The organism is Idiomarina xiamenensis 10-D-4 (assembly GCF_000299895.1).
GTDB classification, from domain to species: Bacteria; Pseudomonadota; Gammaproteobacteria; order Enterobacterales; family Alteromonadaceae; genus Idiomarina; species Idiomarina xiamenensis.
In genome coordinates this window covers 230,687-284,251 of sequence record NZ_AMRG01000001.1, presented here as the reverse complement: position 1 = coordinate 284,251, position 53,565 = coordinate 230,687, and the positions used below count along the sequence as shown (strand labels likewise).

51 protein-coding genes, 1 other RNA gene and 1 pseudogene (1 of these 53 running past the window's edge) are annotated in these 53,565 nt (G+C 50.3%); 22 read left to right on the top strand and 31 right to left on the bottom strand.

Translation table 11 applies throughout. The features are described 5' to 3' along the window. Nucleotides 1–43 precede the first annotated feature (43 nt). Nucleotides 44–307 carry a hypothetical protein gene (locus A10D4_RS01255; protein WP_008487213.1) on the bottom strand — a complete coding sequence of 88 codons (264 nt, stop codon included), beginning with the start codon at nucleotides 305–307 and terminating at the stop codon, nucleotides 44–46. Nucleotides 308–497: 190 nt separating this feature from the next. Here A10D4_RS01255 and A10D4_RS01250 point away from each other — a divergent pair, with 190 nt between their 5' ends. Together A10D4_RS01250 and A10D4_RS01245 are read left to right on the top strand one after the other, a co-directional pair. Beyond that, nucleotides 498–860, top strand: a complete 363-nt coding sequence (locus A10D4_RS01250) for a VOC family protein (RefSeq protein ID WP_008487212.1) — start codon at nucleotides 498–500, stop codon at nucleotides 858–860. Nucleotides 861–1,010: 150 nt separating this feature from the next. Next, the gene (locus tag A10D4_RS01245; RefSeq protein ID WP_008487211.1) at nucleotides 1,011–1,400 is read left to right on the top strand and encodes a DUF7668 domain-containing protein; all 390 of its coding nucleotides are present in this window, start codon (nucleotides 1,011–1,013) and stop codon (nucleotides 1,398–1,400) included. A 52-nt stretch (nucleotides 1,401–1,452) separates the two neighbouring features. Here the strand turns inward: A10D4_RS01245 and A10D4_RS01240 are convergent, their stop codons facing one another. Then, nucleotides 1,453–1,887 carry a MarR family winged helix-turn-helix transcriptional regulator gene (locus A10D4_RS01240; RefSeq protein ID WP_008487210.1) on the bottom strand — a complete coding sequence of 145 codons (435 nt, stop codon included), beginning with the start codon at nucleotides 1,885–1,887 and terminating at the stop codon, nucleotides 1,453–1,455. 134 nt (nucleotides 1,888–2,021) lie between these two features. On the opposite strand from A10D4_RS01240, the gene A10D4_RS01235 reads away from it, so the two are divergent. Then, the gene (locus A10D4_RS01235; RefSeq protein WP_008487209.1) at nucleotides 2,022–2,450 is read left to right on the top strand and encodes an organic hydroperoxide resistance protein; all 429 of its coding nucleotides are present in this window, start codon (nucleotides 2,022–2,024) and stop codon (nucleotides 2,448–2,450) included. Between the two features lie 60 nt (nucleotides 2,451–2,510). Here the strand turns inward: A10D4_RS01235 and A10D4_RS01230 are convergent, their stop codons facing one another. Continuing rightward, nucleotides 2,511–3,170 (bottom strand): LiaF domain-containing protein, encoded by a 660-nt coding sequence (locus tag A10D4_RS01230; RefSeq protein ID WP_008487208.1) that lies wholly within the window; start codon nucleotides 3,168–3,170, stop codon nucleotides 2,511–2,513. A 343-nt stretch (nucleotides 3,171–3,513) separates the two neighbouring features. Here A10D4_RS01230 and aceB point away from each other — a divergent pair, with 343 nt between their 5' ends. After that, a complete protein-coding gene (gene aceB / locus A10D4_RS01225) occupies nucleotides 3,514–5,106 on the top strand; it encodes a malate synthase A (protein ID WP_008487206.1) in 1,593 nt (530 codons plus the stop codon). Nucleotides 5,107–5,136: 30 nt separating this feature from the next. Beyond that, nucleotides 5,137–6,465: an isocitrate lyase gene (gene aceA, locus A10D4_RS01220; RefSeq protein WP_008487205.1), complete on the top strand. Its 1,329-nt coding sequence runs from the start codon at nucleotides 5,137–5,139 to the stop codon at nucleotides 6,463–6,465. Here the strand turns inward: aceA and aceK are convergent. Next, nucleotides 6,449–8,191, bottom strand: a complete 1,743-nt coding sequence (gene aceK, locus A10D4_RS01215; RefSeq protein ID WP_008487204.1) for a bifunctional isocitrate dehydrogenase kinase/phosphatase — start codon at nucleotides 8,189–8,191, stop codon at nucleotides 6,449–6,451. The genes aceA and aceK overlap by 17 nt on opposite strands. Before the next feature lie 101 nt (nucleotides 8,192–8,292). On the opposite strand from aceK, the gene A10D4_RS14505 reads away from it, so the two are divergent. The 6 genes from A10D4_RS14505 to A10D4_RS01190 all read left to right on the top strand — a co-directional run bounded on the left by A10D4_RS14505 (nucleotide 8,293) and on the right by A10D4_RS01190 (nucleotide 13,874). Then, nucleotides 8,293–8,568 (top strand): hypothetical protein, encoded by a 276-nt coding sequence (locus A10D4_RS14505; protein WP_337467661.1) that lies wholly within the window; start codon nucleotides 8,293–8,295, stop codon nucleotides 8,566–8,568. After that, nucleotides 8,565–9,560, top strand: coding sequence for an efflux RND transporter periplasmic adaptor subunit (locus A10D4_RS01210; protein WP_337467659.1), 996 nt, complete (start codon nucleotides 8,565–8,567; stop codon nucleotides 9,558–9,560). The genes A10D4_RS14505 and A10D4_RS01210 overlap by 4 nt, the downstream gene beginning before the upstream one ends. Before the next feature lie 12 nt (nucleotides 9,561–9,572). Next, nucleotides 9,573–10,277: an ABC transporter ATP-binding protein gene (locus tag A10D4_RS01205; RefSeq protein ID WP_008487203.1), complete on the top strand. Its 705-nt coding sequence runs from the start codon at nucleotides 9,573–9,575 to the stop codon at nucleotides 10,275–10,277. Nucleotides 10,278–10,287: 10 nt separating this feature from the next. Beyond that, nucleotides 10,288–11,601 carry an ABC transporter permease gene (locus tag A10D4_RS01200; protein WP_008487202.1) on the top strand — a complete coding sequence of 438 codons (1,314 nt, stop codon included), beginning with the start codon at nucleotides 10,288–10,290 and terminating at the stop codon, nucleotides 11,599–11,601. 11 nt (nucleotides 11,602–11,612) lie between these two features. Then, nucleotides 11,613–12,827, top strand: a complete 1,215-nt coding sequence (locus A10D4_RS01195) for an ABC transporter permease (RefSeq protein WP_008487201.1) — start codon at nucleotides 11,613–11,615, stop codon at nucleotides 12,825–12,827. A 111-nt stretch (nucleotides 12,828–12,938) separates the two neighbouring features. Beyond that, nucleotides 12,939–13,874, top strand: a complete 936-nt coding sequence (locus A10D4_RS01190; RefSeq protein ID WP_008487199.1) for a LysR family transcriptional regulator — start codon at nucleotides 12,939–12,941, stop codon at nucleotides 13,872–13,874. A 63-nt stretch (nucleotides 13,875–13,937) separates the two neighbouring features. Here the strand turns inward: A10D4_RS01190 and A10D4_RS01185 are convergent, their stop codons facing one another. Then, the gene (locus A10D4_RS01185) at nucleotides 13,938–17,129 is read right to left on the bottom strand and encodes an amidohydrolase family protein (protein ID WP_008487198.1); all 3,192 of its coding nucleotides are present in this window, start codon (nucleotides 17,127–17,129) and stop codon (nucleotides 13,938–13,940) included. Between the two features lie 203 nt (nucleotides 17,130–17,332). Here A10D4_RS01185 and A10D4_RS01180 point away from each other — a divergent pair, with 203 nt between their 5' ends. Beyond that, nucleotides 17,333–17,734, top strand: a complete 402-nt coding sequence (locus A10D4_RS01180; RefSeq protein WP_008487197.1) for a tellurite resistance TerB family protein — start codon at nucleotides 17,333–17,335, stop codon at nucleotides 17,732–17,734. A gap of 22 nt (nucleotides 17,735–17,756) precedes the next feature. Here the strand turns inward: A10D4_RS01180 and A10D4_RS01175 are convergent, their stop codons facing one another. Genes A10D4_RS01175 through A10D4_RS01160 form a run of 4 tightly spaced genes read right to left on the bottom strand, consistent with a single transcriptional unit; the run spans nucleotide 17,757 to nucleotide 21,194 of the window. After that, nucleotides 17,757–18,485, bottom strand: coding sequence for a HugZ family pyridoxamine 5'-phosphate oxidase (locus A10D4_RS01175; RefSeq protein WP_008487196.1), 729 nt, complete (start codon nucleotides 18,483–18,485; stop codon nucleotides 17,757–17,759). A gap of 11 nt (nucleotides 18,486–18,496) precedes the next feature. Next, nucleotides 18,497–19,294, bottom strand: a complete 798-nt coding sequence (locus tag A10D4_RS01170; RefSeq protein WP_008487195.1) for a heme ABC transporter ATP-binding protein — start codon at nucleotides 19,292–19,294, stop codon at nucleotides 18,497–18,499. Beyond that, entirely contained in the window at nucleotides 19,281–20,342 is a 1,062-nt protein-coding gene (locus tag A10D4_RS01165; protein ID WP_008487194.1) for a FecCD family ABC transporter permease, read from the bottom strand. The genes A10D4_RS01170 and A10D4_RS01165 overlap by 14 nt, the downstream gene beginning before the upstream one ends. 3 nt (nucleotides 20,343–20,345) lie before the next feature. Next, nucleotides 20,346–21,194: a heme/hemin ABC transporter substrate-binding protein gene (locus A10D4_RS01160; RefSeq protein WP_008487193.1), complete on the bottom strand. Its 849-nt coding sequence runs from the start codon at nucleotides 21,192–21,194 to the stop codon at nucleotides 20,346–20,348. Nucleotides 21,195–21,299: 105 nt separating this feature from the next. On the opposite strand from A10D4_RS01160, the gene A10D4_RS01155 reads away from it, so the two are divergent. Further along, entirely contained in the window at nucleotides 21,300–23,402 is a 2,103-nt protein-coding gene (locus A10D4_RS01155; RefSeq protein WP_008487192.1) for a TonB-dependent receptor domain-containing protein, read from the top strand. Nucleotides 23,403–23,602: 200 nt separating this feature from the next. Here A10D4_RS01155 and azu read toward each other — a convergent pair whose 3' ends face one another. Together azu and A10D4_RS01140 are read right to left on the bottom strand one after the other, a co-directional pair. Continuing rightward, a complete protein-coding gene (gene azu, locus A10D4_RS01150; RefSeq protein ID WP_008487190.1) occupies nucleotides 23,603–24,055 on the bottom strand; it encodes an azurin in 453 nt (150 codons plus the stop codon). 138 nt (nucleotides 24,056–24,193) lie between these two features. Then, the gene (locus tag A10D4_RS01140) at nucleotides 24,194–24,694 is read right to left on the bottom strand and encodes a protein tyrosine phosphatase family protein (protein ID WP_008487189.1); all 501 of its coding nucleotides are present in this window, start codon (nucleotides 24,692–24,694) and stop codon (nucleotides 24,194–24,196) included. Nucleotides 24,695–25,137: 443 nt separating this feature from the next. Between A10D4_RS01140 and A10D4_RS01135 the strand changes: the two genes are divergently transcribed. Further along, nucleotides 25,138–27,003: a S8 family peptidase gene (locus A10D4_RS01135; protein WP_008487188.1), complete on the top strand. Its 1,866-nt coding sequence runs from the start codon at nucleotides 25,138–25,140 to the stop codon at nucleotides 27,001–27,003. A gap of 124 nt (nucleotides 27,004–27,127) precedes the next feature. On the opposite strand, the gene A10D4_RS01130 is transcribed toward A10D4_RS01135, so the two are convergent. Continuing rightward, a complete protein-coding gene (locus tag A10D4_RS01130; protein ID WP_008487187.1) occupies nucleotides 27,128–27,460 on the bottom strand; it encodes a DMT family transporter in 333 nt (110 codons plus the stop codon). Nucleotides 27,461–27,645: 185 nt separating this feature from the next. On the opposite strand from A10D4_RS01130, the gene A10D4_RS01125 reads away from it, so the two are divergent. Further along, nucleotides 27,646–27,966 (top strand): hypothetical protein, encoded by a 321-nt coding sequence (locus A10D4_RS01125; protein ID WP_008487186.1) that lies wholly within the window; start codon nucleotides 27,646–27,648, stop codon nucleotides 27,964–27,966. Between the two features lie 100 nt (nucleotides 27,967–28,066). Here A10D4_RS01125 and A10D4_RS01120 read toward each other — a convergent pair whose 3' ends face one another. Beyond that, nucleotides 28,067–28,492, bottom strand: coding sequence for an MAPEG family protein (locus A10D4_RS01120; protein WP_008487183.1), 426 nt, complete (start codon nucleotides 28,490–28,492; stop codon nucleotides 28,067–28,069). A gap of 160 nt (nucleotides 28,493–28,652) precedes the next feature. Here A10D4_RS01120 and A10D4_RS01115 point away from each other — a divergent pair, with 160 nt between their 5' ends. Next, the gene (locus A10D4_RS01115; RefSeq protein ID WP_008487182.1) at nucleotides 28,653–28,961 is read left to right on the top strand and encodes a hypothetical protein; all 309 of its coding nucleotides are present in this window, start codon (nucleotides 28,653–28,655) and stop codon (nucleotides 28,959–28,961) included. On the opposite strand, the gene A10D4_RS01110 is transcribed toward A10D4_RS01115, so the two are convergent. The 8 genes from A10D4_RS01110 to A10D4_RS01080 form a co-directional block, all read right to left on the bottom strand. Next, the gene (locus A10D4_RS01110) at nucleotides 28,958–30,679 is read right to left on the bottom strand and encodes an ABC transporter ATP-binding protein (protein WP_040502213.1); all 1,722 of its coding nucleotides are present in this window, start codon (nucleotides 30,677–30,679) and stop codon (nucleotides 28,958–28,960) included. The two genes, A10D4_RS01115 and A10D4_RS01110, sit on opposite strands and share 4 nt — an antisense overlap. A gap of 25 nt (nucleotides 30,680–30,704) precedes the next feature. After that, entirely contained in the window at nucleotides 30,705–31,301 is a 597-nt protein-coding gene (locus A10D4_RS01105; RefSeq protein ID WP_008487180.1) for a hypothetical protein, read from the bottom strand. Beyond that, the gene (locus tag A10D4_RS01100) at nucleotides 31,298–31,858 is read right to left on the bottom strand and encodes a MauE/DoxX family redox-associated membrane protein (protein WP_008487179.1); all 561 of its coding nucleotides are present in this window, start codon (nucleotides 31,856–31,858) and stop codon (nucleotides 31,298–31,300) included. Before A10D4_RS01100 ends, A10D4_RS01105 begins: the two co-directional genes overlap by 4 nt. Next, complete coding sequence (locus A10D4_RS01095) at nucleotides 31,855–32,790, bottom strand: SDH family Clp fold serine proteinase (RefSeq protein WP_008487178.1); 936 nt, start codon at nucleotides 32,788–32,790, stop codon at nucleotides 31,855–31,857. The genes A10D4_RS01100 and A10D4_RS01095 overlap by 4 nt, the downstream gene beginning before the upstream one ends. After that, on the bottom strand, nucleotides 32,784–33,824 hold the full coding sequence (locus A10D4_RS01090) for an MvdC/MvdD family ATP grasp protein (protein WP_008487177.1): 1,041 nt from the start codon (nucleotides 33,822–33,824) through the stop codon (nucleotides 32,784–32,786). The genes A10D4_RS01095 and A10D4_RS01090 overlap by 7 nt, the downstream gene beginning before the upstream one ends. Before the next feature lie 129 nt (nucleotides 33,825–33,953). Beyond that, the gene (locus A10D4_RS14160; protein ID WP_008487175.1) at nucleotides 33,954–34,124 is read right to left on the bottom strand and encodes a hypothetical protein; all 171 of its coding nucleotides are present in this window, start codon (nucleotides 34,122–34,124) and stop codon (nucleotides 33,954–33,956) included. Nucleotides 34,125–34,330: 206 nt separating this feature from the next. After that, the gene (locus A10D4_RS01085) at nucleotides 34,331–34,594 is read right to left on the bottom strand and encodes a DksA/TraR family C4-type zinc finger protein (RefSeq protein WP_008487174.1); all 264 of its coding nucleotides are present in this window, start codon (nucleotides 34,592–34,594) and stop codon (nucleotides 34,331–34,333) included. A gap of 104 nt (nucleotides 34,595–34,698) precedes the next feature. Then, nucleotides 34,699–36,849: a TonB-dependent siderophore receptor gene (locus A10D4_RS01080; protein ID WP_008487173.1), complete on the bottom strand. Its 2,151-nt coding sequence runs from the start codon at nucleotides 36,847–36,849 to the stop codon at nucleotides 34,699–34,701. Between the two features lie 175 nt (nucleotides 36,850–37,024). On the opposite strand from A10D4_RS01080, the gene A10D4_RS01075 reads away from it, so the two are divergent. The 3 genes and pseudogenes from A10D4_RS01075 to A10D4_RS14305 form a co-directional block, all read left to right on the top strand. Next, nucleotides 37,025–37,753: a hypothetical protein gene (locus A10D4_RS01075; protein ID WP_008487172.1), complete on the top strand. Its 729-nt coding sequence runs from the start codon at nucleotides 37,025–37,027 to the stop codon at nucleotides 37,751–37,753. A 119-nt stretch (nucleotides 37,754–37,872) separates the two neighbouring features. Then, nucleotides 37,873–39,255 (top strand): gluzincin family metallopeptidase, encoded by a 1,383-nt coding sequence (locus A10D4_RS01070; protein WP_008487171.1) that lies wholly within the window; start codon nucleotides 37,873–37,875, stop codon nucleotides 39,253–39,255. Nucleotides 39,256–39,346: 91 nt separating this feature from the next. Then, nucleotides 39,347–39,635: pseudogene (locus A10D4_RS14305) on the top strand (IS256 family transposase); the annotation flags it as partial. Nucleotides 39,636–39,803: 168 nt separating this feature from the next. Here A10D4_RS14305 and A10D4_RS01060 read toward each other — a convergent pair. From A10D4_RS01060 to gcvT, 5 genes are all read right to left on the bottom strand, one after another. Beyond that, nucleotides 39,804–41,231 carry a P-loop ATPase, Sll1717 family gene (locus tag A10D4_RS01060; protein ID WP_008487169.1) on the bottom strand — a complete coding sequence of 476 codons (1,428 nt, stop codon included), beginning with the start codon at nucleotides 41,229–41,231 and terminating at the stop codon, nucleotides 39,804–39,806. A 251-nt stretch (nucleotides 41,232–41,482) separates the two neighbouring features. Next, nucleotides 41,483–42,238 carry a hypothetical protein gene (locus A10D4_RS01055; protein ID WP_008487167.1) on the bottom strand — a complete coding sequence of 252 codons (756 nt, stop codon included), beginning with the start codon at nucleotides 42,236–42,238 and terminating at the stop codon, nucleotides 41,483–41,485. 664 nt (nucleotides 42,239–42,902) lie between these two features. Then, nucleotides 42,903–45,788: an aminomethyl-transferring glycine dehydrogenase gene (gene gcvP, locus A10D4_RS01050; RefSeq protein WP_008487165.1), complete on the bottom strand. Its 2,886-nt coding sequence runs from the start codon at nucleotides 45,786–45,788 to the stop codon at nucleotides 42,903–42,905. 106 nt (nucleotides 45,789–45,894) lie between these two features. Continuing rightward, nucleotides 45,895–46,284 carry a glycine cleavage system protein GcvH gene (gene gcvH / locus A10D4_RS01045; protein WP_008487161.1) on the bottom strand — a complete coding sequence of 130 codons (390 nt, stop codon included), beginning with the start codon at nucleotides 46,282–46,284 and terminating at the stop codon, nucleotides 45,895–45,897. Between the two features lie 53 nt (nucleotides 46,285–46,337). Continuing rightward, a complete protein-coding gene (gcvT, locus tag A10D4_RS01040; protein ID WP_008487160.1) occupies nucleotides 46,338–47,417 on the bottom strand; it encodes a glycine cleavage system aminomethyltransferase GcvT in 1,080 nt (359 codons plus the stop codon). A 173-nt stretch (nucleotides 47,418–47,590) separates the two neighbouring features. On the opposite strand from gcvT, the gene A10D4_RS01035 reads away from it, so the two are divergent. Next, nucleotides 47,591–48,481, top strand: coding sequence for a LysR family transcriptional regulator (locus A10D4_RS01035; protein WP_237738508.1), 891 nt, complete (start codon nucleotides 47,591–47,593; stop codon nucleotides 48,479–48,481). 3 nt (nucleotides 48,482–48,484) lie between these two features. Here A10D4_RS01035 and A10D4_RS01030 read toward each other — a convergent pair whose 3' ends face one another. The 4 genes from A10D4_RS01030 to A10D4_RS01015 form a co-directional block, all read right to left on the bottom strand. After that, complete coding sequence (locus tag A10D4_RS01030) at nucleotides 48,485–49,696, bottom strand: FAD-dependent oxidoreductase (protein ID WP_008487157.1); 1,212 nt, start codon at nucleotides 49,694–49,696, stop codon at nucleotides 48,485–48,487. A gap of 15 nt (nucleotides 49,697–49,711) precedes the next feature. Beyond that, nucleotides 49,712–50,902, bottom strand: a complete 1,191-nt coding sequence (ubiH, locus tag A10D4_RS01025) for a 2-octaprenyl-6-methoxyphenyl hydroxylase (protein WP_008487155.1) — start codon at nucleotides 50,900–50,902, stop codon at nucleotides 49,712–49,714. Then, the gene (gene pepP / locus A10D4_RS01020; protein WP_008487154.1) at nucleotides 50,881–52,212 is read right to left on the bottom strand and encodes a Xaa-Pro aminopeptidase; all 1,332 of its coding nucleotides are present in this window, start codon (nucleotides 52,210–52,212) and stop codon (nucleotides 50,881–50,883) included. Before pepP ends, ubiH begins: the two co-directional genes overlap by 22 nt. Before the next feature lie 64 nt (nucleotides 52,213–52,276). Continuing rightward, a complete protein-coding gene (locus A10D4_RS01015; protein WP_008487153.1) occupies nucleotides 52,277–52,849 on the bottom strand; it encodes a UPF0149 family protein in 573 nt (190 codons plus the stop codon). A gap of 151 nt (nucleotides 52,850–53,000) precedes the next feature. On the opposite strand from A10D4_RS01015, the gene zapA reads away from it, so the two are divergent. Together zapA and ssrS are read left to right on the top strand one after the other, a co-directional pair. Continuing rightward, nucleotides 53,001–53,309 (top strand): cell division protein ZapA, encoded by a 309-nt coding sequence (gene zapA, locus A10D4_RS01010; RefSeq protein ID WP_008487152.1) that lies wholly within the window; start codon nucleotides 53,001–53,003, stop codon nucleotides 53,307–53,309. A gap of 24 nt (nucleotides 53,310–53,333) precedes the next feature. Further along, nucleotides 53,334–53,518: non-coding RNA, 6S RNA (ssrS, locus tag A10D4_RS13815), on the top strand. Nucleotides 53,519–53,540: 22 nt separating this feature from the next. On the opposite strand, the gene A10D4_RS01005 is transcribed toward ssrS, so the two are convergent. Continuing rightward, nucleotides 53,541–53,565: the 3' portion of an amidohydrolase family protein gene (locus tag A10D4_RS01005; RefSeq protein WP_008487151.1), read on the bottom strand. The gene runs 1,520 nt beyond the window's last position; 25 of the gene's 1,545 nt are visible here — the last part of the coding sequence; its start codon lies beyond the right edge, outside the window; its stop codon occupies nucleotides 53,541–53,543.

Below are 53,565 nucleotides of genomic sequence, written 5' to 3'. Positions count from 1 at the left end.
AGCCAGTCTTCGGACTGGCTTTTTTGTATCTGCGGCTTAAGCGTCAACTACCGTGTTTATTGTCACCCTCGATATCGCTGCCGTTATCACCCTGCAGCTGGCTTTTTGCCTTAAGAATATCTTCCAGAACATCCTCGTCTTGGCCCGGCATGTTCTCTTCGGTGGCAACCTGTAGTTCACGTGCGTCGTATTCCCAGCGTTCTAGCACATCAATTTTCTCTTCATCGGTTAGTTGCTGGTCTTTTAAGACATCGCTAGGTTTGGCATAGGCCGATGCTGGATCAGCGAGTATGGCTTCCTTTTTCATCTGTCCTCCTCAACGCCTTTTCGCGTCACATCAAAATAGCGACTACATACATCTTTAAAGTCTAGTCGATCATGCCCTAAACGTTTAGTTACTTGCATCTTTTTTACACAGTGAATCCGCTCAAACGAGTGGTAAAAAGCCCACTGCGTGCTAATCTTTGTAATTCCGTCAAGCAATCGGAGTACGGCATATGAAGGAACATGAAAAGCTCAATTATGTCGAGTTAGCAGCCCACGATCTGGATACCACCAAAGCGTTCTTTAGCGCGGTTTTTGAATGGCAATTTACCGATTACGGCGATGACTACACCGCGTTTTCTGGTGAGGGGTTAGATGGTGGCTTTTATCGTGCAGAACAAGCCAGCCTGAGCGAAAACGGTGGCGCATTGCTGATTTTTTATAGCGCCGATATCGAAGCCACCTTAAATAAAGTAAAAATGCACGGCGGGCGCATCATCAAACCCATTTTTGAGTTTCCCGGTGGCTGCCGTTTTCATTTTCTCGAACCAAGCGGTAATGAGTTTGCGGTTTGGTCTGAAAAACACTTAGCCTAATTTTTACAGAGGCTTTGCAATTCGTTAACAGATGACTCAAATCAGGCTGTGCCATACTGCTGATATAGTCAACCTGATTATATCTTTCGCAGTTGGCTGCAGCTTTGTAACCAACCCAAGGGGTTAATTGAGGAATAACGGAGTATTCATATGTTAACCATCGCAACCGCCGCAAAAACCACCGCTATTAAACAATACTGCCAACACTGGTTAGGCTGCGTCGCCATTGGTGATTTTAGCAATGCCCAAGCATTGATCGATAAACCCAATGAGGCGGGTCGGCAGTGGAGTCGTCCCGATATTCAGCAGTGTTTAACTAGCTACTTTGGCGATGGTCGGCAAACGCCAACTTATTGCATTGATAACCGCGATATCGACCACTGCCAGCCCTGCTTTATGGAGCGCGACGACGGCGGTTTACTGTGTGACTTCAATTTACCGGTCAACGACCAGTTAACGGATTTAACGGTACAATTTGAGTTTAAGCCAACTCAAGCCAATCAATTTGAAGTCACCATCCATGACATTCATGTGCTGTAACAGCAGTGCATGAATGAGTCGGTTAGCCCGGTATTGACGACAATCACCGGGTTCAATCGTGATTCAGCGTGGTTGCCAGCTTATCGAGTAAACCTCTTAACTGTTGCAGTTCTGTAGCTGATAGCGCCGACAAGTGACAAAGCATCGCCTCAGGCACACTTTCAGCTTTATTTTTTAAGGCTCGTCCGGCAGCGGTCAACACAACAACCCGACTCCGTTGATCGTTGTCCGCGCGATGAATCTCAAGCAATCCTTTAGCCGATAACTTCTTCAGCATTAAACTCATCGCGCCGCCATCGATGCGGGTTTTCCGCAACAAGTTGTGAATAGAGACTTGGTCACGCTCCCACAAGGCTAACAAGGTTAAATACTGCGGGTAAGTCAAATCTAGCGCCTGTAACAACGGCCGATAGGCACGCGTTAAGGCATTAGAAATGGTGTAAAAGCGGTGACATAGCTGATTATCTAGCTTCAGTAAATCGGTCATAACAACATCCATCGCGCTATCGTCAAACTATTTTGCACACAAAGTAGTTGCCAAGCAAGTTCGATTTGGCTATATTTATTTTGCATGCAAACTAGATATTCAAATATTTACTCACGACCTAAGAGGATAGCATCATGCAAACTCCCGATAACGTACTTTACACCGCTATCGCAACCGCTACCGGTGGCCGTACCGGCAGCGCCCGTTCAGACGACGGCAAATTAGACATTGAGCTTTCGACGCCTAAGCAGTTGGGCGGTGCCGGCGGTGACGGCAGCAACCCAGAACAGCTCTTTGCAGCCGGTTATTCCGCTTGTTTTATTGGCGCCCTGCAACACGTTGCCGCTAGCCAAAAAATCAAACTCGGTAACAACGTACAGGTCACCGGAGAAGTCGGCATAGGCCCGGCTGGAGCAGGCTTTGCCTTAACGGTTAAGTTGTTAGTTAAGTTACCCGATTTAGATAAGGCCAGTGCCCAACAATTAGCCGACCAAGCACACCAAGTCTGCCCCTATTCAAACGCCACTCGCGGCAATATCGACGTGACGATTGAAGTCGCTTAATCAGCGCGCTAGTGCAGCGCATGATAGTGTTAACCAGCTAAGCCTCTATAGATCTGAGGCTTAGCTCTTTAAGCTTTGCCGTACCTGGTTGGCAAACGCCACAAACTTTTCTTTCATGGTGCATTTAACTTCAACCGATAAACTGGCGAGCGCGGCGTGACCGGTGACCACCAGAGTCGGGCCTTGACGCCCGCCCATTGATGGCGCCGTATTGTCGGTTGACGCTAAAATGTCGGTCATCTGTAGCACCACATTGACGTGCTCAGGCACATATAAGGTGACATCGCTAACCCAGTTAGCGATGTTTATGGTGACTTGCTGAGTGGTAAAAGTCGCGTCAGAAAAGTCCAAAGTAACACTGCCCAAAACGGCTAATACCGATAATTCCTCGGGTACTAGCCACTGGCCGTTGCGATGACTCGACGACAGTATGGAGGTAATGCGCTCATGGCGTGCTGTACCAGCGCTTTGATAACGTGGCATAAAACTCTGTTGGCGCTGTTGCTGATAAGCGTTATCCGGCTCCAAACTGAGATCGGCAACCAACTCCACTAAGCGTTGATGGCTGTCGGTATTTGTTGCCTCGTCTAAGCGACGCTCGAACGCCTCTGCCGAAATAACGCCATGACCATAACTCATGATCAACTGGTCGATGGCTTGCTCGCGCACTTGTTCAATCGGTCTGTCGGTGATCGTTACACCGTCGTTATGAATAGCCATGAGTCACTCCTTAAACGCTTCTATTATCAAATTATGGCTCACCAGCCATCTTCATATAAATATTAAGCAAAGTTCAAGCCAGAAAATAAATACATATAAAACAAAAACTTAAATAAATTCATCTTATTGACTTACGCGATAGTCGGTTATTTTTCTTAAATAATAGCGAAAAAAACGAGATATTGGCGATAACAAGTCCGCTTCATACCGGGAAGCCAGTAAAACACTGCTTAACATTCACAAATAAAATGATTGAGATTTATTTAATAAATTTCATAAATAAATAAAATTCAGACTACGCTGAAACACATCGTTAACAAATGCACAAAAAGCGAGCACACCGATGGTTCAGCAACAGCATTCAACGCCATTAAACTTCGTCGTTACGTCGACCTCAGCCAGTGAACAATTGTTTACTCAGGCGGCGGTCGATTTTTTAAGCGCTTTAGTCAGTAAGTTTCAACCACGTTTGACCGAGCTACTGGCGCAACGGCAGCAACAACAACAGTACTACGATCAAGGCCAGCTACCGGACTTTGACGCCGCGACGCGGCACCTGAGAGAGGGCGACTGGCGTATCGCTGAGTTACCCCAAGAGTTAACCAAAAGACGCTTAGAAATCACCGGCCCGGTGGATAGAAAAATGGTTATAAACGCGCTTAACGCCGATGTCGACGTGTTTATGGCTGACTTTGAAGACGCGCAATCACCGACTTGGCAGGGGCTACTTGAAGGGCAAATAAACCTGCGTGATGCCAATCTGGGCAATATTAGTTTTACCGATGCCAACGGTAAGCAGTACGCGTTGAAAGCTCAACCCGCACTACTGATTGCCCGGGTACGCGGTTTACACCTGCCCGAGAAACATATCCTTTATCGACAACAAGCCATTGCCGGCGCACTCATGGATTTTGCTCTTTACCTGTTTCATAACTATCAAACACGCTTAGCGCGCGGTAGCGGTATTTATTTTTATCTACCCAAACTCGAGCACAGTCGTGAAGCGGCTTGGTGGGCTGACGTGTTTCATTTCAGCGAGCAATACCTAGGCTTGAACACCGGTAGTATCCGCGCCACGGTGCTGATCGAGACATTACCGGCGGTCTTTCAGATGCATGAGATCTTGCACGCCATGCGCGACCATATTGCAGCGCTTAATTGTGGTCGTTGGGATTATATTTTTAGCTACATTAAAACTTTACGCGCGCATCCTGACCGGGTCTTACCGGATAGGCAAGTAGTGACTATGACCCAACCATTTTTAAACGCTTATTCACGTTTACTGGTTGCCACCTGTCATCGCCGTGGCGCGCTGGCAATGGGTGGAATGGCGGCATTCATTCCCAGTAAAGACGCACAACAGAACGAGCAAATACTGGCTAAAGTTTATGCCGACAAGGAATTAGAGCGCGATAACGGTCACGACGGTACGTGGATAGCGCATCCCGGCCTAGCCGCTACCGTGCGTGAAGTGTTTGTCGATGGTCTTGATAGCGATAATCAGCTTGACCAACAACCCGACATCAGCGACGTCGACCAAGCACTGCTATTGCAGCCTTGCAGTGGTGAGCGCAGTGAACAAGGCATGCGCATGAACATCCGTGTCGCTTTACAGTACATCAGCGCTTGGTTAGACGGCCGTGGTTGCGTGCCAATTTATGGCCTGATGGAAGACGCCGCAACTGCAGAAATTGCACGGACCTCGATTTGGCAATGGATAAAACACGGCAAAACGCTGAACGACGGCCGCATTGTCACTGCCGAGCTCTTTACAACGCTGCTTGATGAAGAAGCGGCGCGGGTAAAAGCCGAAGTTGGCAGCGCGCGCTGGCAACAACAGCCTTTCGTGCAAGCCCAACAGCTTTTACTCGACATCACCACCGCCGCTAGCCTAACCGAATTTCTGACGCTACCGGGTTATCAGCAGTTGCCATAAGCAGCCGCGCAAACCGACAAGGAAACCACTATGAACAAGCAACAACAACAAGCCATCGCCGAGTTACAGCACGACTGGGATAACAATCCTCGCTGGCAAGGGATCAGCCGCAGCTATAGCGCAGCCGATGTCATTCGCTTACGCGGTTCAGTGCCTGTCACGCACACTTATGCCAGCCGCGGTGCTGACAAACTGTGGCGCTTACTCAACGGTGCCGCGCAAGAAAAATTTGGCAAGCCCTACGTCAATGCACTCGGCGCGCTGACCGGTGGGCAAGCGGTGCAACAAGTGAAAGCTGGCCTACAAGCGATTTATCTATCCGGCTGGCAGGTCGCCGCCGACAATAACAGTGCGTTGAGTATGTATCCTGATCAATCGTTATATCCGGTCAACTCGGTGCCCACCGTGGTCGAGCGTATCAATAACAGTTTTGCGCGTGCCGATCAGATCCAATGGAGTCATGGCCTCAGTGCCGATGACGACAGCTACATCGATTATTTTGCCCCCATTGTGGCCGACGCCGAAGCCGGTTTTGGCGGCGTACTCAACGCCTATGAATTGATGCGGGCAATGATTAATGCGGGTGCGGCTGGCGTGCACTTTGAAGACCAATTGGCGGCGGCGAAAAAATGCGGCCATATGGGCGGTAAAGTACTAGTGCCAACACAAGAAGCGGTGCAAAAGCTAATCGCCGCACGTTTGGCTGCCGACGTCGCTGGCGTGCCCACGTTGTTATTGGCACGTACCGACGCCAACGCCGCCGACTTGCTGACCTCTGACGTTGATGCCAACGACCAACCATTCTGCACCGGTGAGCGCACCAGTGAAGGCTTCTACCGTGTCAACGCTGGCATCGAACAAGCCATATCACGCGGCCTGGCTTATGCGCCATACGCCGATTTGCTGTGGTGCGAAACGGCAAAACCCGACTTGGATGAAGCGCGCCGTTTTGCCGAAGCCATACATGCTCAGTATCCGGGTAAACTACTGGCGTATAACTGCTCGCCATCATTCAACTGGAAACGTAATTTGGACGATGCCACCATCGCTAAATTCCAACGTGAGCTGGCAGCCATGGGTTATAAATTCCAGTTTATTACCCTCGCCGGTGTCCACAACATGTGGTACCACATGTTCGAATTAGCCTACGATTATGCCCGTAACGATATGTCTGCTTATGTGAAATTACAGCAACAAGAGTTTGCTGCGGCGGACAAAGGCTACACCTTCGTGGCGCACCAGCAAGAAGTCGGTACTGGCTACTTCGACAGCGTCACCAATGTTATTCAAGGCGGTCAGTCATCGGTGACGGCACTCACCGGTTCAACCGAAGAGGCACAATTTAAGCATCCCGCTTAAAACGTAACGTTTGTGGATAAGGAAAGACATCCGCGACCTGACCGGCGCGGATGTCTTGCTGCTGTTGCTGCCAATAGGCGGCACTTAACAGTTCGGCATGATTCGCCCGAAACAGCTCGCGCAGGTTGCTATCGGTTAAGGCAAAGGTCGCTAATTGCTGCGGAAACACATCGTCTGGACCCACCGTATACCAGGGTTCATCGGCATAACGCTGGTGGTCGTCTTGCGCTTCGGGAATATCACGAAACTGCATATCGGTTAGGTAGCGCACTTCATCATAATCGTAAAACACCACCCGCCGCTGCCGCGTCACGCCAAAGTTCTTTAATAACATATCGCCGGGAAAGATATTCGCCGCCAGCATATCTTTTAGGGCTTGCCCGTAATCGTTCATCACCGCACAAATATCTTCCTGACTGGCATAGCTCAGGTAAACATTTAGCGGGATCATACGGCGTTCGACAAATAATTGCCGAATGACCACCAAGTCGTCCTCATAACACAACGACATCGCCGCATGTTGTTGCAACTCGGCTAGCAATTCAGGCGCAAAGCGCTGTTTAGGAATAGCCACGTCGGTGAATTCCAAGGTATCCGCCATACGTCCCACGCGATCATGCTGTTTTACCATACGGTAACGCTTAATGACGGTGTCGCGGTCAATTTGCTTGCTATGCCCAAAACGGTCGTTGATCACCTTGAACACATACGGAAAAGACGGCAGGGTAAACACGGACATCACCAAACCTTTGGTGCCGGGCGCATTGACCACTAATTCATCGGTGCTTTGCAGGTGCTGTAAAAACTGCCGATAAAACTCGGTTTTACCCTGCTTATGAAAACCAATCGCGGCGTACAATTCGGCTAACGTCTTGTTCGGCATCAACTGTTTGAGAAAGCGCACCAACGCCGACGGGGCGCGCGTGTCGACAAAAAAGTACGAGCGTGCAAAGCCAAAAATGATGGCCATTTGAGCGGCATCGGTGATCAACGCGTCTAAAAATAACTGCCCATCTTGACGCCGTAAAATCGGTACAATTACCGGATAAACGCGGTTAGCGGTAACGATGCGACCGACAATATAAGCCGCTTTATTGCGATAAAACGGCGCTTTTAGTACGTCAATGCGTAACTCATGAGCGGCTAAATCGGCCTCTAACGTGCGCCCCATAAACGCCTCACGCAAACGTTTAATATCATCCGTTAAATCCAGAAAGGCATTACTGAGGCCACTATCGGCAATGATTTTTCGTAAACTGTTCGCAATGCCGTCGACAACCGGAAAGTAAGAACGAAATTCGCTTTCTAATGGCAACGGAATGGCGTCCGCTAACGTCGATGCGACAAAAATATAGTCGTTATTAAAATAACGGCGTTCAAACAAACGACAAAACACCGAATTATAAAAGGTCTCGGCTAACTCGGCTTGTGGATGAAACTGTAAACACTGCTGGTAGCTGAGCCTGACTTGGCGCCATAGCGCTTCGTCTAAGTCATCGGTTGGCATACGCTTACGCAGCAACTGAGTGGTTTCAGCCACCCGTTCGTCGTAACAAGAAATACGCGCCATGGACACTTTTTGAATGCCCTGCCACCGGCCTTTTGAGAAGTGTTCCGCGACCTCCTGCGTCAATGCTTGAAATAACGTGTAATGACGCTGAAAACCACGCAATATCAACTGCACAATAGTGCCCGCATCGAGACTGTTGAGCGCCGTGATCGACATAGCCCATCCATCGCATTAAAGATTTTCTAACGTCAATTTAAACCTTTTTCAACGATTTTACGACTCAGTTAAGCAGTTACCTGCAGCCATGAGATCTGACTATGAAAATTGCCGACACCAGCGCCCAAGATGTCGTCATCGAACGCTCGCCACGTCGCAAACGCCGCTTAATGCTAGTGCTGGGGGGCAGCCTGACGCTGGCGTTGTTATTGGCGCTGCTAATACCGAGTGTGGCGCGCTGGTCAAAAGCACAAGCGTCGGTGCCCATGGAGCGCCTGCGCATCGCCACCGTTACGCAAGCTGACTTAATCCGCGACATCAGTATTCAGGGGCGGCGGTCAGCCCCACCTTGTACGCACCTGCCGATGGTATCGTGAGTTATCAGGTCAACGCCGGCGACACCGTGGCAAAAGGCGATGTGTTGGCGGTTATCGACAGTCCTGACTTGCAAAACCAGCTGCAACAAGAGCAAGCCACCCTCGATAGACTGAGCATAGCGGTATCACGCCAGCACATCGACAGTCGCCAATTGACCCTAGAGAATAAAAAAGCGGTGGATATTGCCCGCGTCACCTTAACCGCCGCACAGCGTGAAAAACGTCGAGCCGATAAGGCTTGGCAAGTGAATGCCATCAGCCAAATTGACTACGAAAAAGCACAGGACGAACTGGAAAACGCGCAATTAGTTTTTGAACATGCCGAAGCCGATGCGCAACTGGCTAACGAAAGTCAGCGCTTTGAACTACAGACTCGTGAGCTAGAACTTAGCCGCCAACAATTGCTGGTCGCAGACTTACGCCGCCGCACCGACGCCTTAAGTATTACTTCGCCGGTCGCAGGTATGGTTGGTAACCTGAGCTTGCAACAGAAAAATCAGGTCACCCGTCATCAAGCGTTACTGAGTGTAGTTGACTTGTCTGCCTACGAAGTTGAAATCGCCATCCCAGAAAGCTATGCCGATGATTTAGCGCTCGGCATGGCCGCTGAAATTCATTACAACGGCGAACGTCACGCCGCCACCTTGATCGCCATTTCGCCCGAGATCCAAGATAACCAAGTGATTGGACGCGTGCGTTTTGCCGATTCGATGCCGGCCGGCTTAAGACAGAGTCAGCGCTTAACCACCCGTGTGCTATTGGAAAACAAAGCCAATGTACTACAGGTCAGTCGGGGACAATTTATCAATAGTGGCGCCGGCCGCGTCGCTTATAAAGTACAAGACGGTATTGCTTACCGCACCGCTATCACCATCGGCGCCACCAGCCTCAATGCGGTCGAGATCATCGACGGCTTGCAGTTAGGCGACCGCATTATTATTTCGGACACCGAACCATTTGCCAGCGCCGACACCGTGCGCCTAACCGACTAAGGGATCACCACCATGTTAGTGATGCAGCAACTCACCAAGAAATTTCGTACCGATGATGTCGAAACTCATGCGCTACGCGACTTTAACCTGAACGTTAACGAGGGAGATTTTATTGCCGTTACCGGCCCGTCAGGCTCTGGCAAAACCACCTTTTTGACCATCGCAGGTTTACTAGAAGACTTTGACAGCGGCAGCTACCAACTGGATGGCGAGTCGGTTCAGGGGCTCAACGACAAAGCGTTATCACGCTTACGAAACGAAAAAATTGGCTTTATCTTTCAAAGCTTCAACCTGATCGCCGATTTAAATTTGTTCGATAACGTCGACTTACCGCTGCGCTATCGCGGCTTTAACGCCGCCGAGCGCAAACGCCGCATCGAGCAAAGCTTGGAGTTAGTCGGTTTGCAGCATCGCCTGAAACATTTACCGACGCAACTGTCTGGCGGTCAGCAACAACGCGTCGCCATCGCTCGCGCACTGGCTGGTGAACCGCGCTTTTTGCTGGCCGATGAGCCCACCGGCAACCTCGACAGCCAAATGGCGCAATCGGTGATGGCGCTGTTAGAACAAATCAACCAACGCGGTACCACCATTGTCATGGTTACCCACGACAGTGAATTAGCCAAACGCGCCAGTCGCAATTTAGTCATTCGCGATGGTCGCGCCAGCGAACAAGTTGTTAATCAGCGTGCCGTATCGCAGTTTGCTAGCGCATAAGGGGTCAGCCATGTTCAGTTATTATCTGCGCCAGAGCCTGATCAGCCTAAAACGTAACCCAATTTTATCGCTATTAATGGTAATGGCGATTGCGCTGGGTATCGCTGCCGCCATGACCACCATCACGGTCAATTATTTGATGTCTGCCGATCCCATTCCGAGCAAGAGCGACCGCTTGTTTTATGTACAGCTTGATAGTTGGAGCGCGGACGAACCCTTTTTAGAACCTAATCAACCACCAGATCAACTGACCTGGCGCGACGCTACCGAGTTAATGCGTGCCGCCAAAGCCGAACGGCAATCAGCGATGGCGACCTCAATGATGGTTATCGAACCGGATGTAGCACAACAAAAGCCGTTTTCGGCGTCGGTGCGCTTGGCCTACAGCGACTTTTTCCCGATGTTTAACGTGCCCTTTCAATACGGCCAAGGTTGGCACAGCGATGCCGACCAAAGTCGACAGTTAGTGGTGGTGTTAAGCCACGACATGAACGAGCGTTTATTCGGCGGTGAAAACTCGGTGGGACAGTCACTACGCATGGGCGGTCGCTTGTTTCAGATCGTTGGCGTCATGCAACCCTGGCAACCGCGGCCCCGCTTTTTCGACGTCACCACCGGTGCTTTTGCTGACATGAATGATGTCTATGTGCCCTTTTTATTAAAAGAGGCGCTAACACTGCCTAACGGCGGCAATAACAATTGCTGGAAGCCATTGCCCGACGCCACTTTTCAAGCTTATTTAAACTCCGAGTGTATCAGCAATCAGTTTTGGGTCGAACTGTCCGACCAACAAGCCGTAGCGGATTACCAGCGCTTTTTGGACAACTACGTTACCGAGCAAAAGAAACTGGGTCGCTTTCCTCGCCCGCTCAACAACCACCTATCGGATGTCATGAGCTGGATGGAAAAGCAACAGGTGGTTAGCGATGACGCACAAATCATGATGTACATGGCGTTGATGTTTTTGCTGGTTTGCTTACTCAACACGGTTGCCTTACTGCTCGCTAAGTTTCTGGGTAAAACACCAGAAATTGCGCTACGTCGGGCGTTAGGCGCCAATCGTCGGCAATTAATGCAACAACACGTGTTAGAAACGGCCTGTATCGGTATCGCCGGTGGCGTATTAGGGCTAGTGCTGACATGGCTAGGACTGCTTGGCGTAGAACGGTTGTATCAAGGCAACTTAAAAGATCTCACGCAACTGGATTTGCCATTACTTGGGATGGGCATGCTGCTGGCATTGGTGGCAGCCATACTGGCTGGCCTTTATCCCACTTGGCGAGCTTGCGCTATCGCGCCTGCCGGTCAACTTAAAACACAATAAAGGACATCGTGATGATAGCCATCGGACCGACTTTCCGAGCTTTACTCCGCAATAAAGTTGGCGCCTTATTGCTGGCGTTGCAGATTGCTTTAACCATGACCGTGGTGGTCAACGCCATTCACGTGATCAGTAGCCGCGGCGACTTAATGTCGCGGCCATCGGGGCTAGACGAAGCCAATCAATTTTATTTAACCAGCACCGGTTACGCCAGCAACTTTAATGAAGCGTTAGTGGTAGCCGAGGACCTGCGTCAACTGCGTGCCCTCCCCGCCGTGGCCGGCGCTATTCAAACCAATGCCACACCACTGGGCAGTAGTGGTTGGTCAACCGGCTTATCGCTATCCATGGATGAACAAGCCAGCGGGGTTGGGGCAGCGGTGTACTTTGTTGATGAAACCGGCCTAGATACACTGGGTGTTAAGTTAATCGCTGGGCGTAACTTTCGCGCTAACGAGATAGGTGAACGGGAAAAGAATGCCATTGATTGGCCATCACAAATTATCGTTACCGAGGCTACCGCAGCAGGCTTATTCCCCGACTTATCACCAGCCCAAGTGGTCGGCAAAAGTGTCTACATCTCGTCTACTTCGCAGACCACCATCATCGGCGTGATCGATCGCTTACAAGCACCGTGGAATGGCTGGTCGGGGGTCGAGCGCTCGATGCTAATACCGCAACGAACGCTATTTGGCAGCTCCCGCTACTTTATCCGCGCCCAGCCCGGCCAGTTAAACCAAGCCATGCGTGCGGTGCAAGATCACTTAGACCAACATCCGCAAGGCCGTTTGATCCGCAATGTACGTACCATGGACGAAACCCGAGCGCGTAGCTATCGTGACGATCAAGCGTTGCAGGGAGTGCTGTGGGTGACCATGACCGCGTTGGTCATTATCACCGCGCTGGGCATTATCGGCATGGTCAGCTTTAACGTTAACCGGCGACGCAAACAAATCGGCACACGGCGAGCGCTGGGCGCTAGTCGCAATGACATTATCGGTTATTTTATGTTGGAGAATCTGCTCACGACTGTGGTCGGCTTAGTGCTAGGCAGTGTCAGTAGTATTTTGCTAAATATCTGGTTAGTCGATACCTTCAACCTACCCCGTATCGGCTGGCTGTATTTGCCGGTCGCCATGTTGCTGTTAATTGTGGTCGGCTTACTGGCGGTTTACGGACCCGCGCGCAAGGCTGCCGCCATTTCGCCGGCGTTGGCGACACGTCAGTAAGAACACTAAGGTTGAGGTCGGGGACTGCGATTTGCTGGCGATAGCGATGGCGGCGCCCCGACGAAATCGTTATAATCTCGGCTAATAGAGGTAGACGGGGTTATTCAAACCATGAATACAGTAAAGGATATCGATCTTAACCTACTGATTTACTTAGATGTGTTATTGCGCGAACGCAACGTCACCAAAGCCGCTGCGCAACTTAATATCACCCAACCGGCCATGAGCAACGGCTTAAAGCGCTTGCGTACGCTGTTAAACGATCCCATTTTAGTGCGCACCAGCGAGGGTATGATACCCACCGAACGCGCCTTAGAAATGCGCCAGCCGGTACGCGATATTTTGTATTCGGTAGAGGAGATGATCCAGCCCTCGCGCGAATTTGAGCCCGCCTCAAGCGAGCGCGTTTTTCGCATCATGGCCTCAGATTATGCCGCTTCTACACTGACACCTACCTTATTGGGCAAGTTAAAAACCTTAGCGCCCGGCATTTCTCTGGATATTATGACGCCGTCAGATATTAGTTTTCACGATGTCGAGAACGGTAAAGTTGATTTGGCCATTAACCGTTTTGAAAAACTGCCACAGTCTTTTCATCAAAAATCGCTGTGGAAAGATAACTTTGCCTGCTTGATTCAAAAAGACCACCCGTTACTCGACGACTATAGCTTGGATAACTACTTGCGTTACGAACATGTTTGGGTAAGCAAAACCGGCTTTGGCGTGGGTGTGGGAATGGACCCACACGATGTACAAAAACTCGGTTGGGTCGATGAAGCGCTAGCTAGACAGGGCAAAAAGCGCGACATTCGAGTCTTTACCCGTAACTACCATGTGGCTATTTATTTAGCCCGGCAGGGCTTGATCGCGACCTTGCCCACCCGTGCCGCCGAGCTGTACGGCAACGACCCGGCGCTGGTGACTCGCGAACCGCCGTTTACCATTCCACCGTTGTCGCTAACCATGATTTGGAGCCCGCTGTTACAACACGACGAGGGTCACCGCTGGTTCCGACAGCTGGTTGCCGAAACCGCTAACGATACGTAAACCGTCCCTAAAAAAACGCCCGCTGAGCAGCGGGCGTTTTTACTATAACTCACTTTTCCTGACTTATTGTTGCCAGAAAAACGGCTGCCGGGCGGGTGCTTGCGGCGATAGCTGGTTCATCGTTTCGGCGTCAAACAGACGACCATTGACCATGGTATGAGTGACCTTATCGGTAACCCGAATGTCACTTAACGGATCGCCGTCAATAACAATGATGTCGGCTAATTTACCGTTTTCAATAGAGCCAAGCTGATGGTCCATACCAAACTCACGCGCCGGGTCGATAGTCGCGGTACGTAACGCTTGCATCGGTGTCATACCGCCTTGCGCCATCATCCAAATCTCCCAATGTTGCGCCAGCCCTTCGCGTTGACCATGAGCCCCCGCCACCACGGTAACCCCCAAATCCTGTAGCTGCTTAGCGACATGAGCGTTATTGAAGTGGTTGTAGTGATTGTGTGGGGCCTTTTCGCGACGCATCGACTTGCCCACTAGCACATCTTGCGGCACGAACTTGCTCAAGCGCGGGTGCTTCCAGACATCGGTTTCGGCATACCAATAGTTCTCGCCCCAAATACCGCCGTAGGCAACGCCCAGGGTCGGCGTATAAGCCACATCGGTTTGCTGCCACAGTTGCGCAATGTCATCATACATATTGGCTACTGGAATCGAGTGCTCAATGGTGGTGTGGCCGTCGACAACCATGGTCAGATTGTGCTGTAACAGCGATCCGCCCTCGGGTACTACCATCATCTCTAGCTCACGTCCGGCTTCGATAATTTGCTGACGCTGATTGCGACGCGGTTGGTTATAGCTTTTAACCGAAAAAGCGCCGACTTTCTTTAACCGTTGCAAGTGAAACTTGGCATCGTCTAAATCATCGACATGGGCGGTATAACCGGGGCCGTTGGCGCCGTATAAAATGGTGCCGGTAGAGAAAATCCGCGGCGCCGCGATAAGTCCCGCTTTTTGCATTTCACTGGCGGCAAAAATTTCGCTGGTATCGTTTGACGGATCATGAATCGACGTCACGCCAAAAGCCAGAGTGGCATATGCCTTCCAGTTCTGTTGCGGAATGATCTCATTATCGCCCTGCGGCCCATGCGCGTGCGCATCGAATAATCCCGGCATTACCGTTTTACCGCGAGTATCAATCACCTGCGCGTCGGCGGGTACGTCAATCTCAGCGCTAGTACCCACTGCCACAATGTGATTGCCTTTGACGATGACAGTACCGTCTTCGATGACTTCATCGCCGTTCATGGTTAGTACCTGACCGCCGACAAAGGCGACGGTTGCATCGGGCACTAAGCTGTCTTGCTGAAAGCTAATATTGGTGCCACTTTCAACGCCGCTTAAATCCAGCGCTTGAGCGCCGATATCAAACAGCCCGGCCACCGAGGTATGATACAGCTCTGGCCCTAACGACCAATACAATCGTTTGCTATCGGCGGTCCAGGCAATATTTTCGCCCGCCCTTACTGACAACTGTTTAACCGGCAATTGCTTATCTTCAGGGCCAATATGAATCGTCTCGCCGCGCTCGACAAAGGGCGTCACAAACACTTTAAAACGCTCGGCAAAGGCTAAGTATTTGCCATCTGGTGATACCCGATATTCGGTAGCATGGTCACCGCTATACAGTTCACGCTGTTGCAGCGTCTCTAAGTCAACGCTGAGCAAGCGTGGTGTGGCGCCCGCATCCATCAGGTAAAGTCTATCTGAGCGCGCACCAAACTGTGGTTGATAGCCGTTTTCTGAGAGCAAGCGGGGCTCGCTGTCCGACGCTAACGACAGTTGGTAGATGCCTGGGTTAACACCAAAGCTATCGGGGGTAATATAGCCACCACGGATCTTACGGTAGACCACGCTATTGCCATCAGGCGCAAACACCGCTTCGATAAATTTACCTTTGCCAGTATTCAGCACTCGCTCTTTGCCAGTGTTTAAGTCGCGCACAATTAACTGTCCCTGACGTTGATCGTGCCAAGTACTGTAAACCAGCTTGCTACCATCACGTGAATAGCTGGGAAATAACTCCCACGCATCATTACGGTCGGTCAAGCGTTGCGGCTCGCCACCCGCTAAATCGCGTTGATATAAGTGCCCTAGCGCCTCATAAATGGTCTGTTTAGCGTCTGGTGATACTTGCACCATACGCAGCATTTTTACGTCGAACTGGTCGTTATCGATATCTTGTTTAAAGCGCAACGCGGTTTGCACTTGCTTGCTGGTGTCGACACTAAATGGGATCACGCGCGTGCTTTGGTCGGCAATATTTAGGCGCATGATTTTACCTTTCGCCCAAAACACCAACTGTTGGCTATCTGGGGTCCAATCCATGGTCGGATAAACACCATGAATAGCCCAAGTTTCTTGCATATCACGATCTAAATCGCTGAATAAGCGCTGTTGTTCGCCGGTTTGCAAGTTGTATAAATAGAGTACGCTGTCAAAGTCTTCACGCTTGATATAAGCCAGATATTTACCGTCTGGCGATGGCGTCGGTCGGATGGCACCGCCGGCGCCCGCCAGTATAACGTCAATATCACCGCTCTCACGGTCGTAGCGCTTAATTTCGTATATACCCTCTAACGAATCTTTGCTGTAGTGAAAGGTTTTACCGGGCGTGTCATCCTGCGAAAAGTAAATATAACGACCGTCGGGCGAGAACGCCGGTTCGCCAAGATCTTTTTGATCATTGTCGCGAGCGGTTAATTGCACCCCGCTACCGCCCGTTTTATGGTACATCCAGACCTCACCGGCACCCAGCGAACGACGTGCGGTATAATGTTTTCGAGCGACCAAAAATTCGCCGTCAGGACTCCACGCCGGACTATTCAGCAAACGAAAGGTTTCGTCGGTAACCGCACGTACATTGCTACCATCGGCATCCATGATCCAGATGTTGTCAGCGCCACCCTGATCTGAAGTAAAGGCAATATGACGCCCATCCGGTGAATAAACCGGCTGCATTTGCCAAGCAATGCCACCCAATAGCAGTTCAGCGTCGCCACCGCTGGCGGGGATACGATAGATGTCGCCTAGCAAGTCAAACACGATGTATTTGCCATCGGGGCTCATATCGACATTCATCCAGGTGCCTTCTTGTACCTTAATGTCGACCTGCTTGAAGTCACCCTGCGGCTCGTTGACCGACCAGGTTTGCTCGGCAGCAGCGAATGCGGGTAGCAAAGCCGCGGCTATAGCAGCCGCTAGCAACGGCTTGCGTAATGGCGAGAAGTGTTTGTTCATGGTTTTAACCCTGTTAGTTATTATGTATTTGCCCTAACAAGGGTTGTACTGAGCGTCACAGCCGCTGTCCAGTCGCTGACGGTTAACGGTCAAAGGAATACGACCAGTGGAACTTTAACGTCGCTTTGCTGCCGAATAACAATAACATTCATGATTCAGGTTAGAAGCTATGTTCAAAGCGCTGCAAGCATTAATTACCCGACATGAATAGCCCGGCGGTAGCCGGCCTGAACCAACAGCAGTTGCTCGCATTAGTGTTGATGATCGAGATCTCGCGCGCCGATTTTGACGAAGACGAGCACGAACAGCGGCAGGCGTTGCAGTATTTACAGGACGAGTATCGGTTATCTAGCGAGCAAGCCGACGAAGCCTATCGCGTAGCTAGCAGTATTGCCGATAACGCCGCCTCACTACACGACTATACTCATCAGTTAAAGCAGCTCGAATATGGGGAACGCGTGAACCTGCTAAAAAGCTTATGGCAAACGGCCTACGCCGACAACGTACTCGATCCGTACGAGGAAGCGATGCTGCGCAAAATTGCCGATTTATTGTATATCAGTCATCCCGACTATATTCGCACCAAACTGGCGGTAATGAGCTAACCGCCAGTTGCTGCAACCGACGTTAAGCCACGCGCTGACGCGCCTGACGTGTCAGTTCGACTAATGCCTGTCGCACCGCTAGCGGCGTCAAGCATAAACTGGGAAACGCAACAAAACGCTGCTGCTGGCCCTGCTGCAACAAACAACCCTCGGCAGCAACCGCAACCATTGCAACCGGCTGCGAGGCCTCAACCCGACCACCCGCTAAGCGAAACAGTAATTGATTGGCGTCGCCATGATCGTTATTCATATGCTGTATCATGCCCTGCTCGTCGCTGACTTGCCACTGCACCTCGGGCTGCTGCCATTCCGCTTTCTCAAGCCAGAAAATATCGCCAAAGCCACCGATATAGCGCACGCGCTTGACCTGCATTTGCCAAAGCCGAAAATCATGCATATTTTGATATTTTTGAGCCGCGGGAAACCAGCGAAAATAGCGAGCCAACGCCTGTTCATCAGATAGCAACTGCATATCACCGACCACCGTCACACGCCCCTGCTCGTTTTGGTCACCCTCTGTGGCCTGCGCATACACCGTCAGGCTAGCGCGTTGATCGACTTTTAGATTTTTACTGTGCTGGGCAATGTCAGACATGTATAGCAAAGGCTGCTGTTGGTCATCCAGTAACACCGGTGTGACCGAGCCAAACGGGTAGCCCGCTAAGGTCACCGAGGTGGTCGACAACACGCCTTGTCGCTGATGCTGTACTAATTGACGAGCGGCTTGCACCGCCTGTTGACGAATACTCATGCTAAAACCTTTTAATTAAAACGCTGGCGGTGCAGGTGCTCGGGCTCTGAAAACACCATCGGCACCCCTAAAAACGGGTGTTGGCTGATATACATCGGCGTGCTGTAAACCGACTGTAAACAGCGCCGGTTAAACACCGTCTGGGCGCTACCATGGGCGAATAATCGACCTTGATGAATAACCAGTACTTGGTCTGCATAAAGCGACGCTAAGTTCAAATCGTGCAACACCACTAGCGCTAAGTTGCCGTGCTGGCAAAATTGCTTAACCGCGCGTAAACATTGGTGTTGGTGATACAAATCTAAGGCCGAGGTCGGTTCATCCAGCAGCAACAACTTCTCGCCTTCGAGTTTGCCATCTAATTGGGTCATACAACGCGCAAGTTGCGCCCGCTGTCGTTCTCCACCCGACAAGCTGGTGACCTCGCGGTGAGCCAGTTTGTCTAAATGAAAACGTGCCAACCAAGGCTCGATGGCCGCTAGCTGTTGTGCCTCGGTTTCCGCATAGGGGTGGCGACCAATAGCTACTAGTTCAGCCACGGTTAAGGCAAAGCTTAACGTTTGCTGTTGCTCCATCACCGCGCGAATACGCGCCAGTTTATCGGGTTGCCATTGACGCAGTTCACGACCATGTAAATCGATACGCCCGCGATAATCATGATCGCCAGCCAAACTACGTAGTAGCGTCGATTTACCCGCACCGTTTTCGCCAATAATAGCAACCAACTGCCCCGCTTCCAGCGAGCAATCAATGTTGTCCAACACCTGTTGACGTCCAAAATTGAGTTGTAATTCACTAATATCCAGCATAAAAACTCCGTTTTTGCTTCAATAGTAAATAGATAAAGAAAGGTGCACCGAGTAAAGCGGTGACAATACCAATAGGCAACTCGGCGGGCATCACCACTAGTTTGGCTAAGCCGTCGGCCAGCGCCAATACCAACGCCCCTAATAACATCGCCACCGGCAGCATGCGGCGAATATCGGCGCCCACCATCAATCGTGCGATATGCGGCACCACCAAGCCGACAAAGCCGATCATGCCCGACATCGCCACCGCGCCACCAACACCTAACGCTACCAGCACAATCAATCGGCGCTTCAAGCGCGCAACGTCTATGCCCAAATAGCGCGCTTGTTGTTCACCCAACAGCAACACATTGATATCGCTACGCAGGCGCCACAACAGACACAAGCTGATCAGCATCACCGCAATACCGGGCCATAGCTGTTGCCAATTAGCACCGGCTAGCGACCCCATCTGCCAATACGTCATCAAACGCAAAGCATCGTCGCTGGCGAAATAGCTCAGTAAGCCAATCAACGCCCCCGCTAAGGCGTTAATCGCGACCCCTGCCAGCAGCAAAGTGGCGACACTGACTTGTTGGTTATGGCGTGCCAAACGGTAAATCAATAAGGTTGATAAAAGTGCCCCAACAAAAGCGGCAACGGTCACCCATAGGCTACCGCTGACACCCAGTTGGGGACCCAGGGAGATCATCGCCAACGCCGCTACCGCGGCGCCCGCGGACACACCGATTAAGGCCGGATCGGCCAGCGGATTGCGGCATAACGCTTGCGTCGCGCTACCACTTTGTGCCAACACCGCACCCACCAATACCGCCAGCACTAGGCGTGGCAACCTTATCTGCACCACGACCTGACGCTGCAATTCGGTCAGCGCCGTTTGTGGCGCGTCAGCGGGTGCCAACAATGTCTGTAGCCAGGCGCTTAAATCGGGAGTCACCGGCCCCACGGCAAGCAGCAGCATGGCAGTCAGCAGCAGCGCCATAAAGAGCAGCTTTTGCCATAATTTTTGCCGATAGTAGGCCGGTGACATTAACGCTAAAGACGTCATTAACTAGTTAACCTGTACCAAATTAGCCTTAGTGACGGCCTGCTTGAGCAAAGCGACCGCCTCGCTAAAACGCGTGGTCATACCCAACGCTAGCAACGAGTCCAGCACCACTAAACGGCATTGTTTAGCAGCGCTTAGCAGCGACAGCGCGGGTTGCTGACAAAAGGCCTGTTCACCACCAGCCATTTGCACGACATGTGCAGGCGCGATCAAATAGTTTGGCTGCATCACCGCTAAATATTCTCTAGAGATGGTTTTAAAACCTTGGTGCTCGGCCAAGTTATGTAAGCCCGCATAATGCATCAGCAGGTCGGGCACACTATCGCCACCCGCCGCAATAACCCCGCGCTCCGACGCTTGCATCACAAACAACGCTGACTGTCCACGCGATGCTGCCACAGACGGCAATTGCTCACGTAGTTGCTGATTCAACTGACGTCCCCGTTCAGGTATGTCTAATGCGGCAGCGACTTGCTGTATCAGTAACTGCAACTCTTTAAAGTTATGCGGCTTGGCAAAATGCCGCAGTTTAACGCCGGTGGCAGCGATTTGTTGTAACACTTGGTCACTGCCTGAACCCTCTAAAACCCATAATTCGGTTGGTGCGAACGATAACACGCCCTCGGCGGCTAAATCGCGGTAATAGCCCACTTTCGGCAACGCTGCCGCCGCAGCCGGTGAGGTACTGGAAACGTCGACAGCAACCACCCTATCACCCGCCTGCAAGGCAAAAACGATGTCGGTTAAGGTGCCACCAGCAGTTACCAAACGCTCTGTAGCGCTTGCTGACGCAGGTCGCCACAGCATTAACCCGACCACACATAGCAAGCTTATACCTGACATCCGCCACATGGCTGAATCTCCTCAAAAGAGTTGTTGCAAATAATTCTCATTTGAATCTATAGTATTTCGCGAAAAGATGCAAATAAGAATCGTTACTAATTAAAGGAGAGTCTGATGAATCCCCGTTTAACCCCTGTCGCTATGTTGGTCGCTGCGCTATTGTTACCTAGCGGCGCACTGCAAGCTGCAACCGTCTCAGCCGATACAGACAACATTGACGACATCATCGTGGTCACCGGATCGCGTACCGAAGAATCGTTAGATGACGTCGCCGGTGCGGTCAGCGTGCTCTCTCGTCAGCGCGTCAGTGAACAACTGAGTACCGACTTAAGCACGCTGTTTAGATTCGACCCTAGCGTCTCTAGTACCGGCGTGGCAGGTGCACCGCAAACCCTATCGGTGCGTGGTATCGGCGGTAATCGGCTGATTTATATTAAAGATGGTCGCCGTTTAAATGACGGCTATGCTGGCGGTGGCGGGTATCTGATTGGACGCGGTTACTTATCGACACAACAGCTGCAACGGGTGGAACTCGCGAAAGCCGCAGCCTCACCGCTATATGGCTCGGATGGCTTAGGCGGTATTTTGGTCATGACCAGCATCGATCCTGACGATCTGTTGCAGCACGACGACCGTTATCTAGCACTTAATGTCGGCTATCAAAGTGTCGCCGAACAAGCCTACGCGGGCGTTACCGCCGCCACCCAGCAAGGCCAGCACAGCTTGCTGCTCGACCTTAACCATCGCCGTGGTCACGAGACCCAAAACTATCCAGAAACCCTGCCCGGATTTGATTTTGACAACAGCTCGCTGCTAGCCAAATGGCAATACCAACTATCGGCGCAACAGCAATTTAAATTGACGCTCGATCATTACCAGTTGAGTAATCAGCAAACACTCACCAGCGGTACTAACGAGACCGACGATAAAGACCGCAGCACGGCGCTATCGTTAGACTATCAATCGAGTATTACGAGCCTTTGGTACGATGCCTGGCAAGGGCAGCTGTACTACAGCAACTACAAGCAAGAAAGTGACCAAATTCGGCCGGGTAATGGCGCTGAAGGTGCTTATATTGACTTGAATGACTACGACTTCGAACAAGACATTTGGGGATTACGTTGGCAAGCCAGCAAGCGTCTGACAAATAACAACAGTGAACATCGCTTGGTTTACGGGCTGGATGTCGACTGGTACGACACCGATCGTCCGCGTTATAAAACACGTCAGTTAAACGATGGTACGCCGTTATTTAGCAATCAACCACAGGCGGCTTTTCCGGGTGCTGAAACGCTGTTAAGCGGTGTTTTTGTACAAGATAATATCACCTTTAAAGATAGCGCCTGGCAGTTGATCGCGGGCTTCCGTGTTGATCATATGGAAATGTCGGCTAACGACAATCCTCTGTACGATATGACGCAGCTACGGGATATGAATGAAACCGCTTTCTCGCCTAAATTAGGCGCTATTTATGCGCTATCAGACAACACCAACATTTACCTACAATATGCGCGCGGCTTTAAAATACCGCCCCATGACCAAGCTTATCAAAGCCACGGTGTTGAGCCATTTTATCAGATACTACCGAACCCAGAGCTAGAGCCAGAAACCAGTGACGCAATCGAACTCGGGGTAAAATTTGCTAACGGGCAAACACGTGTTCATGTGGCTGCCTTTTACAGTAAGTTTGATGACTTTATCGACACCGAAGTGGTGGCGTTAACACCCAGCCCAATACCCGGTGTTGACCGTATTTCTTATCAATATGTCAATCGCGACGAAGCTGATATCTATGGTTTGGAGATCAACGCCAGTCATTGGTTTAGCGATCATTGGCAAGGTCGCTTTAGCGCTGCCTACACACGAGGCAAAGATAACACCAGCGACCGCGAGTTAGCCTCGATCAATCCGTTACAAGCGGTCACCGCGCTCCGTTATAACGGTGACAATTGGTACAGTGAATGGTTACTTACGGCAACCGACGGTATGACTCGCTTACCCAGCGATAACGCCTTGGCTAGCAGTGGCTGGGCGACCTTAGATTGGTTAGTTGGCGCTAACTGGCAACACTGGCAAGTGCAAGCTGGGGTGTTTAACATTCTCGACCGCGAGTATGTACCTTACGGCACGATTGCTGGTTTAAGCGAAGGCACCAGCACCGAGCAATACAGCCAGCCTGGGCGCTCGCTGGGCGCACAACTGAGTTATCGATTCTAAGCATCGCGTTTAAATTGAGATTGACCAACATCCAGCAGGCGCGACAATGTAAAAATCTGCAAAGGTCAGTGCAACGATTAACATTGCCGACTAGAGTAAATAGTAACCAAGGACGAGACGCGTTCTGGTTGTTGACTCAAGCTGCTGACTCCAGCTTGGTTAAGGGGCAGGATGCCCGCCTTTTTTATGTCAGCAAGTGACTATTGAGTCACCTTAAAGTCACCCTTCATCACACTCCAATGACCAGGGAAAGAACAGAAAAAAACGTAATCCTGATCGGCTGACAGCGCCTCGGTAGAAAAAGTGATTGAGGTTTGCTCGCCACCACCGACAACTTTGGTGTGAGCGATTACTTTGTCGCTATCAGGCACATAGTTGTTCTCTAACCCTGCGCTATACACACCCTTTGTGATGTCATTCATATCACTGGCTTTACTGAGCACCCAATTATGCCCCATCGCCGCTTTTGCCATTTTACCACTATGCTTAAGCGTCAAAGTCACTTCTTTACAGCTTTTTGGCACGCTCAACGATTGCTTGTCATATTGCATCTGATCGTTACCAGTAATGGTTAATTCGCAGTCATTAGCCTGGGCTTGGCTGGCTGCTACCAATAAACCACTGGCGACCAAAATTGACGATAACAGTTTCATCATACTCTCCTTACACTGACCTTGATTTGAAGCTGATTGAAGCCAGCCGAAACTGGCTAAATGGTTTTACACACACTACAAAATACGTACGCAATGACGACTTGGATGACTTCGCAAGCGTGCCTAGACAACCCCATATCAACGACCGTGCGGGTATTCCTGGAGCAACTCAGCAACCGTATCGGCTAACGACTTTAAACCATGCTGACGGCCAATCTGTAACGCCTCATCGGCGCTTTTGTGTTGCAACCAGCCGGCTCTTAAAGCCATCATAGCGCCAACGCGATTGCCGCTGGCACAATGTAGTAGCGTCTGTTCAGGCTGTAGTTTACCGATAACCTGATCAAACAATTTGACCTTGGACAACGTTAGGTCATTCGCATTAGCAATCGGAATCGCATAATACGACACCCCTAGTTCGTTGGCTAACGCCGCCTCATTAAACGGCAAGGGTTCGTCGGCGCCACGCAAGTTAACAACCGCCTGCCCACCCTGCTTGGCAAATTCACTTAATTGCGCCGCGCTGGGCTGACCACTGACCTGAAAATCTGTATCACCTTGTGTGTTTTGCGCAAGAGCTGACTGCCAGCTCAACATCAGTATCAACGCTACACTCCCCATCATCACCACAAATCGCATAAGCAATCCTCCCTCAACCGTGCTAGTGAGTTGTTATACCGAGCCTAGCTCGCAGCCGGCCACGGCTTAGCTGAATGAAACTATAGCGCAGCCTGCAGCAATACGCACTGGCATGCCACATAACGCGATTACCCGGCTTAGCTATGCGGCTTCTCATATACAAAGTGTTTATTTTCTATAACAAAAAATTCTAAAAAAAATTAGCAAGCCTTTTACAGACTGACTTATCAGCGTTATCGCCCATTTTTACTGAGCTAGCCAACTTTCAACAAAATAGAAACAATAGATATGACTATAAAAATGTTATCAAGTTAACAATATGTTGCATTTACTTTTCAGTAATAGTGACTAAAACTCCCTAGGCTGTCTTTTCATAGTTAAGGAAAATCACAAGGAACCTACTGTGAATTGTCAATGGAACTCAACACTCAGAGAGAAACAACATGACTAAACAACACATGAAAGTGAAGTTGTCAGCCGTTGCTGTATCAATGCTATTGGCCGCCAGTGCAGCCGTTAGCGCAGCGCCTAAAGTTGACTTAGGCGATGTTGGCAACGTGACATTACCACAACCGCCAAGCAACATTATTCCCGGCCAACCGGGTAACAGCGGCGGCAATACCAGCCAGCAGAAAGGTCCAAAAACCGGCTTTATCGTTAAGCTAAAAGACGGTTCAACTCAGGTCAGTCAATTGCAAGGTTTGCAATCGATGATGCCGCTTGATCGTCAAGCCGCGGTTGCTACACAAATGCGTACCTTCGCCCAAGAGTTATCCCAACGAGTCGGCAAAAATGTACAGTTCCAGCGCGATATGGCGTTAGAAAAACACTTTGTTTTCAACGCTGATAAACAGCTTGATGACATCGAGAAAGAAGAGTTAATGCGCCGCCTGGCAGCCGATCCAAACGTCGAATATGTTGAAGAAAACAAAATCTTGCGCTTGGTCGCCACGCCGAATGATCCGGATTATAGCGATCAATGGCATTACTATGAAAACTTGGGTGGCTTGAACCTGCCTAACGCTTGGAACGATGTAGACGGTTCTGGTCGCGTAGTGGCGGTATTAGACACCGGTTACCGTCCTCATGCCGACTTAGCCGCTAATATCTTACCCGGCTACGACATGATCTCTGATCCGTTTATCGGCAATGATGGCAATGGTCGTGACAGCGACGCGCGTGATCCGGGTGACTGGATCCAGGCCGGTGAGTGTGGCGGTGGTTATCCGCCTTCGGATCAAGGCTCTAGCTGGCACGGTACTCACGTAGCCGGTACTATCGCGGCCGTCACCAATAACAACAGTGGTGTCGCGGGTGTTGCGTACGGCGCTAAAGTTGTGCCGGTGCGGGTACTCGGCAAGTGTGGTGGTACCACCGCCGATATCGCCGACGGTATCATCTGGGCATCGGGCGGCAGCGTACCGGGTGTGCCTGCTAACGCCAACCCAGCAGATGTCATTAACATGAGTTTGGGCGGTCAGGGCTCGTGCTCTAGCACGACTCAAGCGGCACTAAACATCGCACAAAGTAACAATACCACGGTCGTTATCGCCGCTGGTAATAGCAACGCTAACGCTAACAACTTTAACCCGGGTAACTGTGCTAACGTCGTTAACGTCGCATCGGTTAACCGTAATGGTGGCCGTGCTTATTACTCTAACTATGGTAGCTCAGTAGACGTTGCCGCACCGGGTGGTGCGCAATCTTACGCCAACGATCCTAACGGGGTGTTATCGACCCACAATACCGGCTCTACCACACCGGGCTCAGATACCTATACCTATCTGCAAGGTACGTCGATGGCAGCACCGCATGTGGCAGGTCTAGCGGCGTTGATTTTGGAGGCTGATCCGACACTAAGCCCTGCCGGTGTTGAACAAGTCATCAAGCAATCAGCTCGCAGCTTCCCAGCATCTTGTAGCGGTTGTGGTGTCGGTATTGCCGACGCAGCGGCAGCCGTTGACTTAGCGCTAAATGGCGGTGGCGATAACGGTGGCGGCGGTGAAGGCGGTGGCGGCACCGTCAACAACATCTCTGCCTCAACGGGTCAATGGGTTCATTACACGCTGGAAGTACCTGCTGGTATGTCTAGCCTGAGCGTAAGCATTTCTGGCGGTAGCGGTGATGCCGACTTGTATGTTCGCGAAGGTGCACAACCCACCACTGGTAGCTGGGATTGCCGCCCTTATTTAGTCGGCAACAACGAAAGCTGTAATTTCAGCAACCCCGCCGCAACCACTTGGCACATTAGTCTGCGCGCTTATAGCAGCTTCAGCGGTGTCACCCTGAACGCGACCTATAATCCATAGTTTTATGGTTGCCTGTACCATTGCCTGAGCAATGGTTGTTTAAGCCTGCAAGTGGCCGCACTTGCAGGCTTTTTTTATAGCTAGAGTAGCTGAGCTATACAGATAAGCCTTTTTAAAGGAGCATTTAATGAACACTTACTTTTGAAAGCAAGTTAAGGATTGCAACGCCAGCAATTATTAAACCTACACCCACGAAGCTCCAAACATCCATTTTTTGTCCGTAAATAAGCCACGCTATAAAAGTAACCAGTACAACACCTAGACCTGCCCATACAGCGTATGCAATTCCTACTGGTATCGATTTAAGTGATAACGATAAAAAGTAGAATGAAATTGCATAACCCAATAAAACAACAATAGACGGAATTAGTTTAGTAAACCCATGCGTGGATTTTAATGCTGTAGTTGCAATCACCTCGCCAACTATGGCAATGCTTAAAAATATCCAGTTTTTCATAAAATCTCTTTATTACCAGAGGGCAAATTGAATCGAATTTGACTGAGGAGTCATTTTAAGAAAAATTGAAGGTAATTATCAGTCTTGTTAATTATCACAAAGTATGTGCAATATAATGCTTAAGATCCGAGCCAAAATTTAGGATAAACTCGGCATCAAAGTAGATAACAGTATTAGGGTTATTAATGCGCCAAAACCGCCTAAGCAGCACCGAATTTAATCGCACATTTTCGATACCAATGCGAGATATCAGCGACAGTGCCGAAAAAATTGTCGATATTTGGCCCTATCTGACACAGGTTTTAGCCGATGAGTACGCGGAAGTCGACACCGGTGCGTGGGATACCGAATATGTTTATGAAAATCCGCAGCAAACGCATCAGCATGTGTTAATTAATGCTGGTATGGAAAATGTCTATCTGGTCGTAGTGATCGACATTGACAATCGCTGTATCTTTGGTCGCCACTTATTAAACCTTAACCAGCTGTACAACCTAAGCCATTAGACAGCCTGATACACTGCAGTCTGTGTCTTGACGAATTACTTGATAGCTATCAAAGACCGCTAGTTTAGCGCTAGCGGTCGCTTACTTTCTTTGGCACCGATCAAGCTAACAAGGTGACTAACGATAGAATCACCAGCGCGACGTTGGCTAAATAAGCGATCAAAAAGAAATAACTGCGTGGGCTAGGATTCTTTTCGGTCGCGATTTGGTAATACAACAACATGTGAATAATGCGGCTAACAGCCATCACAGCGGTTAGTATCATCACCCAAAATGGCGGCGCCGCGACTAAAATAGCCAAGACAATACTGCCTAACATCGGGCTTAGGTTTTCTAACGAGTTTTGATGTGTACGCCACGCCCGGAAAACGAAATTATGATGACTCATTTCGCGCGGCGGTTGGCCCGGAATCGCGTCCGATTGCATGGCCTTCGCTCGCCCAGCAATCATCGCTTGCACCAATACCGTTAAAATAATCACCGCCATCCAAAATAGCGTACCATAGTAAGCCATTGCTAAATTCATGGTTATCCTTCCTTTAATAGTTAATCAGGCTGCAAAATGATTATGATGAGCTTACAGTGATTAATAAGTACATTCGCTCATATACGATCAGTTTTTATCGTTTTTCTTAGCAAACGGTAGCTGTCAGTTACCCGGCTATACCGGACCAGGGAGGTCTCTTATGTCAATAACCCAACTCCAGCCTGACCACATTAATAGCGCATTACTTGCCGAATGGGCAAGCCAGGCAAAGCAATACCGCTTGTATTTCGTCGTGCTCGGGCAATTGCCAAGCGGCGATCAAGCGCCTAATTGGGACTATGCTGCCACTTTAATGTTTGACCAAACACCGATGGGCTATTGCGTTGAAGGACACGGTATCGGCTTTAACCAATACCAAGTCGCGAGTTACAGCGACATGGTCGAGCGCATCTTGGCGGATAACCAGCGCTTTAATAACGGCGGCATGTTATTCGCTGCGGCAGTTTAAGTGGCGGGCACCACTTGCCCAGCGCGTAAATGCACGACCCGCTCGGCCTGAGCAATGGTGGCTGCACGATGGCTAATAATGATGGTGGTACGTCCGGCCATAAGCTCATTCAGCGCCTGCTGAATTTGGTTTTCATTACTTTCATCTAGCGCGCTGGTCGCTTCATCCAAAATCAGAATGCGGGCATCACGTAATATCGCCCGGGCGATGGCAATACGCTGTTTCTGACCACCGGATAACTGCAAACCACGGTCACCAAGATGGGTGTCATAACCAGCCGGTAGTCGCTGAATAAACTCGTGTGCATTGGCACGTTTTGCCGCAGCAATAATCTCCTCATCACTCACCGACATACGGTCACTGGCCGCCACGGCAAAACGCAGGTTATCCATCACCGTACCGGAAAACAGACTCGGCTCTTGTTCAACAATCGCTAACTGTTGACGACGCTGCGCCAGTGGCATCGTCGCAGCGTCGATATCGTCAAAATATATCTGCCCGCTAGCAGGTTGATAAAAGCCCAGCAATAAACTGGCGATAGTCGATTTGCCAGCCCCCGACGCCCCCACCAACGCCACCCGCTCGCCGGCTTTGATATGCAAGTTAAGCTGCGTCAGCGCGGCCACCTCGGGCCGCGAAGGATAACAAAAACTGACATTATGAAAACGAATATCACCGCTGATTGGCGTTGCTGGCGTGTGCTGGTCGTCTGCTGGCGCTGCTAGCGGCTGCGCCGGTGCCTGCGCTAACAACTGAAAAACTCGCTCGGTGGCGCCCATGGCTTTCATCCACTCCCCCCAAAACCAGCTCACCCCGGTCGCCGACATCGCCACCATCGCCGCGTATAAAATGAAGCTGGTCAACTCGCCAATGCTCAATTGTTGAGCTAATACCAATTGCCCGCCGAACCATAACGTGACTAACAGCACCAAATACTGAATAAAAGTGGTCACGCCCTGATAACTCGCCAATAAACGCGAGCTAGCGATGGCAGACTGCTTGGCATCATCGGTCGCTTGTCGATAGCGCTGCTGTGCCGAACGTTGCTGATTAAAAGCGTGGATCAAACGGATATTGGCAAAACTCTCTTGCGCCAGCTGATTACAATCGGCCAACTGTTGTTGCACGTCGCGTGATTTGCCTCTTAGCTTTTTACCGGTAAAGCGCGCGGCATAAAACGACAATGGCACAATGACCAGCATTAACAGGCTTAACGCCGGCGACAACAGCAGCAGCAATACCGCGCCACCGACACAAGTTAACGCCGCCCGTAAAGCAATGGCAAAGCCCATGGTGAGGGTGTCTTTTAGCTGTTCAACGTCAGCCGATAAACGGTTACTGAGGTCGCCGATACGGTGTTGGTCATAAAAGCTAATAGACTGCCCCAATAGGCGCTGATACAGGCGTTGACGTAATGCCGTCACCATTGTTGCGCCAGCCGATTCAAATAAGTACAGGCGCATTGCGGTGGCGCCAGCATGGACTACGAGTACTGCCACCATCAACCAGCCCGCCCAGCTCAACCAATCACGGTCATCGACACGTACCGCATGATCGATAAAATAGGCTATCGCGCGCGGAATACTGAGCTGAATCACCACCGTGATCAACATCATCAATAAGCCCAACAACAGCCGCCGCCAGCAGGGTATCAATAGCGTTAACGGCTGCCTAAAAGACGGACTGAAGGCCGATGTTGTCTGGTTTTTTGACGTCATTGGGGCACGCTCATACTCAGGGCAGTCACTGCGACGGTTGCGATAGCTCAGCATCTACCGCCTGCATTTGCTCGACAAAACTTTGCCAGTCGGCATCATCCAGCATACCGCTGGCCTGCAATTGGCGTTGCTCGTTAAGCATCAAGTAAAACGGCGACGCAGTGCGCGGGTTTAAATATTTGATAACCTCGGGCGGCATACTCATCACATAAGGCCAAAGCGGGCTATCGCGCAAAAAATCAGCGGCGTCGTCATGCGCTTCGATAACCACCAACCAAAAGCTTAACTCGACCGCTTGTATTGCCGCTAATAACTGTTGTAATTGTGGCACTTTGCCACGACAGCTATGACAGCGAGCCGATAAAAACACCACCAAGGTGGGCGTTGACGGCAAGCTGACCAGCGCCTGTTTTGCAAAAGCATCAGCATGGGGAGCGGCGTTGACGGCGGCACGACGGTACGCACTTACTGCCATCACAGTGCTACCAATCGCTAGCGTCAGCGGTTGGCTAGAAGCGCTGTCTTGGCGTGCTGCAGGCGCCGAGATAACACGCCACAGCAAAACAAAGTTGAACAACAACGCCAGTGTCAGCAAGCATAAACATAGCTCGGTGATAGTCATTGATGCTCTCCTGCTTTATCGTCCGCCACGGCATCAGCGTCGGTAAACCATGACCACCACTGCGGTAACGCGATAAGCTGCAGCGCCCATAACAGCGCGCAACTGATTAACAGTAGTTGCTCAACCCCGCTGGCGGCCACACTAAACGCCACTAACGCCGCTTGCTCGACACTCAACATGGCTATTGCTAGCGCCAGCAATAGCACACTGCGATAAAGGTCCGCTTTGCCTAGCGGCTGTTGCGAATGGCCAAAACACTGGCAACTAAAACGGCGTCCACTGCGCAACAGCCAGATGATAAAGCCGCTAAAACCAATAAACAGTACTAGCGTTAAGCCAGCACTGAAATTCCACCACGCCCCCGGCAACCACAGCATTATCGCCAACAACACCTCAGTAGCGATCAACAGCGCACTAAATAGCGCCGCTAGCGTATAAGGCATCGGCAACAACTGCTGAAGGTTAGCCACGAACTGGCGCCAACTCCGGCACTTTTGTAGCGCCGCAATCGCCAGCACCCACGCCAATAGATAATGACAAAACAGAGCGAAACTCATTGCGCTGCATCCGCCCTTAACGTTTGCCACTGCGGTTGCAAAGCATCGGGCTGATGCCAGCGACTGTGTTGCAACGTGCAGCTGGCAATGATCGCGTCACACCAGGGTTGCTGCGCGTCACTACGCGCGCCAGCACCTAAATGCGCACGAACCTGGTCGGCGATATCCAACGCTTGACTATAAATCGCCGTATCGCGAACGACCGGTAAGCCTAAAGCGGCCAGTTCGCTGTCGGTAATGGCGTAACTGTGCGAGTGATAGCCCTGCACTAGCTGCTCGACAATGGCATGCTGTTGCTGCTTGCTTAACGTGCTACCGCTACGTTCAAGTAACTGCCGCGCTATCATTTGTTGCTCTTGGTTGGCGCGGTAAAACGAAGTCAAAGTGGTAGGAAAAATACTCTGTGCCAGTTGCTGCACGGCAAAAGATACGGCATCCTCATCGGCCAATTGAAACCAGTCGCTTAATGCTTCAGGAAACAGTCGTAAATCCTGCGCCGATATACTCGACGGCATACCGTCTGCGGCAGACTCGGCTTGTAACTGCGGATCGATTGGCGAAAAAATCGATAACGGCCCGGCGATCAATTGCTGCCCGCTTAAGCACAACAGTGTCGCCGACGATTCACAGTAATGCGGCACAATAAAGGTCAGCTTTTCGGCGTATTCATGCAATAACAGCGCTAACCGCCGGACGCCATTAACCACCCCGCCACGACTATAAATCACCACATCCAAATGGTCGCCGACGGGCAAGCTTGCTAACGCCTGATGCAAGGCCGGTAACAGTTCGATGCTCAGTTGACTGGCGGCTAACAGCAACACCCGACTATCGCCGCGCAGTGTTTGCTCGGACCGTTGTTGGCGCTGCTGTTGCAGCGCTTGTTGTAGCTTTTGCAGCGGCTGCTGAGCAATAAATGTTGGCGTTACCATGACACCGCCTTAGCCGTTGCGCCTGCGTCGGCTTGCAAACCGGCAATTAAACAGTCCGCCAAATGTTCCATCATGGTCAGCTGCGGCACCAATTGCTCGATAAACCAAAACTGCCCACCCGGGTTATTTTCTAAAAATATATAGTCGTCTTGTGCCGTAACCATTAAGTCTAGTGCGCCGTAGCTGAGGCCGTAACTATGTACAAACGCCAAACAACGTTTTTCCACTGCCGCTGGCAACGTTATCGCCGTATAAGGAATGTCAGCGCTAAAATCGCGGTAATCAACACGTGTACGAGGATCAGCCTGCGAATCGATGCGCGCCGCAAATAATTTATCGCCAATCACCGTGGCACGCACTTCATAAGCCTTATCGACATAGCCCTGAAAATGACACGGCAGCAACGCCACCGCCTCAAGTGCTTGCTCATCATCAGCGTCGATAATGGTGGTGTGTACACCATAGGTATCGCGTTCATCAGCAGCTACTTGCTCGGCCGCCAACATCGACGAGGACATGGCTTTGAATACCATTGGCGAACGTAGCTGTTGTTGAAAACTCTGCACCGCGCTCGGATCGTTACTAATGATCGACGGCGGAATATCGAACCCCATCGCCACCGCCCGCTGCAACTGCTCGCCTTTAAAGGCCGCATGACGCGCCGCCAATGGGTGATTCATCCAGTAGCAATGGTTTAAGCCGTAGAGGAAACCAAACAGCGTATGTGTGGTTTCCTTGTCAGCAAAAGCCTGTTCTTGCGCACTAAGCTCATCGGTCAGATAGGCATAAGGTGCCTTTTTACGTAACCAAACCGAGCCAATCTGCTCACTGGTTAAACACTCACCACTGGGCAAGTGCAGCAATTCGGTTCGCCAGCGCCGCTGGCTATAGGTCTGGGTAAATTGGTAATCGCGTGGGAACTGATCGAGCTTCAAGATGAAGGGGCTGTGCCCTTTCGCGAGCAGTTTTGTGGATAATACATCGACGTGTAAATCGTCAGCATGACTGACGATCAAGATACGTTTTTGGCTCATTAGCGGCGTCTTTATGGTTATCGTTATTAGTTGATTAGCCAAATACTTTCGAGCGACAAGCGGTACCACACTGGCGACCGCGCCAGTATTAAAAACCCCGGTTAGCACCGGGGTTTTAACGGTAATCGCTTAGCAGTACATGCCGTTATCGTCGTAACGCACATTAAAGTTGCCTGATGGATCGGTGCAACCCGCTAAAGCCACACCTTCGCGCGCTTTAAACTGTTTTTGGCTTTTCATTTGAGTTGCCTGTTTTTTCTCGGCCAGTTTGAAAGCGAATAATTTTTTGTTCTGTTTCATGGGGTTAGTTCCTATATCGAAAAGAAAATTAGAAAATTTCAAACATAATAGGAAGTCTCTGTACCAACCAACTTCGCAAAGGCTTCGCCTAATCTATAGCAAAGCCCTTTTGCATTTACAACGAAAAAACAACAATTAATCACGATTAATGACTGGTTGGCACCTATGAGTGAGTACCGTTTAGTGAACAGTTAAACTTGCTGCCATCAACGCAATTGACTGTCCTTACTGCCTCGCCGGTTAATGCTGGAGTTACTGTTTTTCTGCTCCAACGCCTGCTGGCAATCAATACAATAACGTACACCCGGCGCGGCACGACGACGCGCTTCAGGGATCGGCTCACCACATTCTTCGCAATGCGTTAAGCTGTCACCGTGTTTTAGGTTACCGCGCGCTTGCTCTACCGCATCCTCAATACTGGCATCGATTTGCTCCTGCACCGCACCGTCTTTCGCCCAACCTCCGGCCATCGCGAACTCCTTAAATTTGCTGACTTAATCATTGGACGTTAGTGACAAGTAAAAATTCAGTGACGTTAACGATGGTTGCCGACAAGCAGCGTTGGATAAAATCGTTAAAACTGATACTTCAAACTGACACTGTAGTTAACGGGTGAGCCGGGCATTGTCCACAACTTGTGATAAGAGCTTTCAAAATATTCTTCATCAAATAAGTTATTCACGTCGAACTTCAAGCTGAGTTGAGGACTGAGTTCAATCGATGCCGCTAAATTCACCAAGGTATAAGACGGTAAAATATAATTAGGATCGGTTGTCTCACCCAGACGATCACCGACGTAGCGGACGGTGGCCGCGAAGAACGCGTTTTTGGTCAGCAACTGAGTGTAGTGATTTAACGAGACATAGCCCGAATGCTTAGCGATATTGATCAAACGCGAGCCTTTAGGAATGGCGACGCCCCAGTCAGAGTTGACCATTTCATTTGCGGTTTCGGCGTCGGTGTAGGCATACCCCAAGTCAACGCTGGTGTTATCGGTTAACTCGGTGTTAAGTTGCAACTCGACACCGCGACTTTTCACTTCTCCCAAGGTCGCCGAAAAGCCGGTATTTGGCTCTGCTGTCAGCATATTGGTTTTTTCAGCATCAAATATCGCCACACTGCCAGACAATCGGTCGGCGACATTTTGCCACTTAGCGCCCACTTCGAACGACCGGGTTTGTTCTGGGTCGAAGGCGTTGCGATCGGCATCTAAGCCCGGGTTGGGTCTAAAGCCCTCGGCGTAACTGGTATACAAGTTGAACTTATCAGTCAATTGATGAACAAAGCCGACGCGCGGGGTGAACTGCGTTTGCTCCTGACTCTGTGTAACGTCGTTCTCTTTATTGAAAATATGCTGCTCAAACTTATCCACCCGAAAGCCGACCAGCAGTTTAGATTTCTCAGTCACATCAATCAGATCTTGAGCATAAAAGCCCAAGCCCTCTTGCTTTTCAAAGGTTAACGTTTTTGGCAATACCTGTGGACGTGGAATGCTGTAGTCAGGGTTATGAGGGTCAATACTGTAAGTGGTATCACCTGCGCCCCACGCGGTTCTCCAAACACGATAATCGGTATCAAGGTGATAATTGTAATAATCCAGGCCCATTAACAGGTGATTAGCAAAACCAGCCAACTGAAAATCACCACTTAATTCAAATCGCGTCGATAAGTCGCGCGCCTGATAATCACGCTCACGGCGCTGTCTGGATAACATATCAGGGTCGCTGTAAAGCAACTGTCGTCCGTCCGAGAGTTCGGTGTCTGAAGACACGCCTGCAAATGAAGAATCACGATAGGCGAAGCCACCTAATAGGTGCCAGCTTGAGTTTATAGCGTGATTAATGACTAACTGATGTCCCAGCGCTTTGACTTCGTGCGCGCCGTCGCGAATATCGCCATAAAAAGCGTCCGGCTCGACCGCATCAAAATCGTTATTGAGCACATAAACCCCGCGATCCAGCGGCTTTTCTTGATCAAGCACTTCCAGTTCGTAGCTTAGCTTGGTCGAAGCAGAAATATTCCATATCAACGACGGATGTAAATTGTATTTTTTAAAGAAAACGTGGTCGCGATAGCTATCAGAGTCTTCGTACGAACCGTTAATACGAAAAGCGCTAACACTGTTAATGGCATTGGTATAATCAAATTCTAGTTGTTGCTTATCATAATTACCCAAGGTGCCTTGGATATAACCTTGCTCATCAAAGCGTGGTTTTTTAGTAATGATATTAATGGTACCGCCGGGTTCACCCTGCCCGTATAGTGCCGAGCCCGGCCCTTTCATGACTTCGATAGTTTGAATATTGACAGTGCTACGAGTACCACTGTAACCGCGTAGGTTAAAACCATTTATCAAGTAACCCGTGGGATTATTCTCATCGCCGGCAAAGCCGCGCACCGCAAAACTATCGAACATACCACCCAAGTTATTTTGTCTGACCACGCTGGGTGAAAAATCTAATGCATCAATAAACTGAGTGATGCCTTCATTATTCAATTGATCTGCATTAATTCTGTCAATCGCCTGCGGGGTTTTCACCAATGGCACATTACCGCGGTAGGGCTGGCGATGTTGCACCACTTCGATACGCTCAATTTCTGCGTTAACTTGTTGGGGAGAATCAACGGGTTCTTGCGTTAGTTCCTGCGTTAATTCGTGCGCTGTGACTTGCGCCAAGACTCCGCTCGAAACAATAGCGATTGAATACACAAACAACTTTTTCATGTCTTTTACTGGGCGTGGGGATCGAAGGCAGGGATGATACTTTATAACATAACTTACAACAACTCCATTGATAGACGGCAAGGCCGAAGACAGCCCCTATTGAAGTTTATCGCCTTGCTGCCGATATAAGCGTTATCGCAATAATGATGATTCGCTGGCACAAGGAACTGAGCGGATGAAAATACCCCATAATGACAGTTCGATTCAAACGCCGTTAGGCGCGCTGAGCAAGCCGGATAATGCTAAAAATAGTCAAGCTCAATTAAGCTCGACTCAGCAATCGCTAACCGTCGACCAGTATCATCAAACGCCCATAAACGCACCCGTTAACGATACCTACAATAAAACGCTAACCATTAGCGCTAGTCAGCAACAACTGACGCAACCGCTACAAACCTTGATCGACGAATCCATGCACCGTTTAGCGCTGGCGACCGGCAACCTATATCTGCCCGGCGGCAGTGTGCCTAAAGCGGTCGAGCGCATGTTCAACCAATTCAGTGCCATCATGACACAAATCGGTAAAGAACAACCCGATTTACTGCATCGTGGTTGGGGCATCGCTATCGACAGCGATGGCAACCTTGCCGTGACCGGCAAGATCAGCGAGCAGCAAAAATCTTATTTAAGCGAGCGCTTAAACAGCAATGAAGAATTCGTCGAGGGTGCTCGACAGTTCCAAGAGAACTACTTAAAACACAGTCAGGTCGAGTATAAAGGCTGGGGCACATACAACGTCAATGACAGCAACTTTGCCGACGTTTTCGACCTTCGTGAACTGGTTGAACAATCAGCCGGAGACGCCGGCTTTAAAAAAACTTGGGGCAAAACCTTTAGCTGGTTGGAGCTTACCGACAATATCACTTCGCAGTTAAGACGCAAGGCAGAGAAATACGACGCTTAAAAAGCTAAGCCTTTGATCTGCCTATATTCCTTGATAAAAATGCTGGCAGCAGGTAAGGTCTATCAATTGTTAAATCAGTATTAACAATTGGCTCAAGCCTTAATTTACCAAGGACTCCCATGAAATACACACTGGCTATTATTGCTGCGCTATTGTCGTCGTTAGCGCTTGCTAAAACCCCCACGTTAAAAGGCTCCATGACCCTTTCGGTAAAACAAGGCACCATAGATGCCGATTTTCAATTGAGCGACATCCCGCCAATCGAAAACTATCTAATTCTGATCAACTCGGGAATGAACATTGAATACCTGAGAAATGAGCAGGAGAGCGTTAACTACGATTACAAAAAAGCATACAACGCGACCTATTCTAACGAAAGCTTCGGTTACTACCTGCCTGATGAGACTGGCGACGCCAAGTTCCTGCCTGAAACGTTAAGTTTTAAATACACGGGCAAATACCCGGTGATCGCAGATATGAGTAAAGCCAGCGATCATGGCGATTGGAAAGGCAATATTGCCTTTAATGGAAAAACCGTCAGAGCCGACGGCTTACAAGCGGCCTGGTATCCCGTGTTGTACGACGTGGATAATGATGTTTATTACGACAAAATAAGCTATGACATCAGCATTAACTGTTCCGACTGCCAATCGATTTATGTCAACGGCAGTCAGCCAATTGCCGATCAGAGCGGCCAATTCAGCAGTAACATGCCAACCTCGTTAATGCTCTTCGCCGGAGACTATGACATTACCGAAGCGCGCGGCAGCCTCTTTTTAAACACCAACCTCTCTGCCGAACAAGTGACTGAGTTCGCCAGCATGAGCGCTGCCTTTGTGGAATTTTATGAAAACCAATTAAACATCCCTTATGGGGAAAAACCGGTGCTTATTCGTACCACACCGGTCGCGAAAAAGAAGAACTGGTTGTTTGTTTCCTATCCAGCGGTGGTCTATATCACCCATGCGCAAAGCGGGTTCGCCGACTTTATCGACGCGGAAAAATCAAACTTCTTCCAACCCTTCTATGCGCACGAACTGGCACATTATTACTTTGCCAATTATCGCATGTTTAACTCCGCGTTAGGCGACATGATCATGGAGTCTTTTTCAGAGTACTTAGCGATGAAAATCACCAAAGCACTGGTCAGTGAAGAACGCTATGCAGCCATGGTCGAAGAAAAGCTCAACGCTCTGCGCGACGTCGATTTGCCAGCCATTAGCCACATCACATCGCCAGCCGATTACGGCAACAGAAACCGCTATGTCTATACCTATTCCCCCATCATCTGGCTAATGGTCGAACAAGAAATCGGCGAAGACAACATGTACGCTTGGATGACCGAGCTGCTAACCGCCGATACTGACTCAACCGACTATGAGTTTCTAATCAGCACCCTCGGGCGTGTGTTAGACAACGATGAGCAGTTAAATACGATAAAAACGCAGTACTTATCAGACGTTCAGATACCCGAATCGCTGGATGAGCTGTCACGACAATAGTCAGCAAAAACGATAAGGCTTCGTATTCGAAGTTAGCACGGGCATTAACGACCACGCCTGTGTGGATGTCGCTGATATCAAGCCACATCCAGTCATTAAGTCCCGGCGCAGCAAATGGTTGACGTTATCAGCGTAGTTCAAATACTCCAACTACCTGCGCACCCGACCAGTGCTGTTGAAGCGGTGCGCCGCCAATTCCGTAAGCTCATTAAAACCAAAAGCGATTTTGCCATCGAGAACAGCTTGCTCAAGCGACTCTACTCGGGTATGCCAAAAGCCTCTAGGCACGCTGGTCGCATCCTGTACAACATTGAAGCCTGCCGCTGCCGCAGCTGACCATCCACTTCGAAGGCCGACTGGATGATCATATAGGCTTATGAGAATTTGGCTGGCATATAATATTGAACACTCTCTATGTGCCGCTGAAGACAATGAGCAGACATTCTGTGCCTTTATGACCGGTCGCAGTGTGCGCGGGGCGAAGTACCAAAAAGAAGGTCTAACCCCAGCCAATTTTGCTTGAGTAACAGTTGATAAACTTGTTAACTCTATAGTATTTGTAATGCTTTAAACAAACCTCGATGTACGACCAAGCGCTCGTTAAAATTGATTCGACTCTCTTTGTTTTGATATCGAAAAAAGCTTAGTTGCCTTTGCCTTGGTTCATTACCAACTACGCTAAAGTGAAAGAGTATCTTTAAGGCTAATTCTGCATTTTTTGTCGTTACGGTTCCAGTTTCTACTGCCCTTGAGTATTGTTCTTTGAACTCTTCAATCGTGAAATTCTGCTTTCTTATTTCTGAAATAACCATCAGAATTTCTTTTATATCAGGCAAAACCCCATGGATTTCATCGATCAACTCTTCTTTAAGGTAATTGGAGAACGCCTTATCTACCTTTTTGACGATATCAGGCCCTATCTTTGTTCTTCTCTCAGATACTGCTTCCTTAGCACAGACCTGTAGGTACCGAACAAAGTCACGAGGCCTTAACTGGGTACTTTTTGCGATATAGGTATACACATCTGTCTGTTTTTTCTGTCTGTTCCCGTACTCAATTTTTTCCGGACTAAATGCGAGTGCCCATGCTTGTTTAAAAGAGAGAGGTTCAGATGCTCGATATTTCGCCCTAGTCAACCTAAAAGCTATCAGATCTTTAATCGTGTTTTTATCCCAGTCGAGATCTAAACGAAAGTCATTCCATTTAGTTTTGTCTGAGTCTGTAAGCAAGTCGTAAATATCATCCCGAAGAAAAACAACAGGTTTGACGCCACTAGACTCGCTAGGGAAAATAGACTTAATATCTTGAACCGCTTTAAACAAGCTAGTTATTAACGAAAGGTAGTTTGATTGGCCCCCTGTTTTTATAATACTACTATAGTCTTCGTCTAACTCATCAAATACGATATAGTAGTTCGCTTCATCAATGTAGCGACTGATTACGTCCTCTAATACATCGACTTTTTCTATCCAAGTTTGATCTCCGTTATCTTCGGAAAGTTTAACTTTACCGCCTAGGCCTAGGAATTTTACACTCCATTCGTTAGCTACCCATTTTTTGATTATTCGCCTCAGATTATTGATAGGCTCTACACTTCCATAAATCTTCTCAAGCTCCAATCTGACCTCATTATCTACAGCTTCGTTTCTTACGAACATCCTACATATAGAACTGTAAATAAGGTATTTCCATAACGTTATGTACTGGTTAGGTTGGGTATAGTCTTCGTCATTTAACTCATATAGTGAGTTGAATGGAAAGTTTTTAAAAGTGAGTTTCTCGCAAAATACGTCATGAGAATTCTTGCTGAAAATATTTTGGGATATTGCTGTCTTTCCGACACCCTTTCTACCTATCACATATGAGTACTTACCAGCCTCAATTGCAGAGACATCTTTATCGTGAAAGAAATATCTTCCTGAGTCTTCGAACTTTGCATCAAGTTTCCATTCACTAATTTCCTTTAACATTTCCATCTATCGTCCTTAAATTATTATGTACTTAACACCTAATAAGCGAAACTTCATATAACACCTGTTTCCTATGAAAAACCATTAGCTTAGTTTTCAAGAGAAAGAAACTAGACGTCCGCTATACGTACACAGTTGACCTACAGCCAGCTTTGGCTGGCATCGAAAGACGAACAGCAGGCAGCCGACGCTCACATTTGCGGCTGGTTTGGAGCGCAGCGTAAAACCAGTTCGACAACATGCGTTTGTTAGAGCAGTTACGCGATATTTCGCACTGCAAAATACTCTGCCTTTTTGTATGAGTCTCTAAGGTTTTTTGGGAGCAATGAAAGTACAGCATCCTTAATGGCGGATTGACCAACCCTTAAACCCTGCTGATCGCTAAGACCCCAGGCTTCATCCGAGCAGCTACTCTTTTTAGCGAACCTGAATATATCCTCAAAAAATGAACGTACTGAAGTGAAAGCCTGGTCTTTCTGCATTGCTTCAAGGTTACACACGATTGCAGAAGAGTAATCCATTGAGGTATTTCCATCCTTCTGCCTCCTAGCGGAAATAATCAACAACTCTGCTTCTCCGCTATATTGCCATTTAGATTCAGATTCAATCTCATGAATTACGTCGGCAAATGCTTTTTCGCTAAAAAACCAATCAACCCCATCTATTCTTGCCGTTGAGTCTTGATCGGGGTAATGATTTTCTGGCCAATAGGAACCATAACCCACGCAAAAGAAATCAATAGCTTCGCCTGAGCGATGATGAAAGTAGTTCAGATGACTAACTATTTCACTTTTAGATATTGCTGATTTTGGATGAGCCAACAATATTCCAACAAGTTTTGAATTGCGAGATTCTTCAACTCTTACAGTTTGATATCGAGTTGGAGTATTCATATCTAAAAATGTCATATAGCCGATAGTGAGAATGGGTTCCTTCTTCAAATATTCAACGCGCCGAGGGAGGTCAGAACCAATCTTTTTTATTATTCCACTTAATGAATGTGCGTCGTACACGAAATCTCCTTGAGTAGTTCTAACATCTGACGATCGAGAATTCACAGTAACACTCTGTCTTCCTCATCCCTGAATTCCATACATAATTTATTCATAACAATAATACCTTACACTGGATTATGGGGTAGTTTCCAATAAATTATATGAGTGTTGCAGTGAAGTATCAGTAATAACGCTTCCCGCTTATTATAAAGAACCGTAGATACAATAAGTTAAGTGGTATTTATCTTATGTAAGTGCATTTAATGAGAATTCTCAGTCATTCCAAAACATATGGCTTAAAGTATATTTAGCATGCTTGATGAAATGAAAGTGAGGGCTGCGAAGTCGCCTATGAGCGATTCGCCCTCATCCATATGTACCATCGGCTGGTGACCGCAATTTACGCACTACCGATTTTAGGGGCTAGAATTCTGAGGAACAGCTTCATGTACAAAGGAGTCACCCAAACACGGTGAGCTATATGACTCTAAATGACTGTAAATCGACTAAGCGATTGCGCTGGTAGTTGTCAGACTTAGTAGTGCTCTGGTCAACGAAAACCTAAGAAATATCCAGTGAGAAGAAAAATGCCAGTCAGCTTTTAACTGACTGGCATTAACCATAACTGCCTAGCTTTTTTATCTATGCGTTCACAACCTTAATTGTTGCTCGCCAATACCCCCTACCGATATTCCTCGATCGGTGGGCATGAGCACATCAGGTTGCGGTCGCCGAAGACGTCGTCGATGCGGTTGACGGTAGGCCAGAACTTGTCGACGCTGACGGCGGCTACTGGATAGGCGGCCAGTTCGCGTGAGTAAGGACGATCCCAGTTGTTGTCAACGATATCGGCCAGCGTGTGCGGTGCGTTGTGCAGCGGGTTGTTGTCCGCTGACCATTCGCCGCTCGCCACTTTGTCGGCTTCTTGCTTGATCGATACCATGGCTTCGATAAAGCGGTCCAGCTCGGCTTTTGACTCTGACTCGGTCGGCTCGACCATCAGCGTACCGGCTACTGGGAAGCTCATGGTCGGTGAGTGGAAGCCATAGTCTTGCAAACGCTTCGCCACGTCCATTTCAGAGATGCCTGAGGCGTCTTTGAGCGGACGCAAGTCGATGATGCACTCGTGCGCGACACGGTCGTTACGGCCTTTATACAAGATCGGGAAATGCGGGCTTAAGTGCTTAGCCACGTAGTTAGCGTTCAAAATCGCCACTTCGGTCGCCTGACGCAAGCCACGGCTGCCCATCATCACAATGTACATCCACGAGATTGGCAAAATACTGGCGCTACCATAAGGTGCCGCCGATACCGCGCCGTTAGCGCGCGCCGTGCCCTCGATGTTGATTTGCGTATGGTTAGGCAAAAACTCGGCTAGGTGCTGTTTAACACCGATTGGCCCCATACCCGGACCGCCGCCACCGTGCGGAATGCAGAAGGTTTTGTGCAGGTTTAAGTGCGAGACATCAGAACCAATCGAACCCGGTGAGGTAACGCCCACCTGCGCGTTCATGTTGGCGCCGTCCATATACACCTGGCCACCGAAGCTATGCACCACTTCACAGACTTCGCGGATACCTTCTTCGTAAACGCCGTGAGTAGACGGATAAGTGACCATCAAGCAAGACAGGTTATCGCCCGCGTCTGCCGCTTTGGCTTTCAGGTCGGCGATATCGACGTTACCGTGCTTATCGCAATCGACCACCACCACTTTCATGTTCATCATTTGCGCCGACGCCGGGTTAGTACCGTGCGCCGAGCTCGGGATCAAACAGATGTTGCGATGCGCATCACCACGGCTTTCATGGTACTTCTGAATCGCCAACAGGCCAGCGTACTCACCCTGCGCACCCGAGTTCGGTTGCATCGACATGGCGTCGTAGCCGGTAATGTCTAACAGCCAGTCTGACAGGGTACCGATTAACTCTTGATAACCCGCCGCTTGGTCGACCGGACAGAACGGGTGTAGCTGGGCAAACTCCGGCCACGTAACCGGGATCATTTCGGCGGTCGCGTTCAGCTTCATGGTACAAGAGCCCAGCGAGATCATGCTGTGGTTCAAGGCCAAATCTTTGTTTTCCAACTGCTTGATGTAACGCAGCATGTTGGTTTCTGAGTGATAACGGTTAAATACCGGATGCGTTAGGATCTCGCTTTCCCGTTGCAACGCCGCCGGAATCGATTCCACTTCAGCAGCCGCTACCCGACCATCCAGGGTATCGACATCCAGACCGTGTTCGCTGCCCAAAATCACGTCAAATAAACGCTCGACGTCGGCACGGGTTTTCGCTTCGTCGATACTCAGACCGAATACGCCTTCGCCATCGACGCGAAGGTTGATTTCGGCGGCTTTAGCGCGTGCTAGCACATCGCTGGCGTCGCTAACGCTAAAGGTCAGGGTGTCGAACCAATGGCTGGTATGTAGTTTGATACCTTTGTCCTGCAAGCCCAAGGCGACGATATCGGTTAACCGATGAATACGCGAAGCGATGGTTTTTAAGCCTTGCGGGCCGTGATAAACGGCATAAAACGACGCCATGTTGGCTAACAATACTTGCGCGGTACAGATATTCGAGTTGGCTTTTTCGCGACGGATATGTTGTTCGCGGGTTTGCATCGCCATACGTAATGCGGCGTTGCCGCGGCTGTCTTTTGAAACACCGATAATACGGCCCGGCAACGAGCGCTTGAACTTATCGCGGGTAGCAAAGAAGGCCGCGTGTGGACCACCGTAGCCCATCGGTACGCCAAAGCGCTGCGCCGAACCGAACACCATATCGGCGCCCATCTCGCCCGGTGATTTTAACAGCACCAAGCTCATTAAATCGCTGGCGACAGCAACAATGGCGTTATTATCGCGCAGTTCGCCGATCAATTGCTCGATGTTGTGCAGTTGACCTTCGCGATCAGGGTATTGCAACAAGGCACCAAACACGTCGTGGTCGGTGGCTTCGCGCGCTGGCCCGACAATCACCTCAAAACCAAAATACTCGGCGCGCGTTTTTACCACGTCGATGGTTTGTGGAAAGACGTTATCGGCAACATAGAACGCATTCGACTTTTTATTTTTGCTGACACGCTTAGCCATACCCATGGCTTCGGCGGCGGCGGTGGCTTCGTCTAACAACGACGCGCTAGCCAAATCTAAACCGGTTAGATCCATGGTCATTTGCTGGAAGTTCAACAAGGCTTCTAAGCGGCCTTGTGCCACTTCTGGCTGATACGGCGTATAAGCGGTGTACCAACCTGGGTTTTCCAACACATTGCGGAGGATCACGTTCGGCGTCAGGGTGTCGTAATAACCCATACCAATGTACGACTTGAAGACGCGGTTTTTGCTGGCGATCTCGCGCAAGCGCGCCAGTGCATCACGTTCGCTTTGTGGCTCACCGATGCTCAGGAAGGGGTCGCGCAACACGGCGCCCGGTACGGTATCTTTAGTCAGCGCTTCCAGCGAGTCGGCGCCCAATGCAGCAAGCATGTCGCGTTGCTCGTCGGCACCTGGCCCAATATGACGGCCAATAAATTCATCCTGATGTTCAAGTTGTTTCAGCGTGGTACTGGTCATTACCTCGGCCCTGTACGTTGTGGGTTAAACGCAAAACCCCGGTGCTACACCGGGGTTCTTTCGCTTGTTACGTCCGGTTGCTAACCGCAACAGCAATGCAATAAAATTAGTCTTCGTCGACAACCGCTTGGTAACCGTTGGCGTCAAGCAGATTCTCAATTTCGCTAGCATCGTCGGCTTTGATGCGGAACAACCAACCGTCACCATATGGGTCGTTGTTGACGGTTTCTGGTGCATCTTCTAAATCTTCGTTAACCGCGACGATTTCACCGGCGATCGGTGCGTAGATGTCTGACGCCGCTTTGACCGACTCAGCCACGGCGCAGTCGTCACCAGCGGCGTAAGTTGCGCCAACTTCTGGCAGCTCGACAAAAACCATGTCGCCCAGCAGCTCTTGAGCGTGCTCAGAAATACCGACGGTAAAGGTGCCGTCACCCTCGTCACGGATCCACTCGTGCGTTGATGCGTACTTTAGTTCAGCAGGAATGTTGCTCATAATGTTTCCCTCTGTGCCGGCCACGCCAGCGCTTTATGTGTTAATACGTAATGTTAGAGAACCGATGTGCCGTTACGGACAAAGCTTGGTTTAACCACTTTTACTTTAACCAATTTTTTCCGCATTTCCACTTCCGCACTATCGCCAACCGGTTGCGGCACCCGTGCCATCGCAATCGAAAAACCCAGCGTCGGCGAGAAGGTGCCTGAGGTGATGATGCCCTCGCCGCCATCGACGATAACCTTTTGTCCATGACGGAGTACGCCACGTTCTTCCATCACCAAGCCAACAAGCTTCTCAGTGCCTGCGGCTTTTTGCGCTTCTAACGCAGCACGACCAATAAAGTCACGGTCGCTCGGTTCAAACGCCACACTCCAGCCCATGTTGGCCGCCAACGGCGAGACGTTTTCGTCCATATCTTGTCCATACAGGTTCATCCCGGCTTCTAAGCGCAGGGTATCGCGCGCGCCTAAACCACAAGGCGCCACATCGGCCTGTAACAGTGCATCCCAGAGACTAACGATTTCGGCGGCGGGAACGATGATCTCATAACCTTTCTCGCCGGTATAGCCAGTGGTGGCAATAAAATATTGATCAACCTGCTTACCAAAGAACGGCTTCATGCCGTCGATGTTGGCAAATTGCTGGGCGTCTAAGATTTGCGCCAGCTTGGCCGCCGCGTTGGGGCCTTGCAGGGCAACCATGGCAAAGTCATCGCGCTCTTTTACGCTGACTTCAAACTCGCTCGCGACTTTATTGATCCAACCTAAATCTCGCTCGCGGGTGGCCGAGTTGACCACTAAGCGGTAGTTGGTGTCGTCGAAATAATAAACGATCAGATCGTCGATCACACCGCCGTTATCGTTCAACATGCTGGTGTATTGTGCCTTGCCGGGCTGTGACAATTTTGCCACATCGTTGGCCAACAAATAACGTAAGAAGGCTTGCGCCTGATCGCCAGAAACGTCGACGATGGTCATGTGCGATACGTCAAAGACACCGGCGTCGCGGCGTACCGCGTGGTGTTCTTCGATTTGTGAACCATAGTTTAATGGCATATCCCAGCCGTGGAAGTCGACCATTTTCGCACCGGCTGCGACGTGTGCGTCATAAAGCGGAGTTCTATTCGCCATAACGGATGTTTCCTCATGGTTGCTGGCGGCTGAAAAATCAGGCTGGAATTATAGAGCCGGACGGCGCCAACAACAAATCAATATTACTTATAATGCCATTTAAAAAGTTAATAATTGGCTTTACACTATTTATATTCATTATTAGCAGCACTGCTCCAGCCGAGGCCAAACCGATGTCGGTACCGATGAAACACCTGTCTTTAGACGCGCTGCGCGCCTTTACCAGCGTGGTTGATTTAAACAGTTACACCGCCGCCGGTCAGCAGTTGGGACGCTCACAGCCGGCCATTAGCCTGCAACTGCAAAAGCTGGAAGAACAATTAGGCGCGCGCTTACTAACCCGCCAACGTGGTCGCATGCAGTTAACCGCTGCCGGCGAGGCACTGTATGCCTCGGCACGACAACTGTTGAACCTGAATGACCGAGTCTTTGCGCAGTTTCAACAGCCGTCGCTGGCGGGGCGTGTGCGACTCGGCATTCCTAGCGAGTTCGCCAGTACCCTCTTGCCACGGGTGTTGGGACAATTTGCACAGTCTTATCCGCAGGTCACGCTAGAGGTAACCTCGGCGCTCAGTGAACAGTTGCTACAACAAGACGATGAGCACGATTATGATGTGGTAGTAGCGCTGCAAGAGCCGACGCAGCAAGTCCGCAAAGACGAGCTGTTAAAGCAAGAGAGCCTAGTCTGGGTGGTTAGTTCGTTGATGCCACCGCTGGCCAAAAACGCGCCGGTGAGTTTGGTGGTGGCGCCGGACGGCTGCATTTACCGGCGGCGCGCGTTACAGGCGCTAAAAAAGTGTCAGCAGGCGTGGCGCATTAGCTACACCAACGCCGACTTTTCCGGTTTAAAGGCGGCGTTGCACAGCGGTTTGGGAGTGACGGTGCTAGCCGACAGCGCGGTGCCAGATAATTTTACCCGACTGCCCAGCAGCAAAACAATCAATAGCGCTAGCGGCTCAACGGCACTACCGGAATTAGGCCGGGTCAATTTGGTGCTGAAACAACGCGCCAGCGATAATCCGGCGGCCAGTCAACTGGCGGTGTTCCTGCGCGAACGCATTTAAGCGTTATTGACCCAGCGCGGCACGGGTTAGCAGACGTTTTAACGGCGAGACCTTGTCGGCCACCTGCAAAGCCATACCGCGTAACAATTTCGGCAACAGTTGTTGCCCATGAAAACCGCGTTTAAAGGCTTCCATGGCAGCAATCATGGTTAGCGCCGCGGCTTTGCGTTCGGCCTGATACTCGCCCAGCGCCCGCCCCCAGCGCGGTAATGGCTGTTGCGTCAGTAGCTCGGTTAAGCGTTCGGCGTCGGCTAAGCCCAAATTAGCGCCCTGTCCTGCCAATGGATGAATGGTATGAGCGGCATCGCCGACCAACACCACATGGCCGCGGTGCCACTGGCGGCTGTATTGCATGCGTAAAGGAAACGCCCGACATTCGCCCAACAATTGACATTCGCCCAGCACGTTATCGCTGGCAATTTGCAGCTCACGCATGAGCCGCTCGGGTGACAAGGCCTGTAAGCGTTCGGCTTCGGCGTTGTCTTGCGACCAAACGATGGAACATTGTTGGCCATCCGCCAGCGGTAATAATGCCAACGGTCCGTGTGCTAAAAATACCTGCCGCGCCACGCCTTGATGAGGTCGCTGGCAGCGGATCGCGGCGACCAAGGCTTGTTGTTGATAATCCCACGCCGTTAACGGCAACGCTAACCGTTGGCGCCATTGTGAGCGACCACCGTCGGCGGCAATCAGTAAGTCGGCTAACAGCGTGGTCTTGCTTGCGCCAGCGGCGCTGACGACTTGCAACTGCAAGCGTTGGCCGGGCACAAAATCATCGTTTAAGGCGGCTTGCGGCTCGGCTTCTAACTGGGCGTCAGCGATGATGGTGACACCGACTTGCTCGGCACGATCCCATAACGCTTGCTCCAGCACCGCGTTTTCAACAATCGCTCCTAAGTCGTCGGCACCCACCTCATTGGCGGCAAAATCGATCTGAGCAAAACTGTCTTTATCCCACACCTGCATCGCCTGATACGGACCTAAGCGTGCCGTTGGCAACTGTTGCCACACTTGCAACTGACTGAGCCAGGCGCGACTGCGGTGATTAATGGCGCTCACCCGCAGCAACGGTAAAGCATCGTCGCTGTTGTCATCGTCCGGTCGTTGACCGCGCTCAACCACGGTCACCTGATGTCCGGCCTGGGCCAACGCCACCGCACAACTTAAGCCAATCATACCGGCGCCAACAATGACAATCGACTGCGCTTGGTTCATGCCTTGTGTCCTACTTTAATTGTCCAGTTTTCCCATCGCCAAGGTGGCTAACCGACGTCGCGCGGGTGCCAGATGGTCGATGGCTAATAATGCTAAGTTGCGACCGAAAACCAAGGGTGCATAACGGTTAGAAAAACTGCGCACCAAGGTGTCGGTAAAGCCGATAATGCGACCATAATCGGCTTCACGCCGCAGTTTATAATCATGCAGCACGGCAAAACTGCCGCTATCAAGGTGGTCTGTCGGCGGTTGCTGACGCCAGCAGTCCAGCAGGCTAGTCACGTCGCGTAAGCCCAAATTAAAACCCTGACCGGCAATGGGGTGTAGCGCGTGTGCGGCATTGCCCATTAATAACGCACGATGTGCGGTAAACTGCGGCGCTTGCTGCAGCTTTAACGGAAAACTGTAACGTGGCCCCAAGCCGACAAAGCGTCCAGCGCGATAACCGAAGGCACGCTGGCAGGTGCGTAAAAACACCTCATCAGAAACGTCCAACATATCCGCCGCCGCATCATCATGCAGGCTCCACACCAGCGAGGCTTGGCGCGGTCCAACCGGCAGCAATGCTAACGGTCCGGTTTCGGTAAAACGCTCATAAGCCCAGCCCTGCAGGTCGCGGTCGACATCGATGTTAGCGATGACGCCGACTTGTTGGTAATCGCTTTGTTGCATGGGTAACTTTAACGCCTTCGCCACCTGCGAATGTTGACCATCGGCGCCAACCACTAGCGCACTGTGTAAACAACGGCCATCACTTAAGCTGACTGCGGCTGCCGCCTCGGTTAGCTGTACGTCATCAACGCGGCAGTCACTGAGCCAATCGATGTTAGGGTGTTGTCGGCATTGCTGATACAACAAGTCACCCAGAGTTGCCGCCGCAATGACCTGACCCAAGGCCGTTACGCCCAACTGCTCGGCATGCAGTAGTGTTAATCCGGCAAAGCCACGGTCACTAATATGAATGTGCTCAATCGGTTGCGCTGCGTGCGCAATGGGCTGCCACAGTTGCTCGCGTTGCAGAGCCTCGACCGAGCCCGCCGCTAGTGCCAGTGTACGTTTATCGTTACTGGCACCCAATGCTTGCGGCTCGACTACCGCTACCCGCCACTGCGGCTGCTGGCGAGCACTGAGCAGCGCCAGTAGTGCGCCGACCAAGCCACCACCGGCGATCAGCAGTTGATAATCTACCCGCGTTGCGCCAGCCATTGTTCTACCTCGGCCACGGTTTTGGACACCGCCGCCGTCATGTTTTCGTAACCATCGGCGGTAACGATTAAATCGTCTTCGATACGAATGCCGATACCACACCATTTTTTGTCGACGGCGACACCGTCAACCTCAGCCTGCAACGGAATATAAATGCCCGGTTCGATGGTCAACACCATTCCCGCCTGAAACGGTCGTGGTTGGCCTTGGCGTTGATATTCGCCAACATCATGCACGTCGAGTCCAAGCCAATGCCCTAAACCATGAATAAAGAAGCGTTTCCAAGTCGATTTTCGCCAATTATCGTCGAAAGTTCCGGATAATATTCCTAACTCCAGCAAACCTTGGGTGATCACCTTGGCTGCCGCCTGTTGCGCGGCAATCAGGTTACTGCCCGGCTTGACCTCGTCAAAAGCCGCCTGTTGCGCTTTCAGTACCAATTCATACAGTTGTTTTTGCGGTTCACTAAAGCGGCCGTTGACCGGAAAGGTGCGTGTAATGTCTGCGGCATAGCCCTGATACTCAGCACCAGCGTCGATTAACAGCAGATCACCATCGCGTAGTTCGGCGCTATTCTCGGTGTAGTGCAAAATGCAGGCGTTATCGCCACCGCCGCAAATGGTGCCATAAGCGGGATGCAAGGCACCCTGGCTGGCAAATTCGTGGTGTAGCTCGGCCGCTACCTGATACTCGTAACGTCCGACCTGAGCATAGTGCATGGCGCGCTTAAAGGCGGCAACGGTAATGCTGGCGGCGCGGCGCATGATATCCAGCTCTTTAGCGCTTTTTATCAGCCGCATTTCGTGTAGCAAGGGTCGCAAATCGCTGAATTGTTGCGGTGCTTTATTGCCCTTTTTGGGAGTCTGGCGCAAACCATCGCTTAATTGCCAAAGTAGCTGGTCTAACTCAGCGTTGTCACCGTGGCAACTGAATACAGTATGTACACCGTTCAGCAACTCAAACAAGTGTTCGTCAATGGTATCGGTGCTGTAAGCGGCATCGACACCCAACTTATCCAGCGCCGCATCGACGCCTAAACGACGGCCGTGCCAAACTTCGGCGTCGGCATCGGAGGGCTGACAAAACAGCGTCACCGGTGTGTTGGCCTGCGGTGCCAACACTAATAACGCATCCGGCTCGTTAAAACCGGTTAAGTAAAAAAAGTCGCTGTTCTGACGGAACGGAAATTCGGTATCGCGGCTGCGGGTCACTTCGCTGGCCGCCGCGATGACGGCAATACTATCGGCTGGCAGTTGCTTTAATAACGCCTGCCGACGGCGTTGGTAATCAGTTGTCGTTAAACTCACCATCAAACCTCTTTATCGATCGCGGTAAAACATCGAATGGCGGTTGCCATTCATGGTTGCAGACGCTTTAGTGTAGCGTCTTTTGGGTTTTACAATCGCCACCTTGCGAGTTACCCAGCTCGCTAAAACACATGATCGCCGACACCCGTAAATATTCGAGTATTTCGTAATAGGCGTGTTCGGCGTCTTCACCGTCGTCAACTTCAAAATCGACTTTGGCAATTTCGACCATATCGTCGATAACCTCGCGCAAATCGCTAGAGACGTTGGCAAGATTTTGTTGGTTAATACCAAACCCGACTAAGAATGATTGCACCCAATTGACCAACGCCTGTAAACGTTCTGGTAAAGGAGCATTATCCTCAGGTAGCAGCAATTGAAAACCCAAATCCGGGTCGCGCAATGCCGCGCAGATGTCCTGCATCAAGTTTTTCAACGTTTTTGTCAGCTCGGGATGGAACGGCTGGCCTTCGTTGGCCAAATCGCTCATCAGGGTGAGCCAGTCTTCGCCTTCAATACTGCTGCCACTGGCGACTAAGCCGGCCAAGGTGCCGTGAATTTCTGCCGGTGAGGAAAGTAACTCGTAACGCTCGAACAGTTCGTTCAAACGATCATAATTAAAGCTTTGCGTTGTCGACATAATCTTTCTTACGCTTATTGACCAAAAGCGGCCTTGAAAATAAAGTCAGTAGCACACATCCTAACACTGGCTTTACGCAGGCGCTAGCTGACAACACCCCGTCGGGCATGCCATAATAGTGTTAAAACGACCATCAGGAAGGATGTGAGCGATGACTGGCCGTACTATGGATATTCATTTACTCGACCGCAATTATCGGGTCAGCTGTCCAGATGGACAAGAGTCGGCGTTACAGCGTGCGGCAGACAACCTCAACCAACGTCTGGAAGAAACCCGTCAACGCACTAAGCTCACCAACATGGAACAGTTGGCGGTGATGACCGCGCTTAACCTGTGTCATGAGTGGATGCAAGATCAAGCCGAGCAGGCCGAGCGCCATGCCGCTTTAGAAGAAAAAATCGAATTACTGCAAGCCACTATCGAACAAGCGATTAGTGAACAACGACATGATCGTCGTTAAGCATTAATTCGTATACCTGTTTAGGGTTCCCTGGGATGTACGCCAGCAGGCTAATGTCCCTGAGCCGATGCTTTTTAATCAGGGGATCGCTGGCCCGTCATGAGCAAGCCCGGCAAGTACCGGGAAGCCTACGACGGATACCAATCGCTCCCCGCCTTGAACCAATGGGTTCAAGGGCTACAGCCACGCAGCGGCATTCTGGGGAACCACCCTCTTAGGTACAATCGGATATTACTGTTTGGCCTCTTGCACCAGC

Coding starts and splice junctions, on each gene's coding strand:
- pepP (WP_008487154.1), bottom strand. CDS start 52,212: ATGGTGAGTTTAACGACAACTGATTACCAACGCCGTCGGCAGGCGTTA.
- A10D4_RS01195 (WP_008487201.1), top strand. CDS start 11,613: ATGATAGCCATCGGACCGACTTTCCGAGCTTTACTCCGCAATAAAGTT.
- aceK (WP_008487204.1), bottom strand. CDS start 8,191: ATGTCGATCACGGCGCTCAACAGTCTCGATGCGGGCACTATTGTGCAG.
- A10D4_RS01085 (WP_008487174.1), bottom strand. CDS start 34,594: ATGGCCGGAGGTTGGGCGAAAGACGGTGCGGTGCAGGAGCAAATCGAT.
- A10D4_RS01255 (WP_008487213.1), bottom strand. CDS start 307: ATGAAAAAGGAAGCCATACTCGCTGATCCAGCATCGGCCTATGCCAAA.
- A10D4_RS01110 (WP_040502213.1), bottom strand. CDS start 30,679: ATGACGTCAAAAAACCAGACAACATCGGCCTTCAGTCCGTCTTTTAGG.
- A10D4_RS14505 (WP_337467661.1), top strand. CDS start 8,293: ATGAAAATTGCCGACACCAGCGCCCAAGATGTCGTCATCGAACGCTCG.
- A10D4_RS01170 (WP_008487195.1), bottom strand. CDS start 19,294: ATGCTGGATATTAGTGAATTACAACTCAATTTTGGACGTCAACAGGTG.
- A10D4_RS01165 (WP_008487194.1), bottom strand. CDS start 20,342: ATGACGTCTTTAGCGTTAATGTCACCGGCCTACTATCGGCAAAAATTA.
- A10D4_RS01230 (WP_008487208.1), bottom strand. CDS start 3,170: ATGGCTATTCATAACGACGGTGTAACGATCACCGACAGACCGATTGAA.
- A10D4_RS01160 (WP_008487193.1), bottom strand. CDS start 21,194: ATGTGGCGGATGTCAGGTATAAGCTTGCTATGTGTGGTCGGGTTAATG.
- A10D4_RS01205 (WP_008487203.1), top strand. CDS start 9,573: ATGTTAGTGATGCAGCAACTCACCAAGAAATTTCGTACCGATGATGTC.
- gcvT (WP_008487160.1), bottom strand. CDS start 47,417: ATGGCGAATAGAACTCCGCTTTATGACGCACACGTCGCAGCCGGTGCG.
- A10D4_RS01180 (WP_008487197.1), top strand. CDS start 17,333: ATGAATAGCCCGGCGGTAGCCGGCCTGAACCAACAGCAGTTGCTCGCA.
- A10D4_RS01135 (WP_008487188.1), top strand. CDS start 25,138: ATGACTAAACAACACATGAAAGTGAAGTTGTCAGCCGTTGCTGTATCA.
- A10D4_RS01075 (WP_008487172.1), top strand. CDS start 37,025: ATGAAAATACCCCATAATGACAGTTCGATTCAAACGCCGTTAGGCGCG.
- aceA (WP_008487205.1), top strand. CDS start 5,137: ATGAACAAGCAACAACAACAAGCCATCGCCGAGTTACAGCACGACTGG.
- A10D4_RS01235 (WP_008487209.1), top strand. CDS start 2,022: ATGCAAACTCCCGATAACGTACTTTACACCGCTATCGCAACCGCTACC.
- aceB (WP_008487206.1), top strand. CDS start 3,514: ATGGTTCAGCAACAGCATTCAACGCCATTAAACTTCGTCGTTACGTCG.
- A10D4_RS01115 (WP_008487182.1), top strand. CDS start 28,653: ATGTCAATAACCCAACTCCAGCCTGACCACATTAATAGCGCATTACTT.
- A10D4_RS01240 (WP_008487210.1), bottom strand. CDS start 1,887: ATGACCGATTTACTGAAGCTAGATAATCAGCTATGTCACCGCTTTTAC.
- zapA (WP_008487152.1), top strand. CDS start 53,001: ATGACTGGCCGTACTATGGATATTCATTTACTCGACCGCAATTATCGG.
- azu (WP_008487190.1), bottom strand. CDS start 24,055: ATGAAACTGTTATCGTCAATTTTGGTCGCCAGTGGTTTATTGGTAGCA.
- A10D4_RS01190 (WP_008487199.1), top strand. CDS start 12,939: ATGAATACAGTAAAGGATATCGATCTTAACCTACTGATTTACTTAGAT.
- A10D4_RS01245 (WP_008487211.1), top strand. CDS start 1,011: ATGTTAACCATCGCAACCGCCGCAAAAACCACCGCTATTAAACAATAC.
- A10D4_RS01250 (WP_008487212.1), top strand. CDS start 498: ATGAAGGAACATGAAAAGCTCAATTATGTCGAGTTAGCAGCCCACGAT.
- A10D4_RS01105 (WP_008487180.1), bottom strand. CDS start 31,301: ATGACTATCACCGAGCTATGTTTATGCTTGCTGACACTGGCGTTGTTG.
- A10D4_RS01070 (WP_008487171.1), top strand. CDS start 37,873: ATGAAATACACACTGGCTATTATTGCTGCGCTATTGTCGTCGTTAGCG.
- A10D4_RS01130 (WP_008487187.1), bottom strand. CDS start 27,460: ATGAAAAACTGGATATTTTTAAGCATTGCCATAGTTGGCGAGGTGATT.
- A10D4_RS01015 (WP_008487153.1), bottom strand. CDS start 52,849: ATGTCGACAACGCAAAGCTTTAATTATGATCGTTTGAACGAACTGTTC.
- A10D4_RS01175 (WP_008487196.1), bottom strand. CDS start 18,485: ATGAGTATTCGTCAACAGGCGGTGCAAGCCGCTCGTCAATTAGTACAG.
- A10D4_RS01090 (WP_008487177.1), bottom strand. CDS start 33,824: ATGAGCCAAAAACGTATCTTGATCGTCAGTCATGCTGACGATTTACAC.
- A10D4_RS01125 (WP_008487186.1), top strand. CDS start 27,646: ATGCGCCAAAACCGCCTAAGCAGCACCGAATTTAATCGCACATTTTCG.
- A10D4_RS01185 (WP_008487198.1), bottom strand. CDS start 17,129: ATGAACAAACACTTCTCGCCATTACGCAAGCCGTTGCTAGCGGCTGCT.
- A10D4_RS01095 (WP_008487178.1), bottom strand. CDS start 32,790: ATGGTAACGCCAACATTTATTGCTCAGCAGCCGCTGCAAAAGCTACAA.
- A10D4_RS01035 (WP_237738508.1), top strand. CDS start 47,591: ATGTCGGTACCGATGAAACACCTGTCTTTAGACGCGCTGCGCGCCTTT.
- A10D4_RS01100 (WP_008487179.1), bottom strand. CDS start 31,858: ATGAGTTTCGCTCTGTTTTGTCATTATCTATTGGCGTGGGTGCTGGCG.
- A10D4_RS01120 (WP_008487183.1), bottom strand. CDS start 28,492: ATGAATTTAGCAATGGCTTACTATGGTACGCTATTTTGGATGGCGGTG.
- A10D4_RS01030 (WP_008487157.1), bottom strand. CDS start 49,696: ATGAACCAAGCGCAGTCGATTGTCATTGTTGGCGCCGGTATGATTGGC.
- A10D4_RS14160 (WP_008487175.1), bottom strand. CDS start 34,124: ATGAAACAGAACAAAAAATTATTCGCTTTCAAACTGGCCGAGAAAAAA.
- A10D4_RS01060 (WP_008487169.1), bottom strand. CDS start 41,231: ATGGAAATGTTAAAGGAAATTAGTGAATGGAAACTTGATGCAAAGTTC.
- A10D4_RS01200 (WP_008487202.1), top strand. CDS start 10,288: ATGTTCAGTTATTATCTGCGCCAGAGCCTGATCAGCCTAAAACGTAAC.
- gcvH (WP_008487161.1), bottom strand. CDS start 46,284: ATGAGCAACATTCCTGCTGAACTAAAGTACGCATCAACGCACGAGTGG.
- A10D4_RS01155 (WP_008487192.1), top strand. CDS start 21,300: ATGAATCCCCGTTTAACCCCTGTCGCTATGTTGGTCGCTGCGCTATTG.
- ubiH (WP_008487155.1), bottom strand. CDS start 50,902: ATGGCTGGCGCAACGCGGGTAGATTATCAACTGCTGATCGCCGGTGGT.
- A10D4_RS01140 (WP_008487189.1), bottom strand. CDS start 24,694: ATGCGATTTGTGGTGATGATGGGGAGTGTAGCGTTGATACTGATGTTG.
- gcvP (WP_008487165.1), bottom strand. CDS start 45,788: ATGACCAGTACCACGCTGAAACAACTTGAACATCAGGATGAATTTATT.
- A10D4_RS01080 (WP_008487173.1), bottom strand. CDS start 36,849: ATGAAAAAGTTGTTTGTGTATTCAATCGCTATTGTTTCGAGCGGAGTC.